The sequence below is a fragment of the Mycobacterium sp. pR1184 genome (assembly GCF_041287235.1).
Taxonomy (GTDB): Bacteria; Actinomycetota; Actinomycetes; order Mycobacteriales; family Mycobacteriaceae; genus Mycobacterium.
In genome coordinates this window covers 172,219-225,623 of sequence record NZ_JBGGKR010000010.1, presented here as the reverse complement: position 1 = coordinate 225,623, position 53,405 = coordinate 172,219, and the positions used below count along the sequence as shown (strand labels likewise).

Annotated in this window: 61 protein-coding genes and 4 tRNA genes (2 of these 65 only partly in view); 29 read left to right on the top strand and 36 right to left on the bottom strand. The window is 65.6% G+C overall.

Translation table 11 applies throughout. The annotated features are described in order from the left end of the window. The 3 genes in view from ACAG21_RS19085 to ACAG21_RS19075 are tightly spaced (at most 22 nt apart) and all read right to left on the bottom strand, a layout consistent with a single transcriptional unit that may run on beyond the window. Positions 1-303 carry the 5' portion of a VOC family protein gene (locus ACAG21_RS19085; RefSeq protein WP_370497806.1) on the bottom strand. 180 nt of this gene lie to the left of the window's left edge, so the window shows 303 of its 483 coding nt (coding positions 1-303); the start codon lies at positions 301-303; the stop codon falls past the left edge of the window. Between the two features lie 22 nt (positions 304-325). Then, positions 326-1,585, bottom strand: coding sequence for an MBL fold metallo-hydrolase (locus ACAG21_RS19080; RefSeq protein ID WP_370497805.1), 1,260 nt, complete (start codon positions 1,583-1,585; stop codon positions 326-328). 9 nt (positions 1,586-1,594) lie between these two features. Next, positions 1,595-2,863, bottom strand: a complete 1,269-nt coding sequence (locus ACAG21_RS19075) for a sulfotransferase (protein ID WP_370497804.1) — start codon at positions 2,861-2,863, stop codon at positions 1,595-1,597. A gap of 47 nt (positions 2,864-2,910) precedes the next feature. On the opposite strand from ACAG21_RS19075, the gene ACAG21_RS19070 reads away from it, so the two are divergent. Then, complete coding sequence (locus ACAG21_RS19070; RefSeq protein WP_370497803.1) at positions 2,911-3,810, top strand: helix-turn-helix domain-containing protein; 900 nt, start codon at positions 2,911-2,913, stop codon at positions 3,808-3,810. On the opposite strand, the gene ACAG21_RS19065 is transcribed toward ACAG21_RS19070, so the two are convergent. After that, positions 3,800-4,186, bottom strand: coding sequence for a DUF2237 family protein (locus ACAG21_RS19065; protein WP_096290518.1), 387 nt, complete (start codon positions 4,184-4,186; stop codon positions 3,800-3,802). The two genes, ACAG21_RS19070 and ACAG21_RS19065, sit on opposite strands and share 11 nt — an antisense overlap. Before the next feature lie 80 nt (positions 4,187-4,266). Next, positions 4,267-4,599: a PE domain-containing protein gene (locus ACAG21_RS19060; protein WP_370497802.1), complete on the bottom strand. Its 333-nt coding sequence runs from the start codon at positions 4,597-4,599 to the stop codon at positions 4,267-4,269. Positions 4,600-4,763: 164 nt separating this feature from the next. On the opposite strand from ACAG21_RS19060, the gene ACAG21_RS19055 reads away from it, so the two are divergent. Further along, positions 4,764-5,288 (top strand): NINE protein, encoded by a 525-nt coding sequence (locus ACAG21_RS19055; RefSeq protein ID WP_370497801.1) that lies wholly within the window; start codon positions 4,764-4,766, stop codon positions 5,286-5,288. A 95-nt stretch (positions 5,289-5,383) separates the two neighbouring features. Continuing rightward, a complete protein-coding gene (locus tag ACAG21_RS19050; protein ID WP_370497800.1) occupies positions 5,384-6,514 on the top strand; it encodes a cellulase family glycosylhydrolase in 1,131 nt (376 codons plus the stop codon). A 10-nt stretch (positions 6,515-6,524) separates the two neighbouring features. On the opposite strand, the gene ACAG21_RS19045 is transcribed toward ACAG21_RS19050, so the two are convergent. The 8 genes from ACAG21_RS19045 to ACAG21_RS19010 form a co-directional block, all read right to left on the bottom strand. Further along, positions 6,525-7,616 (bottom strand): Rieske 2Fe-2S domain-containing protein, encoded by a 1,092-nt coding sequence (locus tag ACAG21_RS19045; RefSeq protein WP_370497839.1) that lies wholly within the window; start codon positions 7,614-7,616, stop codon positions 6,525-6,527. Between the two features lie 57 nt (positions 7,617-7,673). Further along, a complete protein-coding gene (locus tag ACAG21_RS19040) occupies positions 7,674-8,777 on the bottom strand; it encodes a nitronate monooxygenase (RefSeq protein ID WP_370497799.1) in 1,104 nt (367 codons plus the stop codon). 120 nt (positions 8,778-8,897) lie between these two features. After that, entirely contained in the window at positions 8,898-9,665 is a 768-nt protein-coding gene (locus tag ACAG21_RS19035) for an SDR family NAD(P)-dependent oxidoreductase (RefSeq protein ID WP_370497798.1), read from the bottom strand. Between the two features lie 41 nt (positions 9,666-9,706). Further along, positions 9,707-10,348 carry a TetR/AcrR family transcriptional regulator gene (locus tag ACAG21_RS19030; protein ID WP_370497797.1) on the bottom strand — a complete coding sequence of 214 codons (642 nt, stop codon included), beginning with the start codon at positions 10,346-10,348 and terminating at the stop codon, positions 9,707-9,709. A 154-nt stretch (positions 10,349-10,502) separates the two neighbouring features. After that, the gene (locus ACAG21_RS19025; protein ID WP_370497838.1) at positions 10,503-11,576 is read right to left on the bottom strand and encodes a GGDEF domain-containing protein; all 1,074 of its coding nucleotides are present in this window, start codon (positions 11,574-11,576) and stop codon (positions 10,503-10,505) included. 217 nt (positions 11,577-11,793) lie between these two features. Continuing rightward, positions 11,794-11,883 (bottom strand) — tRNA-Ser (locus ACAG21_RS19020). Between the two features lie 29 nt (positions 11,884-11,912). Beyond that, positions 11,913-12,371 (bottom strand): nucleoside deaminase, encoded by a 459-nt coding sequence (locus ACAG21_RS19015; protein ID WP_370497796.1) that lies wholly within the window; start codon positions 12,369-12,371, stop codon positions 11,913-11,915. A gap of 16 nt (positions 12,372-12,387) precedes the next feature. After that, on the bottom strand, positions 12,388-12,909 hold the full coding sequence (locus ACAG21_RS19010; RefSeq protein ID WP_370497795.1) for a tRNA adenosine deaminase-associated protein: 522 nt from the start codon (positions 12,907-12,909) through the stop codon (positions 12,388-12,390). Between the two features lie 143 nt (positions 12,910-13,052). Here ACAG21_RS19010 and ACAG21_RS19005 point away from each other — a divergent pair, with 143 nt between their 5' ends. Continuing rightward, positions 13,053-13,997 (top strand): prephenate dehydrogenase, encoded by a 945-nt coding sequence (locus ACAG21_RS19005; protein WP_370497837.1) that lies wholly within the window; start codon positions 13,053-13,055, stop codon positions 13,995-13,997. Here ACAG21_RS19005 and ACAG21_RS19000 read toward each other — a convergent pair. From ACAG21_RS19000 to ACAG21_RS18980, 5 genes are read right to left on the bottom strand one after another with little or no spacing between them, the layout of a single operon-like run. Next, entirely contained in the window at positions 13,960-14,514 is a 555-nt protein-coding gene (locus ACAG21_RS19000) for a putative glycolipid-binding domain-containing protein (RefSeq protein ID WP_370497836.1), read from the bottom strand. The genes ACAG21_RS19005 and ACAG21_RS19000 overlap by 38 nt on opposite strands. A gap of 47 nt (positions 14,515-14,561) precedes the next feature. Then, positions 14,562-15,305 carry an ABC transporter permease gene (locus ACAG21_RS18995; RefSeq protein WP_370497794.1) on the bottom strand — a complete coding sequence of 248 codons (744 nt, stop codon included), beginning with the start codon at positions 15,303-15,305 and terminating at the stop codon, positions 14,562-14,564. Continuing rightward, a complete protein-coding gene (locus ACAG21_RS18990) occupies positions 15,302-15,988 on the bottom strand; it encodes an ABC transporter permease (RefSeq protein ID WP_370497793.1) in 687 nt (228 codons plus the stop codon). Before ACAG21_RS18990 ends, ACAG21_RS18995 begins: the two co-directional genes overlap by 4 nt. A 2-nt stretch (positions 15,989-15,990) precedes the next feature. Further along, entirely contained in the window at positions 15,991-17,082 is a 1,092-nt protein-coding gene (locus ACAG21_RS18985; protein WP_370497792.1) for an ABC transporter ATP-binding protein, read from the bottom strand. A 22-nt stretch (positions 17,083-17,104) separates the two neighbouring features. After that, on the bottom strand, positions 17,105-18,052 hold the full coding sequence (locus tag ACAG21_RS18980; protein WP_370497791.1) for an ABC transporter substrate-binding protein: 948 nt from the start codon (positions 18,050-18,052) through the stop codon (positions 17,105-17,107). 103 nt (positions 18,053-18,155) lie between these two features. Between ACAG21_RS18980 and ACAG21_RS18975 the strand changes: the two genes are divergently transcribed. Then, entirely contained in the window at positions 18,156-18,563 is a 408-nt protein-coding gene (locus ACAG21_RS18975; RefSeq protein ID WP_370497790.1) for a lipopolysaccharide assembly LapA domain-containing protein, read from the top strand. Here ACAG21_RS18975 and ACAG21_RS18970 read toward each other — a convergent pair. Together ACAG21_RS18970 and ACAG21_RS18965 are read right to left on the bottom strand one after the other, a co-directional pair. Beyond that, positions 18,560-19,606, bottom strand: a complete 1,047-nt coding sequence (locus ACAG21_RS18970; protein ID WP_370497789.1) for a phosphotransferase family protein — start codon at positions 19,604-19,606, stop codon at positions 18,560-18,562. The genes ACAG21_RS18975 and ACAG21_RS18970 overlap by 4 nt on opposite strands. Positions 19,607-19,615: 9 nt before the next feature. Further along, on the bottom strand, positions 19,616-20,224 hold the full coding sequence (locus tag ACAG21_RS18965) for a histidine phosphatase family protein (RefSeq protein WP_370497788.1): 609 nt from the start codon (positions 20,222-20,224) through the stop codon (positions 19,616-19,618). Between the two features lie 110 nt (positions 20,225-20,334). On the opposite strand from ACAG21_RS18965, the gene ACAG21_RS18960 reads away from it, so the two are divergent. The 6 genes from ACAG21_RS18960 to ACAG21_RS18935 are packed head-to-tail and all read left to right on the top strand — an operon-like array spanning position 20,335 to position 25,753. Next, positions 20,335-20,994: a class I SAM-dependent methyltransferase gene (locus ACAG21_RS18960; RefSeq protein WP_370497787.1), complete on the top strand. Its 660-nt coding sequence runs from the start codon at positions 20,335-20,337 to the stop codon at positions 20,992-20,994. A 51-nt stretch (positions 20,995-21,045) separates the two neighbouring features. Next, positions 21,046-22,092: a phosphotransferase family protein gene (locus ACAG21_RS18955; protein ID WP_370497786.1), complete on the top strand. Its 1,047-nt coding sequence runs from the start codon at positions 21,046-21,048 to the stop codon at positions 22,090-22,092. Position 22,093: 1 nt separating this feature from the next. Further along, a complete protein-coding gene (locus ACAG21_RS18950) occupies positions 22,094-22,852 on the top strand; it encodes an SDR family NAD(P)-dependent oxidoreductase (protein WP_370497785.1) in 759 nt (252 codons plus the stop codon). Positions 22,853-22,869: 17 nt separating this feature from the next. Beyond that, positions 22,870-24,177 (top strand): acyl-CoA dehydrogenase family protein, encoded by a 1,308-nt coding sequence (locus tag ACAG21_RS18945; protein WP_370497784.1) that lies wholly within the window; start codon positions 22,870-22,872, stop codon positions 24,175-24,177. Next, positions 24,174-24,785, top strand: coding sequence for a TetR/AcrR family transcriptional regulator (locus ACAG21_RS18940; RefSeq protein ID WP_370497783.1), 612 nt, complete (start codon positions 24,174-24,176; stop codon positions 24,783-24,785). Before ACAG21_RS18945 ends, ACAG21_RS18940 begins: the two co-directional genes overlap by 4 nt. After that, the gene (locus ACAG21_RS18935) at positions 24,785-25,753 is read left to right on the top strand and encodes an NADPH:quinone oxidoreductase family protein (RefSeq protein WP_370497782.1); all 969 of its coding nucleotides are present in this window, start codon (positions 24,785-24,787) and stop codon (positions 25,751-25,753) included. Before ACAG21_RS18940 ends, ACAG21_RS18935 begins: the two co-directional genes overlap by 1 nt. A gap of 170 nt (positions 25,754-25,923) precedes the next feature. On the opposite strand, the gene ACAG21_RS18930 is transcribed toward ACAG21_RS18935, so the two are convergent. Beyond that, positions 25,924-27,804: an alkyl/aryl-sulfatase gene (locus ACAG21_RS18930; RefSeq protein ID WP_370497835.1), complete on the bottom strand. Its 1,881-nt coding sequence runs from the start codon at positions 27,802-27,804 to the stop codon at positions 25,924-25,926. Positions 27,805-27,974: 170 nt separating this feature from the next. Between ACAG21_RS18930 and ACAG21_RS18925 the strand changes: the two genes are divergently transcribed. Beyond that, the gene (locus ACAG21_RS18925) at positions 27,975-28,451 is read left to right on the top strand and encodes a lipoprotein LpqH (protein ID WP_096290547.1); all 477 of its coding nucleotides are present in this window, start codon (positions 27,975-27,977) and stop codon (positions 28,449-28,451) included. 27 nt (positions 28,452-28,478) lie between these two features. Here ACAG21_RS18925 and ACAG21_RS18920 read toward each other — a convergent pair whose 3' ends face one another. From ACAG21_RS18920 to ACAG21_RS18900, 5 genes are all read right to left on the bottom strand, one after another. Further along, the gene (locus ACAG21_RS18920) at positions 28,479-29,972 is read right to left on the bottom strand and encodes a sensor histidine kinase (RefSeq protein WP_370497781.1); all 1,494 of its coding nucleotides are present in this window, start codon (positions 29,970-29,972) and stop codon (positions 28,479-28,481) included. Next, a complete protein-coding gene (locus ACAG21_RS18915; protein ID WP_370497834.1) occupies positions 29,950-30,654 on the bottom strand; it encodes a response regulator transcription factor in 705 nt (234 codons plus the stop codon). The genes ACAG21_RS18920 and ACAG21_RS18915 overlap by 23 nt, the downstream gene beginning before the upstream one ends. Before the next feature lie 112 nt (positions 30,655-30,766). After that, the gene (locus ACAG21_RS18910) at positions 30,767-30,922 is read right to left on the bottom strand and encodes a hypothetical protein (protein ID WP_370497780.1); all 156 of its coding nucleotides are present in this window, start codon (positions 30,920-30,922) and stop codon (positions 30,767-30,769) included. A gap of 11 nt (positions 30,923-30,933) precedes the next feature. Further along, entirely contained in the window at positions 30,934-31,170 is a 237-nt protein-coding gene (locus tag ACAG21_RS18905) for a hypothetical protein (RefSeq protein WP_370497779.1), read from the bottom strand. A gap of 247 nt (positions 31,171-31,417) precedes the next feature. Next, positions 31,418-31,828 (bottom strand): MarR family winged helix-turn-helix transcriptional regulator, encoded by a 411-nt coding sequence (locus tag ACAG21_RS18900; RefSeq protein ID WP_370497778.1) that lies wholly within the window; start codon positions 31,826-31,828, stop codon positions 31,418-31,420. A gap of 91 nt (positions 31,829-31,919) precedes the next feature. Here ACAG21_RS18900 and ACAG21_RS18895 point away from each other — a divergent pair, with 91 nt between their 5' ends. Further along, positions 31,920-32,885 (top strand): zinc-binding dehydrogenase, encoded by a 966-nt coding sequence (locus tag ACAG21_RS18895; protein ID WP_370497777.1) that lies wholly within the window; start codon positions 31,920-31,922, stop codon positions 32,883-32,885. Here the strand turns inward: ACAG21_RS18895 and ACAG21_RS18890 are convergent. Beyond that, positions 32,860-33,801, bottom strand: coding sequence for a class I SAM-dependent methyltransferase (locus ACAG21_RS18890; RefSeq protein WP_370497776.1), 942 nt, complete (start codon positions 33,799-33,801; stop codon positions 32,860-32,862). The two genes, ACAG21_RS18895 and ACAG21_RS18890, sit on opposite strands and share 26 nt — an antisense overlap. A 185-nt stretch (positions 33,802-33,986) precedes the next feature. On the opposite strand from ACAG21_RS18890, the gene ACAG21_RS18885 reads away from it, so the two are divergent. From ACAG21_RS18885 to ACAG21_RS18870, 4 genes are all read left to right on the top strand, one after another. Continuing rightward, positions 33,987-34,982 (top strand): phosphotransferase family protein, encoded by a 996-nt coding sequence (locus ACAG21_RS18885; RefSeq protein ID WP_370497833.1) that lies wholly within the window; start codon positions 33,987-33,989, stop codon positions 34,980-34,982. An 11-nt stretch (positions 34,983-34,993) separates the two neighbouring features. After that, positions 34,994-35,509, top strand: a complete 516-nt coding sequence (locus ACAG21_RS18880; protein ID WP_370497775.1) for a hypothetical protein — start codon at positions 34,994-34,996, stop codon at positions 35,507-35,509. 21 nt (positions 35,510-35,530) lie between these two features. Continuing rightward, on the top strand, positions 35,531-35,749 hold the full coding sequence (locus ACAG21_RS18875; protein WP_370497774.1) for a hypothetical protein: 219 nt from the start codon (positions 35,531-35,533) through the stop codon (positions 35,747-35,749). Between the two features lie 141 nt (positions 35,750-35,890). Continuing rightward, positions 35,891-36,322: a hypothetical protein gene (locus ACAG21_RS18870; RefSeq protein ID WP_370497773.1), complete on the top strand. Its 432-nt coding sequence runs from the start codon at positions 35,891-35,893 to the stop codon at positions 36,320-36,322. Between the two features lie 83 nt (positions 36,323-36,405). On the opposite strand, the gene ACAG21_RS18865 is transcribed toward ACAG21_RS18870, so the two are convergent. After that, positions 36,406-36,478 (bottom strand) — tRNA-Arg (locus ACAG21_RS18865). Positions 36,479-36,512: 34 nt separating this feature from the next. Continuing rightward, positions 36,513-36,601: transfer RNA gene (locus ACAG21_RS18860), tRNA-Ser, on the bottom strand. Positions 36,602-36,690: 89 nt separating this feature from the next. Between ACAG21_RS18860 and ACAG21_RS18855 the strand changes: the two genes are divergently transcribed. After that, positions 36,691-37,764: a pyridoxal phosphate-dependent aminotransferase gene (locus tag ACAG21_RS18855; protein ID WP_370497772.1), complete on the top strand. Its 1,074-nt coding sequence runs from the start codon at positions 36,691-36,693 to the stop codon at positions 37,762-37,764. Beyond that, complete coding sequence (locus ACAG21_RS18850; RefSeq protein WP_370497771.1) at positions 37,761-38,219, top strand: DUF4334 domain-containing protein; 459 nt, start codon at positions 37,761-37,763, stop codon at positions 38,217-38,219. The genes ACAG21_RS18855 and ACAG21_RS18850 overlap by 4 nt, the downstream gene beginning before the upstream one ends. A gap of 119 nt (positions 38,220-38,338) precedes the next feature. Here the strand turns inward: ACAG21_RS18850 and ACAG21_RS18845 are convergent, their stop codons facing one another. From ACAG21_RS18845 to ACAG21_RS18830, 4 genes are all read right to left on the bottom strand, one after another. Beyond that, entirely contained in the window at positions 38,339-38,911 is a 573-nt protein-coding gene (locus tag ACAG21_RS18845) for a DUF2694 domain-containing protein (RefSeq protein WP_370497770.1), read from the bottom strand. Between the two features lie 39 nt (positions 38,912-38,950). Then, positions 38,951-39,262, bottom strand: coding sequence for a type VII secretion target (locus ACAG21_RS18840; protein ID WP_370497769.1), 312 nt, complete (start codon positions 39,260-39,262; stop codon positions 38,951-38,953). Positions 39,263-39,303: 41 nt separating this feature from the next. Beyond that, complete coding sequence (locus ACAG21_RS18835; protein ID WP_370497768.1) at positions 39,304-40,503, bottom strand: EspA/EspE family type VII secretion system effector; 1,200 nt, start codon at positions 40,501-40,503, stop codon at positions 39,304-39,306. Positions 40,504-40,682: 179 nt separating this feature from the next. Then, positions 40,683-42,149, bottom strand: coding sequence for a hypothetical protein (locus ACAG21_RS18830; protein ID WP_370497767.1), 1,467 nt, complete (start codon positions 42,147-42,149; stop codon positions 40,683-40,685). An 89-nt stretch (positions 42,150-42,238) separates the two neighbouring features. Here ACAG21_RS18830 and ACAG21_RS18825 point away from each other — a divergent pair, with 89 nt between their 5' ends. After that, positions 42,239-43,141 carry a LysR family transcriptional regulator gene (locus ACAG21_RS18825; RefSeq protein WP_370497766.1) on the top strand — a complete coding sequence of 301 codons (903 nt, stop codon included), beginning with the start codon at positions 42,239-42,241 and terminating at the stop codon, positions 43,139-43,141. Here the strand turns inward: ACAG21_RS18825 and ACAG21_RS18820 are convergent, their stop codons facing one another. Continuing rightward, positions 43,142-43,726 (bottom strand): TIGR03086 family metal-binding protein, encoded by a 585-nt coding sequence (locus tag ACAG21_RS18820; RefSeq protein WP_370497765.1) that lies wholly within the window; start codon positions 43,724-43,726, stop codon positions 43,142-43,144. Positions 43,727-43,749: 23 nt separating this feature from the next. Between ACAG21_RS18820 and ACAG21_RS18815 the strand changes: the two genes are divergently transcribed. From ACAG21_RS18815 to ACAG21_RS18800, 4 genes are all read left to right on the top strand, one after another. Next, positions 43,750-44,574, top strand: a complete 825-nt coding sequence (locus ACAG21_RS18815; protein ID WP_370497764.1) for a crotonase/enoyl-CoA hydratase family protein — start codon at positions 43,750-43,752, stop codon at positions 44,572-44,574. Between the two features lie 34 nt (positions 44,575-44,608). After that, positions 44,609-45,844: a lipase LipE gene (lipE, locus tag ACAG21_RS18810; protein WP_370497832.1), complete on the top strand. Its 1,236-nt coding sequence runs from the start codon at positions 44,609-44,611 to the stop codon at positions 45,842-45,844. Positions 45,845-45,872: 28 nt separating this feature from the next. Further along, positions 45,873-46,061: a hypothetical protein gene (locus ACAG21_RS18805; RefSeq protein ID WP_370497763.1), complete on the top strand. Its 189-nt coding sequence runs from the start codon at positions 45,873-45,875 to the stop codon at positions 46,059-46,061. 70 nt (positions 46,062-46,131) lie between these two features. Further along, entirely contained in the window at positions 46,132-47,181 is a 1,050-nt protein-coding gene (locus tag ACAG21_RS18800) for a hypothetical protein (protein WP_370497762.1), read from the top strand. A gap of 6 nt (positions 47,182-47,187) precedes the next feature. Here ACAG21_RS18800 and ACAG21_RS18795 read toward each other — a convergent pair. Then, a tRNA-Ser gene (locus ACAG21_RS18795) sits at positions 47,188-47,274 on the bottom strand. A 36-nt stretch (positions 47,275-47,310) separates the two neighbouring features. Between ACAG21_RS18795 and ACAG21_RS18790 the strand changes: the two genes are divergently transcribed. After that, a complete protein-coding gene (locus ACAG21_RS18790; protein ID WP_370497761.1) occupies positions 47,311-48,279 on the top strand; it encodes an NAD(P)H-quinone oxidoreductase in 969 nt (322 codons plus the stop codon). A gap of 113 nt (positions 48,280-48,392) precedes the next feature. Here the strand turns inward: ACAG21_RS18790 and ACAG21_RS18785 are convergent, their stop codons facing one another. Further along, positions 48,393-49,589, bottom strand: coding sequence for a cysteine desulfurase-like protein (locus ACAG21_RS18785; protein ID WP_370497760.1), 1,197 nt, complete (start codon positions 49,587-49,589; stop codon positions 48,393-48,395). A 117-nt stretch (positions 49,590-49,706) separates the two neighbouring features. Here ACAG21_RS18785 and ACAG21_RS18780 point away from each other — a divergent pair, with 117 nt between their 5' ends. The 4 genes in view from ACAG21_RS18780 to ACAG21_RS18765 are tightly spaced (at most 12 nt apart) and all read left to right on the top strand, a layout consistent with a single transcriptional unit that may run on beyond the window. Continuing rightward, a complete protein-coding gene (locus ACAG21_RS18780; protein ID WP_370497759.1) occupies positions 49,707-51,680 on the top strand; it encodes a DUF6541 family protein in 1,974 nt (657 codons plus the stop codon). 12 nt (positions 51,681-51,692) lie between these two features. After that, the gene (locus tag ACAG21_RS18775; protein WP_370497758.1) at positions 51,693-52,238 is read left to right on the top strand and encodes a bacterial proteasome activator family protein; all 546 of its coding nucleotides are present in this window, start codon (positions 51,693-51,695) and stop codon (positions 52,236-52,238) included. A 12-nt stretch (positions 52,239-52,250) separates the two neighbouring features. Beyond that, the gene (locus ACAG21_RS18770) at positions 52,251-53,099 is read left to right on the top strand and encodes an ABC transporter ATP-binding protein (protein WP_370497757.1); all 849 of its coding nucleotides are present in this window, start codon (positions 52,251-52,253) and stop codon (positions 53,097-53,099) included. Beyond that, positions 53,092-53,405: the 5' end (the start) of a glycosyltransferase gene (locus tag ACAG21_RS18765; protein ID WP_370497756.1), read on the top strand. It continues 601 nt past the right edge of the window; only the first 314 of its 915 coding nucleotides appear in the window; it begins with the start codon at positions 53,092-53,094; its stop codon lies beyond the right edge, outside the window. The genes ACAG21_RS18770 and ACAG21_RS18765 overlap by 8 nt, the downstream gene beginning before the upstream one ends.

Here is a 53,405-nt window from a genome sequence, read left to right as displayed (position 1 = left end):
GCGCGCAGTCTCGGTGAGGTTGTCGGTGAAATAGCCGATGTGGTGTACCGAGTTGCCCGCTGTGGCGGTCCACGGAGTTCCCGGAACCTCCTGGACCAGTTCGATATGCGGGCTCTGCACGGAGTAGACGATCGTCGAGGTCAGGTCGCGCACTCCGGCCGTGGTGCGAAACGGCAGCGTATAGCGCAGTGGGTTGATCCACCGGTAACCGGCCAGTGCGGTGAGGCGGGCCATGGCGGCGTCGAGGTCGGGCACCACGATGCCGGTGTGATAGAAGTCCTTGGGCTGCAGCACAAATGTCATAGTGATCTCCCTTTCCGTGCCGTCACGAGTTACTCGCTATTTGCCGCGAGAGCCAGGCCCGTTCCCAGAAGTTCGTTGTGCTGCCCAGCAGACTTTCGTGCGCATCCCGCAGCACTTCGCGCGCCCCCGCGTGGCCGGGCTCCGCGGTGGTGACGAGCTCGGCAAGGTGGATGGCGTGCAAAGGTCGGTTTTCGGCGAGGTGTGCTCGTGCTCGGCTGACAAGAGCATCGGTGCCGGCGAGTTCCACCACGTCGGTGCCGACCGCGTCGAACCCGACGGGATACAGCTCGGTGGTCGACCGGTGATGGAACCACCCGGAGTAGTTCTCCCACACCGCCCGCACATCCCAGGAGACTTTTCCATAGCCTTGACCCACTTCGCATTCCACGGGCAACGTGATCTCGCGCATCAGGGTCAGGACATCTTTTCCGGCGTTCATACCGGCCACCGTCTGGTCGTGGATGTACTCGATGGCATTGCGCAGCCGACTGAGCTCCTGGTGAATCCGGTCCGCTCCAGCGATCGGCTCGAAGTGGCCCGTCACCAGCAGCTCCGGCTGCAGGTCGCGGACCCGCTCGACCGACGCGATCGTGGTCAGGGCGTCCCGATAGCGGTCGCCGCGGATCGTGACCAGGTTGGGTATGTGGCCGAAGATGGGCCCGAAAGTGTTTCCGCACAGACATATTCGCTCGTCGGGCAGCCAGATGACCAACGAGTCGGTGGTCTCCCCGCCGGGGACGGAGATCAGCTCCAGTCGGCGTCCACCGACGTCGAGGGTGAGCGTGTCTTCGAAATCGAGGTCGACGGACGGGACGCTCTGGGCGGGTAGCCGCGTGGTACCGAGACGACGCTGGATGGCCTGAATTCCCGTCGCCAACGTGTCGGAGAAGGCGAACGCACTGCGGCTGGCACGGTACCGGATGAGCCGTTCGTTGTCGTCTCGCCATTGGGTCCAGTTCGCTTGGGCGACAACGATTGTGTCGGGATCACGGACGCTGTCCAGGCCGCCGACGTGGTCGACGTGGCCTTGGGTGAAGATGATGTAGCGCACCGGTGAGGAGTCGACGGCGTCGAAGTTGGCCCGATGCACCGGCCCCTCGAAGCCCATGCCGGTGTTGACGATCACCCGACCGTCGCCCGTGGTCAGCAGGTAGGCGTTCGACAGGCCGGGTGAGCACCACAGTCCCTCGGCGATCTGCTCGGCCTGTTCGGCGGACGCGGGCCGCAGGCCGTCCGCGCCGGGCCTGCTGCGGTAGACCGGTTCAAAGTCCTGGGCGCTCATCGATGCTCCTCATTCGGGACGGACGTCGAACCGGTCGAAGTAGAAGTCGAACCGCCCACGCAGTTCGTCGGCCGAGACGCCGAAGTGCCGTTGCAGGTCGTAGCGGATTCGCCCGTGCTTGCCGCGCGGGTTGCCGTCGAGATACTCCTGGAACCGCTTGCGCACCTTCGGTGTCAGTTCGACTCCGCCGCGGCGGTAAAGCTCGTCGAGTATCGGCAATTCGCTGCCGTTCAGCTGGTGGAAGTTGACGTCGATGCTGCGGTCGGACGGCACCAGATCACGGTCGCGGACACACGCGCTCAGCAGTCGGTGCACCCGATCCGTCCAGTACTCCAGAAGCCAGCCCGGATCGATGCTCGTTCGGCGCAGCCGATCCGAGTAAGCCATCATCGTGATCGCGGACTGCACGACCGCGACCGGATCGCGGTGTGTGAACGCAACCGTCGCATCCGGAAACGTCGCCAGCAGCGGGCCGAGCTGCTCGCAATGCTGCGGACTCTTGAGGATCCAGGTCTGCGGGCCCCGCAGAAACGTCAGCGCCTGCAGGACCTTCCTCAAATACGCGTAATGCCGTGTTTGGTCGAGCGCGAGGTAGTAGTCGCGCCAATCCGGCACGCGGGCATGCCATTCCAGGACGTAGCCCGCCAGGTCCAGATCGAGGAGCTCGACCTCCTCCTCGATCGCTTCGGGGTACCGGTCGTGCATCGCGGCCACCACGGGAGCGCTGACCATCAGGGCGTCGTGTTCGGCCTTGGCGCGCGCATAGCGCGGGTCGACACCGAAAATGTCGGGGCCCTCGCCGCGCGCGGGGATCGGCTCCTGGCTTTCCCAATACGGCAAGGCACGCCGGCGCGGATCTGCGGCAATGAGATTCACCAGATGTGTGGTGCCGGAACGCGGCATACCGACCACGATGAAGGGCTTGTCGATCGCAATGGACTCGATCTCGGGATAGCGCTTGATGAGCTCGGTGAGTGACAGGCGGTTTCGCAGCAGCCGTACCACGCGCTGTCGCAACGTCGACCGAGTGAGCTGTCGCAGGCCGTCGTCGGCTTCGATCGCCGCGACGTGAGCGGTTAGGCGGTCCCCGAAACCATCCGTGTCGTCCAGATCGTCGACGCCGGCTTGTTCGACGGCCTCCCCGAACATCCGGTCGACATCGAATTCGATCCGTTTGGCTTCGGTGAATTCCAGAATCTGCCGCTGGACATCGGTCAGCTGCGGCGAGGTCAGATCGTCGAAATCGATGTCAGCGATGTCGGGGCCCGCAGAGCCCATGCGACCGCCTCCTCGCGGTGTCGAATATTCGACGTATCATTCGAAATATGATACGGACGGTAGACGCGGGACAGACGGCTCGTCAACCCGCTTCGCCACCGACCGAGCGCGTGGTCGCGGTCATGCGGCTGCTGGGGTCCCAACCCACGCGAGCGTTCTCCCTCGCGGAGATCACCCGCGAGCTGGGCATCAGTCGCGCTACCGGGCACGCGATATTGACGACGTTGGCGGCCCATCACTGGGTGGTACGTGACATCGACACGGCCGCCTACTCCTGGGGGCCTGGCATCGCGGCGCTGGCGAAGCCGACCGGCGACCGGGTCTTTCGTGGAATCTTGCAGCAGCTCGCCGAATCGTCAGCCGCACAAGCATTTCTGGCACGCCGCGAGGGCAATGTCATCGTCGTGACCGATAGCGCCGGCGAATCCTGCTCCGGGATGCGCATCGACCGCGGACTGCGCATGCCGTTGGTAGCGCCGTTCGGCCGCGACTACATCGCCTGGAGCCCGGCTCCCGCGCAGCGCGCCTGGCTGCAGGGCATGGGCAGGCCGTCCACCGCGCTGTCCCGACGAATCACCGCGGTGCTCAGCGAGATTCGTCATCGCGGGTACACCGTCGAACGGCTCAGCCGCGAATATCTTCAGGTGTATGCGGCACTGCGGGCATTGCGCGATGACGGCGAACCCGACGCGATCACCGCACACCTGGCCCGGGCGTTCGCCGACCTCACGGTGATCGACGTGTTGGACGCCGAGTTCACCGAGGACTCGGCGCACAGTATCGCCACCATTTCCGCTCCGATCGTCGATGACGACGGGGTGGTCGCGATGTCGATCAGCGTCGCACCCTTCACCGACGTGACCGCGTCGGACGCCAGGCGGCTCAGTGAGCAGGTGTGCGCCGCGGCCCGACGGATCGAAGCGCAGATCGCAAGCCCTATAAGTTAGCCAAATCGTCGGGAACGTCGACTTGATGCTCCAGCAGCGCCTCGAGGGGCACCACCTCAAGGGTGCGTTCGTGGGTGCTGGCCAACACGACCGGCGCGGCGCAACCATCGCGGTGAGCCCGCAGCCAATTCAGGGCGGTCACACACCACCGGTCGCCGGGCAGCAGGCCGGGAAAGCGGTATTCGGGAACCGGCGTCAGCAGATCGTTGCCGATGGAACGTTGGTGCTCAAGGAAATCGGCGGTCATCACCGCGCAGATTGTGTGGCGACCGACATCCTCGGCTCCGCTCGAGCAGCAGCCGTCGCGGTAAAAGCCGGTAAGGGGTTCGGTGCCACAAGGCTGCAGCGGGCCGCCGAGCACGTTGCGATCGGACATCTGGTTAGTATCGCGCCGTCGGGGCGAAAGTTAGAAGAGACAGCACCGACTGTGCCCTGCGAATCTGCTGTCCACTGGCCCTACCCAGCCAACCGGAAGGCGACCTCGGTGCGCATCTGGCTCAGCCGGCGAGCCGCGACGGCATCGGTCTCCGCATAGATCCGGGCAATCTCGACCAAGGCGTTGCCGGTCCGCGTCAGCTCCGAGTGCGCGGCGTTGAGTAGAGCCAGCATGTGGGTGGCTTCTGCCCCGAACGCCGCGGCTGCTTGAGCCGAGACCTCTTCGGCGCCGGCGGGAGCCAGCGCGGCCACCGACGGTTCCGCCGCGGCACTGGTCGCAAGTGCTTGCGTCGCGCTGCCGACGATCTGAGTGCCAACGACGGCCACCGCAGGGTCGAAGGACATGGACCGCATCGGCGCACTCCCGGGTCAGCAAAAACAACGTTGGATGCGATAGTAGCAGTGAGCAATTATATCTGTCTACAAAAGTATTACTGTGCTAGATAGGTGGTGGCCGAGTCGTCTTGCGGTGTCCAGGACGAATGGACTCACCCGCCGCGGCAGGGTTAACTCAGGCGATGTCGACGCCCAACCCGCCCGGTTTTCCCGCCGGCCCGCCGCCCGAGGGCTGGCAGCCGCCCGGCTACGTGCCGCCCCCGGGCCCGCCGATATCACCGCAGTCGGGTTATCCCGGTTACCCACCGCAACCCGGCTATGTACCGCCGCAGCCCGGTTACCCGCCGCCACAGCCTGGCTACCCACCTCAGCAGCCATATCCGGGCTATGGCGGGTATCCAGGGGTTGATCCCCAAGCGCCGTTCGGGCGTGATCCCGCCACGGGCGTCCCGCTGTCCGACAAGTCCGGTACCACGGCAGGGTTGTTGCAGCTTTTCTTCGGGGTGTTCGGCATCGGCCGCTTCTACATCGACTCGACCCAGATCGCGGTTGCGCAGCTGATACTCGGCCTCGTCGGACTCGTCCTCAGCCTGTTCTGCTTTATCGCATTGGCGGTCCTCATCGGCAGCGTCGTGTGGGCCATCGTCGATGCGATCATGATGTTCACCGGCAGCGTGAAAGACAACTACGGTCGCAGGCTTCGCTAGTTCACAGATCACGATCAGGTCACAATTGCCATCTCAATAGATTGCAATCGGCGCGTCGAACCGCCTGTGCGACAAGGGAAATCTAGTGTCACTTCGTGAACCGCCGAACGGCCCTGAAGTTGCCCCTGATGCTGGCAGCGGGTGCGGCGCTGACCCAAGCGCCGCGCGCTTTTGCGGAGGCAACACGGTGGTCGCCGGACCGTGCCAACGCGTGGTATCGCGCACAAGGTTGGCTTGTCGGCGCGAACTACATCCCGTCAACCGCGATCAATCAGCTAGAGATGTTTCAGCCGGGAACGTTTGACCCACAACGCATTGACGGTGAGCTGGGCGTGGCCCGCACACTCGGTTTCAACACCATGCGGGTCTTCCTTCACGATCAGTTGTGGGCGACAGACCGCCAGGGCTTCCAAAGCCGTCTGGGCCAGTTTGTCGGAATCGCGTCGCGCCATGGCATCAAGCCGCTCTTCGTCTTGTTCGACTCCTGTTGGGACCCGCTGCCCAAGGCCGGCCCGCAACACGCACCGGTACCGGGAGTGCACAACTCCGGCTGGGTGCAGAGCCCGGGCGCCGAGCGCCTCGGCGATCCCCGCTACGTCCCGGTCATGCAGGACTACGTCACAGGAGTGTTGAGCCAGTTCCGTAATGACGACCGGGTTTTGGGGTGGGACCTGTGGAACGAACCCGACAATCCCGCCAAGGAGTACCGCAAGGTCGAGCGCGCAGACAAGTTGCAGCGGGTGGCCGACCTGCTTCCTCAGGTGTTCCGGTGGGCGCGGGCGGTTGACCCCGCCCAGCCGTTGACCAGCGGTGTGTGGCAGGGATCCTGGGGAGACCCGGGAAGCCGCAGTGCGATCAGTGCCATCCAACTCGACAACGCCGACGTGATCACCTTCCACAACTACGGCAAACCGGCCGAGTTCGAGTCAAAGATCAACGAACTGACGCCGCTGGGGCGACCGATCCTGTGCACCGAGTACATGGCTCGGTCCCAAGGCAGCACCCTGGAAACGATCCTGCCAATTGCCAAGCGACACAACGTCGGTGCATTCAACTGGGGTTTGGTGGCGGGCAAAACCCAGACCTATTTTCCGTGGGACTCGTGGAACCACCCCTACACGGCACCCCCGAAACTGTGGTTCCACGACCTGCTGTTACCCGATGGCCGCCCATACCGGCCGACCGAAATGCAGGCGGCTCGGGGGTTGACCGGCGGCCTGGGCTAGCCCGACGTCACTATTGCCGCACCGTCGCCGCGAGGTTCTCCGCAACCTCACGCTGCCAAGACTTGTTGGCGTGGTTGGTATCCACCTCGATTTCGAAGCGGTCGGTCATCTCCGCGGTGACGTCGGCGGCATCGACGTAGAACTGCTCGTACCAGCGCCGGTGCTGATACACCGCGCCATCCTCCTCGGTGAGCAACGGATTCTCGATGCGTGTCTTGTGCTTCCAGATCTCGACGTCTTCGAGGAAGCCCTCGCCGAACGATCGACTCATCGCGGCGGCGAGCTTGGCCGCCTTGTCTGCCGGCAAGCCGGGAAGTTCCTGAACGGCCACGCCCCACTGCAGCACGAATGAGTTGTGCGTGACCGGATAGTGGCAGTTGATCAGCGCGACTTCGATCGTGAAGTCCGGCGCCACGTCGTTGTGCAACCAGTTGATCATGTAGGCGGGGCCGAAATACGTTGCCTCCGAGCGAAGTTTCGTTCCCTCCCAGAGCTTCTCGTAGTTCTTGGTGGTATCGGGCCGGGCCTTGGACTCCATGATCTGGGTTGCCGTGTGGCCTTCGATGATGTTCTTGAAGAACGTCGGGTACGCGTGGTGGATGTAGAAGAAGTGGGCCATGTCGACGTTGTTGTCGACGATCTCGCGGCAGTGTGATCCCTCGATGAGGATCGAGTTCCACGACCACGGGGACCACTGCCCATCGGCGTACCCGTCGATCGTCGGCGGGAACAGCTCCGGCGCCGGCGTCGACCCCTCGGGATCGTGCCAGACGAGCAATTGGCCGTTGACCTCTCCGGTGGGCCACCGCCGCGTCCGCGCCAATCGGGGTGTGCGCTTGGCGTAGGGCACCAATGAGCAGCGCCCGGTCGAGCCCTGCCAGCGCCAGTCGTGAAACGGGCAGGCTACCGAATCGCCCTTGACGGTCCCCTGGGACAGGTCGCCGCCCATGTGGCGGCAGTACGCGTCGAGGACGTGCACATCGCCGGCCGCGTCGGCAAACACCACCAGACGCGTCCCGAATGCGTTGATCGCGTGGGGTTTTCCGTCGCGGAAGTCTTCGGCCAAGCCGATGCAGTGCCAGCCGCGGGCGAAGCGCGCCATGGGTACGCCGGTGTCGATGTCCCGGACGTCGTCGTTGCCAACCACAGCGATTCCTCCTCAGCCGTCTTCTGCCAGTCGCCGCACCGTGGCGAGGTATTCCTCGACGATGTCGAGAACCACGTCGCGGGAGCGCCGTACCTTGTTGATCGACCCCACGATCTGCCCCGCCGGCGAGCCCGACAACGCACTCGAGCGCGCCCGCATGAACCGCGCCGATGCATCCGCATATACGATGCCCTGCAACGGCATTGGCAGTGGTTCGGGATTGTCGGGGCCTTCCCATGCCTCGGTCCATTCGGTACGGATCTGACGGGCCGGCTTGCCGGTCATCGCGCGCGAACGCACCGTGTCGGAGTACCCGGCCTTCAACAGGTTCTCGACCACCCACGGCTCCGTCGACGCCTCGGCGACCGTCAGCCACAGCGATCCGGTCCAAGCCCCTTGTGCGCCAAGGGCCATCGCGGCCGCCATCTGCCGGCCGTTACCGATGCCGCCGGCGGCCAACACGGGGATGTCCGGCCCGACCTCGTCGACGACCGCGGGCACCAGCACCATCGTGGCGATCTCCCCGGTGTGTCCCCCGGCCTCGCCGCCCTGGGCGATGATCACGTCGACTCCCGCATCGACGTTACGCCGAGCGTGCCGCGGCGAACCGCTCAAAGCGCCTACCAATACCCCCTTTTCGTGGGCGGCCGTGATGGCGTAGGCCGGTGGCGGGCCAAGCGCGTTGACAATCATCGACACCGGGTGACGCAGCGCGACCTCTACCTGCCCCGGCCCCTCGGCCTCCACCCCGAGGCCGGCGGCGATCACCCGCCGCTCGGCGTCCTCCGGCAGCGCAGGCACGCCGTGGTTGGCGAGCACCTTCTCCATGTGTTCGGTGTGGCTGGCCGGAATCAGCTCACGCAACGCATCGAGGCTGAAGGGCTCGCCCTTGCCGACGAACTTTTCCGGCATCGCGAAATCCACCCCATAGGGCCGGCCGCCGACGTGCTCGTCGATCCAGGACAGCTCGACCTCGAGGCGCTCGGCGTTGTAGGCCAACGCGCCCAGCACCCCGTATCCGCCGGCCTTGCTGACCTCGGCGACCACGTCGCGGCAGTGGGAGAACGCAAATAGCGGGAACTCGATGCCGAGACGCTCACAGAGGGAATTCGCCATACTTTCAGTCGCCTTTCTGAGTCACAGCGGGTTCCAACGAGCGGTGCCGTCCATCGCCCGCCGCAGTGTCTGCCTGTTAGCTTCACGCGTCGCGCTGAGGGTGTCGGTCACGATCGGCTCCTACCTGGCCACCATGCCGCCGTCGGCGATGATGGTCTGCCCGGTGATGAAACTCCCAGCGTCGGAGAGCAATAGCAGTGCGGGAGGCACCATCTCGGAGGCGTCGGCGAGCCGCTTCAGCAACGCGGATGCCTTCATCACCTCGATGAACTCCGGCGTGTTGGCCCGCACCATATCGGTGTCGACCGATCCGGGCGCCAAGGCGTTGACCCGAATGCCCTGCGACGCGAACTCTGCGGCCATAGACCGGGTGAACGACACCATCGCGGCCTTGGCCGCCGAATACATCGACGTCGCAGGCGAATAGATGAAGGCACCGGCAGAGACGATGTTGAGGATCGACGCGTGCTCACTTTGGCGCAGGTGCGGCAGCGCCGCCTGGACCAAGAAGACCGGACCTTGCAGGTTGACCGAGAACGACTTGGACCACGCGTGCGGGGTGAACTCACCAAGTGGCAGCGACAGGGCATTGGCGGCGTTGTTGACCACCATGTCGATCCCACCGAACTCCGCGGCGGTGGCGTCGACGAGACGGCCGATGGCGTCCAGGTCGCCCACGTGTGTCGGCACGCCGACGGCCCGACCACCGCCGAGCGCCTGCAGCTTGTCGGCCGCCGCGGCACAGGCATCGGCCTTTCGGCTGGCGACAACCACATTGGCACCGCACTCGACCAATCCCTCGGCGATGGCCAGCCCGATGCCGCGGGTGCCGCCGGTGACGATGGCGGTACGACCGGTGAGGTCGAAGAGTGCGTGCAGCGATTTCATGGCGCCATTACCTTACATCGTGTAAGAAAACTAGGCGAGAGTCACTCGCGCACGCCGATCCCGTGCAGGATCAACGACTTCAGATGCGCGATCAGTTCGGCCTCGCCGAGCGCCTTGTTCACCGAGGTGTGCAGCGTGACCGCACCGCGCATGGTGTCCATCAGCGCACTCCCGTCGACGTCCGACCGCACCAGACCCTCGGCCTTTCCGCGTTCGATCAGTCGGACCCACATCGCCCGGACCGGGGCCATGTAACGCGCTTCGACCTGTTCAACCAAGTCGGGCCGGCTGTAGAGCACGGTCGCGACTCCCGGCATGCCCGCCAAATAGGCAGGATCCGACTGAACGCGGACCATGCCGCTGATCAGGCTGGTCAATGCATCGGCGAACGGGAGTTCGTCGATTGCGGGATATTCGCCGGGGACGGAAAGGATGGCGTCCTCGACCAGCGCGAACTTGCTGCCCCAGTGTTCGTAGACGAACGGTCGCGAGACCCCGGCATGACGCGCGACGCCGGCCAACGTGATTTCTTCATAGCCGTTGGCGATCAACAGTTCCCGGGTGGCCGAGATGACCGCGGCGCGACGCTGCATGTCGCGCGGGCGCCCACGCGCCGCGTCGGACTCGTCGGTTCGGATGGCCGACGTGTCCCGCCGCTCTCGTGCTGCGCCGCTCGGCGTCATCGTCGAACCATACCCACTGACCGGTTGCCGAGGGTTGGAACCGTTGTCCGACGCCAGAGCTTGATGGCCGAACAAGTCGTCGGTCTACCACCAGCACACGGTGAATTGATCAGGCGGGCAATCGAACTGGACGCCATGCGATTTCGGCGCCGACTCAGACCGCGACCTCGTGGTGACGAGTTTGATTGCCCCCGCGTCGTTTGGCTTCATACATGGCGTTGTCGGCGTGAGCGACCACTTGGCGAAACGCTTCGTCGGCATGATCGGTGAGCAGGTCGCGCAACGCCAGGGCGGCGATTCCGACGCTCGCGGTCACGGGGTCGTCGATTGCGGCCACGGCGTCACAGAGGTACAGACCCCACTCGGGTCGCTGTTCTGCCGTCACGATCTCGGCGATCAAGAATTCTTCACCACCGACGCGCCCGACGATGGCGGCGTCGCTGCAGGCTGCGTTCAATGCGCCCGCAACCGCGACGAGCGCCTCATCACCGGCGGCGTGTCCGTGAGTGTCGTTGAGGGTTTTGAACCGGTCCAGGTCGATCATCGCCACCATCAAAAACGTGTGGTTGGCGCCGCCGATCATCCGCCCCACAATCTCCCGATCGCAGGCGCGCCGATTCAGCAGGCCGGTCAACGGGTCGCGGTTGGCACGCAATAAGTCAACCGAGAGTGCGCGCACGACGATCTGGATGGCCAGGGGGACGACCGCATTGAGTTCGAGGACCAGAAAGCAGCCGGTGAACGCCAGCATCGCTTCCCCCGCGGCGGCTAAACGCACCGCTTCCACCGTCGCAATGGCACAGGCCAGGCCGAAATTCAGGGCCATGTACTTAGCGGTATGGAAGAACGCGAGGTAACCGCCGGGGACCGCCATGGCCGAGCATGCCATCAGCCCGACCAGCGGCTGGGGCTGCCAAATGCAGCCGAGGCCGATGATCACACTGCCGGTCAGAATGAACAAAAGGGATTGCCGCCGGGTGGGCCACCCGCGCAACCACATCGAGGCCATGCCCAGCCCGATCGCCGCGGCCAAGATCGAATAAGCCATCGCTACGGGCCGCAACGGCAAGGTCGGACCCAACCACACGTTGGCCGGCACGAGCACCAACGAGCCCGCGACCGCAGCCAGCAGCTTGCGTGTGTTGGAACCCAGCCCGTGCGACTGCAAATAGTCGGTCAGCCAATCGAAATGGTGGTCCTGCTCCCACCACGTCGCCAGCCGCGTCATCATCCTGCCCCTCCCGCACCTCACTAGCCCCGCGAACTACGCGGCCGGCCACCGCCGAGTGAGTTGGGTCACAGTAAATACGATTGCGGGTTACAAATGCCTCGAATCGCCGGGAAATCCGCAGTGGATAGCCGCGCTGGCAACGTGCCAACCGGGCGCGGCGGCGGGTCGAGGCTTCGTGGTGCTGGCAATCACGCGATTCTTCGCGGGAAGCTGTTGGCGGTGGCGGAGGGATTTGAACCCTCGGACGGTTTTAGCCGTCACACGCTTTCGAGGCGTGCTCCTTAGGCCGCTCGGACACGCCACCGCCGAGCAGCTTACAGAACCAGGAGCCACTCACCCCAATCGCTGGCGGGCGAAGAACTCCTCCAGCGGCGCGGCGCACTCCGCGGCGAGCACACCGCCACGCACCTCGGGGCGGTGATTGAGCCGACGGTCGCGGACCACGTCCCACAACGACCCGACCGCACCGGTCTTGGGCTCCCACGCGCCGAACACCAGCCGCGCGACACGCGCCAGCACCAGCGCTCCCGCGCACATCGTGCACGGTTCGACGGTGACCGCCAGCGTGGCTCCCTCCAGCCGCCACCCATCGCCCAGCACGGTGGCCGCTGCGCGGATCGCCAAGACTTCCGCGTGCGCCGTCGGATCACCAAGGGCCTCACGGGCATTCACCGCGCGGGCCAGTTCGGTTCCGTCGGCGCCGACAATCACCGCACCGATCGGCACATCGCGAGGGCCGGCCGTTGCGGCGGCCGCCAGCGCGGCACGGATCAGCTCTTCGTCAGTCCTCACCGAACCAGGCGGTCGATCACCGACCGAGGCGGTCGATCACCGCCGACAGCTGGTCGGCAAAGCCCATCTCGCGAGCGATGCGGCCCAACTGCTCATCGGCGTAGAGGTCGGATTCGTCGAGGATGACACCGAGAACGGCCTCGGGCAGGCCGATATCGGACAGCAGCCCGAGATCGCCTTCTTCGAACGGTTCCGAGTCCTCGAGGTCCTCGGGATCGATGTCGGCGTCCAGGCTGTCCAGAACCTCGGCGGCAATGTCGTAATCCAATGCGGCCGTGGCGTCCGACAGCAACAACCGGGTTCCCGACGGCGCCGGGCGCACGATGACGAAGAACTCGTCGTCGATGTCGAGAAGACCAAAGACCGCGCCCGCACTGCGCAGTTCACGCAGCTCTGTCTCGGCCGCAGCCAGACTCGTCAGCGAATTGGGGGCCATCACAGAACACCGCCATTGGCCCTCTTCGCGCACAACGGCCACGCCAAAGCCGTCCGGTGTATCCACGGACGGGCCTTGCGTTGCGACCCGCTCTCGTCCCATGGGCGCCTACGCTAGTCGCTGACCAGGCGGCTTGACCAGACAGCGCAGACCAGCAAGGGGACCTCCAGGCGCCGTTGTCGATCCGACTGTGCCAACCTAGGTCTGTGTCGTGGACGGCGACTGGGACCGGGAACAAGCCCCCGGTGTGTGTCCTCGGGTTGGGGCTTATCGGCGGTTCGCTCATGCGCGCGGCCGCGGCAGCCGGCCGGGACGTGTTCGGCTACAACCGTTCGGTAGAGGGCGCGCGCGGCGCACTCGCCGACGGCTTTGCCGCATCGACCGAGCTCGCCGACACGTTGACGCGCGCTGCCGATACCGGGGCCATGATCGTGCTGGCGGTCCCGATGCCCGCCCTGCCGGCGATGCTCGCCCACGTCGCCGACCTGGCCCCGAAATGCCCCCTCACGGACGTCACCAGCGTCAAAGCGGCGGTGCTCGACGAGGTGGTCGCGGCCGGTCTGCAGGACCGTTTTGTCGGCGGCCACCCGATGACGGGCACCGAGAGCTCGGGGTGGGCGGCCGGCCATGCCGGATTGTTCACCGCGGCACCGTGGGTGGTCAGCGTCGACGACCACGTGGACCCGGTCGTCTGGTGGATGGTGATGACGCTGGCGCTGGATTGCGGGGCGGTCGTGGTGCCGGCCAGATCCGACGAACACGACGCCGCGGCGGCCGCCATCTCGCATCTGCCGCACCTGCTCGCCGAGGCGCTGGCGGTGACGGCCGCGGAGGTGCCGCTGGCCTTCGCACTGGCCGCCGGGTCCTTCCGGGACGGCACCAGGGTGGCGGGCAGCGCGCCGGACCTGGTGCGCGCGATGTGCGAAGGCAACACCGCCCATCTGCTCACGGCGGTCGACCGGGTAATGGACTTGCTCAGCCGTGCCCGCGACTCGCTCGATTGGGACAACTCGGTGGCCGAACTCGTCGAGGCGGGACATGCCGCGCGAACGCGCTACGACCGCTTCCCACGCTCCGACATCTTCACCGTCACGATCGGCGCGGACGGCTGGCGCCAAGAGCTGGCCGCCGCCGGCCGGGCGGGCGGGGTGATCAGATCCGCTCTGCCAATCCGGGATAGTCCACGATGAACCCGTCGGCATCGACGCTCACCGTGGTGTCGGCGACCGGTGAATGCAGTTTGATGCCTTCACCGCCGCCGGAACTGGCGTAACTCACCGTGGCCGGGGTGACGGTCATGTCCGGCACGTTGACGTAGACCACCGGCAGCGTGATGGTTTCGGCCCGCTCGTGCAGCCCCAGCCGCCGGATGGGCAACGCGTTGAAGAACGGGCTGAATACGACGTCGACGTCGAGTGCGCCGTTGTACCCCTCACGACGCTCGCCCTGGTGGTCGGTGACCATCCACATGTTCTCTTCGTCGCGGGAGATGGCAAGCTGGCGCTCCCGCTCGGCCAGGGTGATCGTCAGCCCGAACCTCTTCGTTGCTCCGGTTTCGTCGGTCTGCACTTCGTAGAAAGCCCCGAATGCCGGGTTCGTCGCGGTAGCCGCGGCCACGATACGTCCGGCCGCTCTAATCCGCTTGCCGGACACCTGTACTCGCACCGATTCCATGCGCGAGATGTCCGGTGCGCGCCAGGTCAGCATTGCGGGCCAGACACTGCCGGCCGGGTCAGAGGGGCTGTTCACACTCCCTACCGTAAGACGTGCCCACCCGCCGCGGCAGGCTGGTCGGCAACTGGGTCCGCCGTCACATCGATTCGACGGTGAGGCCTGCGCAATCGGCCGGTGCCGGGCACCGAAACCCAGACCGCGATTGCCAGCAGGCCGTCGAGGATCAGCGCGAGCCCGGCCACCATCACCGCGCCGACCAAGGCGAGTTGAAATTCGCGTTCTTTGATGCCGTCGATCAGGTAGCGGCCAAGCCCACCGAGACTGGCATAAGCGGCCACCGTCGCGGTGGCAACGACCTGCAGGGTTGCGTTACGCAGCCCGCCGAGAATCAGCGGCATCGCGTTGGGCGTCTCGACGCGCAGCAGCACCTGGGCCTCCGTCATGCCCATCGCCCGGGCGGCGTCGACCACCACCGGGTCGACGTTGGCGATCCCCGCGTAGGTGCCGGCCAGCAGCGACGGCACACCGAGCAGCATCAGGGCAACCAGCGGCGGCCCGAGGCCGAGGCCGAACATCAACACACCCAGCAGCAGCACGCCGAGTGTCGGCAATGAGCGCAGCCCGTTGACCGCACCCACCACCAGCAGCGTGCCGCGGCCCGTGTGCCCGATGACCATCCCGATCGGGATCGCGATCAACGCCGATGCGCCCACCGCCAGGGCGGTGTACTCCAGGTGCTCCAAGATGCGCGCCGCGAGGCCGACCGGACCGGTCCAGTTGTCGACGGTCAGCAGATAGGACACCGCTTGCTGGACGAAGTTCATCGTGCACCACCGACGACGGGAGCTACCACGGACCGCCGGCGCGTGACCGCACCCGCGTGGGACCAGGGGGTGGCGAGCCGGCCGGCCAGCACGATCGACATGTCGATCACGACGGCCAGTACGAACAGCGCGATGATGCCGGCCAGGATCTGATCGCTCTTGTCGGTCTGATACCCCTCGGTGAACCAGGTGCCCAGGCCGCCGATGCCGATCACCGAACCGACCGACACCATCGCGATATTGGTCACCACGACCACCCGCAACCCCGCGATCATGACCGGGATCGACAGCGGCAGCTCAACTTTCAGGATCCGTTTGACGGAGGAGTAGCCGACAGCGGTGGCGGCGTCGCGGACCTGAGCCGGCACCGCGTCCAAGGCCTCGAGCACCGCGCGCACCATCAGCGCGGCGGTGTACGCGGTGAGCGCGACGAGGACGTTGGCCTCGTCCAGGATTCGGGTTCCGATAAGCACCGGCAGGGCCACGAACAACGCCAGCGACGGCACGGTGAACACCACACTGGCGGTCGCCGTCGTCAGCCGCCGCGCAATCGGTGCACGCTGGACCAGCACCCCCAGCGGGACCGCGATCAACAGCCCAATCAGCACCGGTACCAACGACAACCGCAGATGGATCACCGTCAGCGTCCAGGCGTCGCCGAGATGGGTGAGCAGATAATGCATGGTCAGATCCGCCGCTGCGATTCGACCGCGGCCAGTACGTCGGCAGCCAACACACCGCCGATGACCTTGCCTTGCCCGTCGACGGCGATCCCCACCGTCGACGGCGACGACAATGCCGCGTCCAGTGCGTGGCTGAGATTGCCGCCGGGCCGGAACAAGGCACTGATACCGCTCATGCTGTCGGTCAACGACGCGCCTGAGCCGTGGCGTCGCAGGCCCTCGCCGTCGATCCAGCCCAGCGGACGGCCGTCGTCGTCGACCACCACCGCCCACCCGGTCAGCCGACGATCGGTGAGACCACTGACCGGGAGCGTGTCGACGGCGTGCAGCGGCAGGCCATTCGCCTCGATCAGCTGCAGCCACCGGTAGCCGCGGCCCAGGCCGATGAATTTCGACACGAAATCGTTGGCCGGCCGTGAAAGTAGTTGGGTGGGTTCGTCGTACTGCTGCAGTGCGCCGCCGCGGCCAAAGATCGCGACCCGGTCGGCGAGTTTGAGCGCCTCGTCGATGTCGTGCGTGACAAACACGATCGTCTTGTGCAGTTCGCTTTGCAGACGCAGTATTTCGTTCTGCAGTTCGAGACGAACCACGGGGTCGACGGCCGAGAATGGCTCGTCCATCAACAGGATTGGCGGATCGGCGGCCAATGCGCGTGCCACGCCGACGCGTTGTTGTTCGCCGCCGGAGAGTTGCGCGGGATAACGGTTGGCAAGTTTGGCGTCCAGCCCGACGCGTTCTAACACCTCGTAGGCCGCCTTGCGGGCATCCCGGCGCGATTGCCCCCGCAGCACGGGCACGGTCGCGACGTTGTCGATCACCCGCTGATGCGGCATCAGCCCGGCGTGCTGGATCACGTAACCGATTCCGAGCCGCAGCTGCACCGGGTTGACGCCCCGGACGTCCTGGCCGTCGACGGTAATGGTGCCCGACGTCGGCTCGACCATTCGGTTGATCATGCGCAGCGCGGTGGTCTTGCCGCTCCCGGAGGAACCGACGAACACCGTCAGCTCGCCGTTGGGAACCACCAAACTCAGCCGATGGACGGCGGTGGTGCCGTCGGCGAATGTCTTGCAGACATCGTCGAAGACGATCACCGTCCTACCCCCTCGTCGGTCGTCATTGCGTAATCGGATGGTTGAAGCCGTTGTCCCGCACCCAATTTCGTGCAGCTTGGTCAGGATCTATGCCGGAGTTGCCCGCCACGGCCGCGTTGAGACCGGCGAGACCCTCGGTGGTCAGCTTGGCCGAGACCGCATCCAGGACGTTCTTGAGCCGATCGGACTTCTTCTGCGAATTCACCAGCGGCACAATGTTGCCGGCCACGAAGTTGTGCTCGGGGTCGGCCAGCACTGCCAGATGGTTCTGCGCAATTGCCGGCGAGGTGGTGAAGATGTTGGCCGCGTTCACCTTTCCCTCCACCAGCGCGCGTACTGTCACCGCGCCGCCACCGTCGTTGATCGCGATGAAGTTGCCGGGACTGATGTTGAGCGAGTATTTCTGCCGTAGCCCGGGCAGGCCGGACGACCGGTTCTCGAAGGCCGAGGGCGCACCGAATTTCACCTCCGGCGAGTGCGCGGCCAGGTCGCCGATGGTTTTGAGGTTCCACGCGGCGGCCGTTGCGCCCGTGACGGTCACTGTGTCGGTATCCGACGCCGGCGACGGGGTCAGAACCGACAGGTCACCCGGCAATTTCTGATAAAGCTCCAATTCCACGGCGTCGAGCATGGTCGCGGTCGAGTCGGGCGCGAAGTAGCGCAGCAGATTGCCGACGTATTCGGGTACCAAGTCGATGGAATGGTCTTTGAGTGCGGGGATATACGTCTCGCGGCTGCCGATTCCCATCCGCCGTCCCACGTCGAAACCGTTGGCCTGCAACGTTTGTGCATAAATCTCGGCAATGATCTGAGATTCCGGGAAGTCGGCGGACCCGATCACGATGGATTTTATGCTGCGCGCCTCCGGCGCCAGCGGATCGGAATTGCTGCACGACGCGACGAGGCAGCCGACCACGAGGCACGCTGCCGCGGGGATGAACAAGCGGTGCAGGCGCCGCAGCATCCTCATACCGCTGACAGTAACGGCATAACAAGCCTGCCGCTGTGGCCATGCAGCAGGCGGTTTGCGCGGTTTGGTTTCATTCTCGCCGGGATGGGACAAAGATGAATCTATGAGCAGCACCGACCCTGGCTTGCCGGGTAACCCGCCGCCTAAGCCCACTGCGGCGCATCCCGCCGAGCCCGCCCCTGTGCCTCCCCCAGCGCCTCCCGGCGCGAAACCGCCCCATGCGGTCACGCACCCCAAAGAACCGGCCATCGGGTTCACCCGCGCCGGCGCGCTGTGGTCCGCACTGATCGCGGGCTTCCTGATCCTGATCCTGTTGCTGATCTTCATCACGCAGAACACGACATCGACGCCGTTTCAGTTCTTGGTCTGGCATTGGAGCCTGCCGCTAGGCGTGGCCATCCTGCTGGCGGCGGTGGTTGGCGGCCTGCTCACGGTTGCCGTCGGCACCGCACGGATTCTGCAGCTGCGTCGCGCGGCCAAGAAGCATCACGCGGCGGCTGTGCGCGACTAACCCGGCAGCTTGTCCAGTTCCGCGAGTCCACGAGAGATCAACGGCGCAACCACTTCGGGCATGTGCTCGGAGTCTTTGCCGCTGGCCTGATCCGCCATGCGCCGGCGGAAGTCGATGCCGGCGGCGATGATGGCGAGCTTGAAGTACGCCAGCGCCATGTAGAACTCCCAATGCGCCAACGGCAATCCGGAGACAAGCGAGTACCGGTCGGCCAGCTCGTCGGCCGTCGGCAGCAGCGGCGACGTCCAGGCGGCTTGCGCGTTGACGATCAGATCCAGAGCCGGATCCCGGTACACACACATCAGGGCCGCGTCGGACAGCGGATCCCCCAACGTCGAAAGCTCCCAGTCCACCACGGCACGCACCCGCGTCGGGTCGTCGGCGTCCAGGATGGTGTTGTCGATCCGGTAGTCACCGTGCACGATCGAAGTACGGGTCTGCGGCGGAATCGCTTGCTGCAGACCGGAATGCAATTTTTCGACGTCGGAGTCGCGGTGGTCGTCGGGCAGCCGCACCAGTTCCCATTGCGAGCCCCAACGACGCACTTGGCGCTCCAGATAACCGCTGGGCTTGCCGAAATCGGCCAGTCCCACCGCATTCGGATCGACATTGTGCAAGTCGACAAGTACCCGGACCAACGAGTCGACGCATTTGTCGATCACGGTGTGGTTGAAGGCTTCGAGTTGAGCGCGGCGGCGGACAACCTGCCCGGCGACAAACTCGACGATCTGGAACGGCGCGCCCAGCACGGAGTCGTCCTCGCACAGCGCGATCGCGCGTGCCACCGGGACGGGCGTGTCCTGCAGTGCCGCCACCACTTTGTACTCGCGCGCCATGTCGTGCGCCGACGGGGTCAGCCCGTGTAGCGGTGGGCGCCGCACCAGCCAGTTCGTTTTGTCGTCGTAGACCCGGAACGTGAGATTGGAGCGGCCGCCGGAGATGAAATCTCCGCGCAGCTCGCCGTCGCGCTCGATACCGAGCGAACGCAGATACCGGTCCAGCGCGGGCAGGTCCAACCCGTCGAGTCGATCAGCCGAAGTCACCGAACTTGTTTACCATCGCTGATTGCGCGGCAACAGGTCCCACACGTGTTCGACGCCGTTGACCCCCGCCACGGTCGCCTGACCGGTCCGCGAATACAGCAATCGGGTCACCGATGCGTAGTCGACCGGAAACGACAACAGCCGCTTCGTGCCTAGGATTTCGTGCAGCAAGAGGTTGATCACCCCGCCGTGGCTGAACACGGCGACGGTGTCCTCGGGCTCGGCGGACGCGACGAGGTCGTCGATCGCCGCCCGGATCCGCGCACGGAACGCGTCTTCGTCGACCGCACTGGGTAAGTGGCCCTGCGCCAGCCGCTCCCACTCCTTCGGGTTTTCCGCACGGATCTGCTCGACCGGGATGTACAGCGGAAGGTCGCGATCGTATTCGGCGAAGCGATCGTCGATCTCGACCGACAGCTGCCGGGCCGCCGCGACCGGTTCGGCGGTCTGGATGGCACGCCGCTGCGGGCTGCTGATCACCCGGGAGATCGGAAACCTGGCGAGCGCCTCGGGCAGGCGCGCGATCTGTGCCACCCCTTCTTCCGAAAGGTCCGGGTCCGAACCCTGGCCGTGTTCGCTGCGCAGCGGCAACGCATGCCGGACCAGAAGCACTTGCATGTTTCTCCCTGTCGTCTTGGTGGCTTGTTCGCAGTTTCTCATCGCCTGCCACCCCGGAGCGCGGCCGCCGCCTAATCTGCAAGGGAGGCACCATCTCGCGAGGAGGACAGATGACCCAGCCGCGCATCGATTGGGACGCCGCCTACCGGCAAGAATCACCACCGCCGTGGAGCATCGGCCGGCCGCAGCCCGAGTTGGCGGCGCTCATCGATCAGGGCAAGATCCGCAGCGACGTGCTGGACTCCGGCTGCGGCCACGCCGCCCTAGCGCTGGCCCTGGCCAAGCGCGGCTACACCGTCGTCGGGCTGGATGCCAGCGCGACCGCGATCGGCGCGGCCACCGCGGCCGCCGCCGAACAAGGTTTGACAACAGTGACTTTCGCGCAGGCCGACGTCACCAATTTCGGCGGCTATGACGGCCGCTTCTCCACCATCCTCGACAGCGGCCTGTTCCACGCCCTGCTGCCCGAGGGACGGCCCGGCTATCTGCAGTCGATCTCGCGGGCCGCCGCACCCGGCGCGGCGCTCTACATCCTGGCCTTCGCCGCTGGCGCGCTCGGCGCATCCGACGACCGGCCAGGTCCGCGTGGGTTCACCGAGGGCGAACTGCGTGACGTCGTCTCGACGGTATGGGAGGTCGATGGGGTCCGTCCCGCGAAGCTCTACGGCAATGAGGCCGCGCTCGACGCCGACCTGCCGAACATCGAACACGACGAGGACGGGCACTTCATCGCGAGCGGCTTCTTGCTCAGCGCGTACAAGCGGGACTAACGGCTGCGTGGAGAATGCTATTCTCCACGCAGAGAGTGAGGTGTGCGGACAATGACGACTGCCGGTGAAACCCCACTGGACCCGGGTGTGCTGGGACGATGGCTCGACGCCAATGACGCTCCCGGAAGCGGTGAAGAACCGCTTCTGGAGCAGCTCAAAGGCGGTTCGCAGAACACGCTGTATCTGATTCGGCGGGGCGGCGAGCGCATGGTGCTGCGCATGCCCGGGGCCCGCGCGGACGCCGCACGCATCGACGGCCTGCTGCGCGAGATCAGGCTGGTGCGGGCGCTGTCCGGCACCGACGTGCCGCACGCGGAGCTGATCGCCGCCGACGACAGCGGCACCGTGCTGGGCATGCCGTTCTACGTGATGCAGGCAATCGACGGATGGAGCCCGATGGACGGCGGCTGGCAGCCACCGTTCGACACCGACCTCGACGCGCGCCGCGGCCTGGCATTCGAACTCGTCGAAGGCGCCGCCAAGCTGGGCCGGGTCGACTGGCGCGGCCAAGGACTCGAGGGCTTCGGGCGCCCGGACGGTTTCCACGATCGGCAGGTCGATCGATGGCTGGCATTCCTCGACGCTTACCAAGTGCGCGAGCTGCCCGGCCTGAACGAGGCCGCCGATTGGTTGCGCCGCAACCGGCCCGCGGAGTACCAGCCGGGCATCATGCACGGCGACTACCAGTTCGCCAACGTGATGTTCGCGCACGGCAGTCAGCCTCAGCTCGCTGCGATCGTGGACTGGGAGATGACCACGGTCGGCGATCCGCTGCTCGATCTGGCCTGGTGCCTGCTGGGTTACGACGGCGAAAACCCCAAGGGCGACGGGTTTTACCTGGACATGAGCGGGATGCCGAAGCGCGGCGAGTTGCTGAGCCACTACGAAAAGGTCAGCGGGCTTTCCACCGAGAACATCGACTACTACCTGGTGCTGGCCAACTGGAAGCTGGGCATCGTGCTGGAAAAGACGTACGCCGCCGGCGTGCGGACCGGAAAGGTCGACCCCAAGATCACCAACGCGTTCGGTCCGATGATCCTCACGCTCATCGCGACGGCGGCCGAGATGGCGCGCAGCCTGCCGACCAGGTGCCGCTGAAATGGGTTACGCCGACCAGCTTTTCGACCTCACCGATCGCGTAGTGCTGATCACCGGCGGTAGCCGTGGACTCGGGCGGGAGATGGCGTTCGCCGTCGCACACTGTGGCGCGGACGTGGTGATCGCCAGCCGGAACTTCGCGAACTGCGAAGCGGTGGCCGCAGAGGTCGCGGCCGAGACCGGACGGTCCGCGATGCCCTACGGCGTGCACGTCGGACGTTGGGACCAGCTCGACGGCCTGGTCGACGCCGCCTACGAGCAGTTCGGCAAGGTCGACACCCTGATCAACAACGCGGGCATGTCGCCGCTGTACGACAAGCTGAGCGACGTCACCGAGAAGCTGTTCGACGCGGTGGTGAACCTGAATCTCAAAGGGCCGTTCCGGTTGTCGGCGTTGGTGGGTGAACGAATGATGGCCGCCGGCGGCGGGTCGATCATCAACGTCAGCTCCACCGGCTCGCTGCGGCCCAACGGCGGCATCATCCCGTACGCGGCCGCCAAGGCGGGGCTCAACGCGATGACCGAAGGACTGGCACAGGCGTTCGGTCCGACCGTACGGGTCAACACGCTGATGGCCGGGCCGTACCTGACCGACGTCAGCAAGGCGTGGGATCTGTCCGGGAACGACAATTTCGGCCACCTGCACCTGAAGCGCGCCGGCGACCCGCGTGAGGTAGTCGGTGCGGCATTGTTCTTGGCGTCCGACGCGTCCAGTTTCACCACCGGTTCGATTCTGCGGACCGACGGCGGAATCCCTTAAAAGGCGGGAGTATTCACATGTCATGGGACTTCTCTACCGAGCCAGAGTTCGAGAAGAAGCTGGCGTGGGTTCGCGAGTTCGTCCGCGAAGAGGTGGAACCGCTCGAGGTGCTGTTTCCGGGCTGCGAGTTCCTGCCGCTCAACGACGAGCGCCGGCGCATCGTCGATCCACTCAAGCAGCAGGTCCGCGACAATGGCCTGTGGGCACCACATTTGGGACCGGAACTGGGTGGGCAGGGCTTCGGCGCGGTCAAGCTGACGTTGATCAATGAGATCCTCGGGCGCAGCCCGTGGGCGCCGATCGTCTTCGGAACCCAAGCACCCGATACCGGCAACGCGGAGATCATCGCGCGCTTCGGAACACAGGAGCAAAAGGATCGCTATCTGTCCGGGTTGTTGTCCGGGGAGATCTTCTCCTGCTTCTCGATGACCGAGCCGCAAGGCGGTGCGGACCCGCGCGTGTTCACCACCCGCGCCGTGCGCGACGGCGACGACTGGGTGATCACCGGGCGAAAGTACTTCTCCTCCAACGCTGCTGTCGCGTCGTTCTTCATCGTCGTCGCGATCACCGATCCCGACGTGCCGGTCCACCGCGGCGCCTCGACATTCTTGATCCCCGCCGGGACCGAGGGGCTGAAACTGGAAGCCAACCATCATCTGGTGGGCGCGGACCCGCACGAACCAGGGCATTCGCTGGTGCACTATGACGGGGTGCGGGTGGGGGCGGATGCGTTGCTCGGTGAAGCCGGTCAGGGCTTCCTGATTCTGCAGACCCGGCTGGCCGGCGGCCGACTGCATCACGCGATGCGATCGATCGGGATGGCGCAGCGCGCCGTCGACATGATGGCACGGCGCGCGAAAAGCCGCTTCACCCAAGGCAGCCCGCTGGCTGACAAGCAACTCGTGCAGGAGTTCGTCGCGGATTCCTACACCGAGCTGATCCCGTTTCGGCTGACGGTGCTGCACGCCGCCTGGCTGATCGACAATGGCGACGAGCAGGGCGCACGCGCCGAGATCGGCGCCTGTAAGATCCTGGCCTCTCAGGTGCTGAAATCAATTGCGCTGCGGGCGATTCAGGTGCACGGTGCGCTCGGGCTCACCGACCAGCTGCCGCTGGTGAACGTGCTGCTGGGCGGCATCGCGCTCGGGCTTGCCGACGGACCCACCGAGGCGCACAAGGTCAACCTGGCTCGCATGCTCCTCAAACAGTACGAGGCCGAGGAGGGCGAATGGCCGAGCGAAATGCTGGATGTGCGCCGCGACGCTGCCCGGCAGAAGTACGGCGCCCTGGTCGGTAGCGTTCCGGCACAACCACATTCGCCATGACCGACAGGGTCGCCGCGGCCGTCGAACGTGCCCTCGACGAGCGCCAGCGGGGAGCCACTGCGGAGGTCGAGCGAATCCTGGCCGCCGCGGTGCGGGTAATGGAGCGCGTCGCACCCGATGAGCCGCGTGTCAGCGACATCGTCGCCGAGGCCGGGTCGTCGAACAAGGCTTTCTACCGGTACTTTGCCGGCAAAGACGATCTCATCCTCGCGGTGATGGAGCGTGGCGTCGGAATCGTCGTGTCCTACCTTCAGCACCAGATGGCCAAGGAACGGCAACCGCGGGACAAGATCGCCCGCTGGATCGAGGGTACGCTGGCACAGGTCGCCGAGCCCGACCTGATCAGGAAAAGCCGCGCCGCGGCCGGTCAGATGGCTGCCGCGACGAACTGGCGCACGGTCGATCACGCAATGATGTACCCCTTGCGCGAGCTGTTGATCGAACCGGTGGCGGCACTGGGAAGTACCGACGTCGAGCGCGACGTCGAAGCGGTGTTCTGCTGCACCGCGGCGACGATGCGCCGATACATGGACTCGGCCGTTCGGCCCGAGCCCGACGACATCGCACACGTGGTGCGGTTCTGTCTCAACGGGTTAGGAGCCAATTGATGCGTGCTGTCGTCTGTCGCAGCTACGGGCCGCCGGAGAGCCTGGTGCTCGACGATGTTCCGGAGCCCGTCCCGGCGCCCGGCCAGGTGCTGGTGCGGGTGCACGCCGCGGCGGTCAATTTCCCCGATGTGCTATTCATCGCCGGCAAGTATCAGGTCAAGATCCCACCGCCGTTCATCCCGGGCAATGAGATTGCCGGGGAGGTGCTCTCCGTCGGAGAGGGCGCTCCTTTCAGCCCCGGTCAGCGGGTGGCCGGCACCACATTCGGAGCATTCGCCGAGCAGGCACTGCTCGACTCGACGCAGGCATCGCTGGTGCCCGACGACGCCGACTTCGCGTCGGCCGCGGCCTTCGGCGTGACCTACCGCACCGCTTATCATGCGCTGCGCACGACCGCCGCTGTGCAGCAAGGTGATTGGGTCGTCGTGCTGGGTGCCGCGGGTGGAGTGGGTCTGGCCGCCGTTGATCTGGCGGTGGCGATGGGGGCGCGGGTACTCGCCGCGGCGTCGAGCCCGGAGAAGCTGGAACTGTGCCGGCAGCGCGGCGCCGAGGCCGTCGTGGACTACGACCGCGAGGACCTCAAATTGCGGATCCGTGAACTCACCGCAGATGCGGCGCGGGTGGTCCTGGACCCCGTCGGGGGATCGTATTCGGAGCCGGCGCTGCGCGCCCTGGCCCGCGGCGGCACCTTTGTCACCCTCGGTTATGCGGCGGGCAGCATCCCGGCGATCCCGCTCAATCTCGTTATGCTCAAGGACATCTGCGTGCGCGGCATGGAGATCCGTACGTTCATGGCCGACTACCCGAGGGAATTCGTCCGCGACATCGAAGAGCTGACACAGATGTTCGCCGACGGCACGGTGCGCCCCTACATCGGCGCGCGATTCCCGCTGTCCGAGGCGCCGGCGGCATTGCGATACGTCGCCGACCGCAAGGTGCTGGGCAAGGTGGTCATCGACGTCGCGTGACGCGATCACTCCCTCCTGCCACAGTGGTCGCTGCACAGGACAATCGCCCTTTTGCCCACCTCTGAGCGACAACACGTCCGGCAGCTTCGGTCGGGCACACGATTGTCGCTCAGAGGTGGGCAAATAACGTGGTCCACCTCCCGGTGGGGCGCAGGAGGCGGATGTGACGGTTACGGCGTGACGATGTTGAACTTCGGGTTCGGCTCGTCGAGAACATCGAGAAACGCCTGCAGTGCGTTCTGGTCGCCGGAGACTTCCAGACCCGGTGAGGTGAAGTCGCCCATGGCCGTCTTCAGCAACCGAAACTTGGTGTCCAGCTTGACCGTAACCGTCGCGGTCGCGGGGTCGGCCGCGACGTTGCGATAGACGAGCACGCCGTTGTGCAGGGCGAGCCGATAATTCGTGGCCAGGTCGGCGAAAGAGATGTCGATGGCGATATCGAGATCCCAGCTGCGGGGGCCGTTGACGCGAATCGAGAGGCCGTCGAAGATCTGCTCGGGCGTCAGTTGGGAAAGCATCGTCGACGACGTGACCTGACCCGCGGTCCCGAAGTTGCCCTCACGCAATTCGGTGGCCCCGCTCATGAAGAAGTTGCGCCACGTCGCGTTCTCGGCGCCGTAGCCCAGTTGCTCGAGGGTGTCGGCGTAGAGCGCTCGAGCCGCGGTGTGCTCACTGTCGGTGAAGACCGCATGGTCAAGCAACGTTGCGGCCCAACGGAAATCACCGGCGTCGAACGCCGTTTGGGCCAACTCGACGACACGATCGATCCCACCCATCGCGTCGACGTAGCGGGGGGCGAGGGCCTCGGGAGGATGCGGCCAGAGCCGTCCCGGGTTGCCGTCGAACCAACCCATGTACCGCTGGTAGACCGCCTTGACATTGTGGCTTACCGATCCGTAGTAGCCGCGGGTATGCCACACCTGATCTAAAGCCGGTGGCATCTGGAACATTTCGGCGATCTCGACTCCGGTGTAGCCCTGGTTGAGCAGGCGCAACGTCTGGTCGTGCAGGTAGGCGTAGAGGTCGCGCTGCAGCGACAAGAACTTGACGATGTTTTCCTGTCCCCAGGTCGGCCAGTGGTGCGAGGCGAACACCACATCGGCGCGACCGCCGAAGGCATCGATGGCCTCGGTCAGATATCCCGCCCAGGCGTGCGGGTCGCGGACCAGTGCTCCGCGCAAGGTCAGCAGATTATGCAGGTTGTGGGTGGCGTTCTCGGCCATGCACAACGCACGGAAACGCGGGAAATAGAAATGCATCTCGGCGGGAGCCTCGGTGCCCGGCGCCATTTGGAACTCGATCTGCACGCCGTCGATGGTGTGCGTTTCACCGGTTTCCCGAATGTCGATGGTGGGCACGATGATCGCGACCTCACCCGCCGACGGAATCTGACCGAGCCCACAACCCACCTGCTCCTGCGGTCCGCGCTGCAGCAGGCTTCCGTACATATAGGTTGCGCGTCGCAGCATGGCCGGACCCGCGTAGACGTTCTCCTGCACCGCATGCGCGGTGAACCCTTCGGGTGCCAGCACGGCCACCGTCCCGGCATCCACATCCGCCTGCGAGGTCACCCCCAGCACACCGCCGAAATGGTCGACGTGACTGTGGGTGTAGATCACCGCGACGACTGGGCGCTCGGCGCCGCGGTGGGTGCGGTAGAGGTCCAGCGCGGCGGCGGCAACCTCGGTGGAGACCAACGGATCGATGACGATAATCCCGGTGTCGCCCTCGATGAAAGTGATGTTGGAGATATCGAAACCGCGGACCTGATAGATGCCCGGCACCACCTCGTACAGACCCTGTTTCGCGTTCAACCCCGATTGGCGCCACAGGCTGGGGTGCACCGAAGTTGGCGCGGGACCTTCGAGGAAGGCGTACACATCGTTGTCCCACACCACCCGTCCGTCGGCTGCCTTGATGACGCAGGGAGACAGGGAGGCGATAAATCCACGATCGGCGTTGTCGAAATCGGTTGTGTCATCCCAGGGCAGAACATGTTCACCATGCGCCGACTCGATGACCGCAGTGGGGGGTTTGTGGTCCACGGCAATACCTTGCCATTGCGCCGCCCTCAGCCGCAGCGCTAATGCGCGTCTTGTCAAGTGACTTTAGGAAACAGAATCACTTTCCGGAGCCTCTGGACCTTCGATCCAGTTAACCCGCATACTGCCTTGACGGCCCTCAATGTCGAGGACCGCAACGATCGGGCAAAGGAGAACAGGTGAAGCGTGAACTGACGGTCGCGGTAGCCGGAGCAGCGATTCTGGTCGCCGGCATTTCCGGCTGTTCGAGCGACAAGAAGAGTTCGAGTGGTTCCTCGTCGAGTGCCAGTACTTCCGCCAGTTCCGGTGGCGGTGGTGGCACCAAAGTGATCATCGATGGCAAGGACCAAAACGTCAGCGGCTCGGTCGTGTGCTCGAAAGTTGGCGGCAACGTCAACATCGCCATCGGCGGCGCCGCGACCGGCATCGCCGCGGTGCTGACCGACGCCGACCCGCCCCAGGTGACGTCCGTTGGGCTGGGCAATGTCAACGGCGTGACGCTCGCGTACGCCGCGGCCGGCGGCGGGGGCAATGCCTCGGCCACCAAGAGCGGCAACAGTTACAAGATCACCGGGACAGCCACTGGCGTCGACATGGCAAACCCGACGCAGCCGGTGAACAAGCCCTTCGAGATCGACGTAACCTGCACTAGCTAAGTGAGGCCGCGGGCGGTTGCCACCCTTCTAAATGGCGTTGAGTGGCAACCGCACCGTGAACTCGGTACGACCCGGTTCGCTGTTGACGGTGATCGTCCCGTTATGCGCCTTGACGACGGCGGAGACGATCGCCAGCCCCAGCCCGGTGCTGCCGCCCTTGCGGGAACGCGAGGTATCGCCGCGGGCAAACCGCTCGAACACCTCTGACTGCAATGCCGCGGGAATGCCGGGCCCGTCGTCGATCACCTGCAGCACGCTGTGCGTCGGCTCGGTGCTCAATCGCGTCGTGACGACAGTCCCGGCACCGGTGTGAATGCGTGCGTTTGCAAGCAGATTCGTCAGCACCTGGTGCAGCCGCGCCGCATCGCCGACGACGACCACCGGCTCCTCGGGCAGGTCGAGTTCCCACTGGTGATCCGGTCCCGCAACATGCGCATCACTGACCGCGTCGACCGCCACCCGCGACAAGTCAACCGGCTCGCGTTCCAGCGGCCGGCCCGAGTCCAGCCGGGCCAATAGCAGTAAGTCCTCGACGAGGCGCGTGATCCGCTCGGTCTCCGACGCGACGCGGCTCATCGCGTGGGCCACCGCCTCGCGATCGTCGCCCATCCGTTGGGTGAGTTCGGTGTAGCCGCGGATCGCGGCCAGCGGGGTGCGTAGTTCGTGACTGGCATCGGCGACGAACTGCCGCACCCTCGTCTCGCTGGCCTGCCGGGCCGACAGCGCGGACGCGATGTGGTCCAGCATTCGGTTCAGCGCCGACCCCAATTGGCCCACCTCGGTGGAGGGGTTGGCGTCGGATTCGGGAACGCGAACCGGCAGTTCGACCTCACCCCGGTCCAGCGGCAGATTTGAAACCCGGCGCGCGGTCTGCGCGACGCGCCGCAGCGGAGCCAGGGCTCGCCTGATGATCACCATCCCGGCGATCGTCGCTGCGGCCAATGCGATAACGGTGACGATCCCGAAGATGGCCAGCATCTGGATCAGCGTCGCGTCGACGTCTTCCATGGACAGGCCGGTGACGATCAAGTCGCCACCGCGCCGGCTCGGGGCGGCCACGACGCGGTACCGCCCGAGGCCGTCGAGATCCAGCGTCACCGGCTTGCGGCTGCCGGCGATCGCCGCCAGTTGCTGCTGGGCCTTATCGGTCAGCGCGGCCCGCGAACCAATGCTGGTCAGGTAGCCGGCGTCGACCGTCTTGCCGTCACTGACCACCGCGGCGACCATGCCCGCCGGCTGGCCGGGAGCGTCGAGGAACCGCGGACCGGGACCGGGCCGCGGGTTGAAGCCGTGGTCGTGACGCCAGCCCGGACGATTCGGCTCTGGGTACATCAGCGCCGAGCGATGCGAGGTTCCGCCCAACTGGCCGTCGAGCTGTCGCATCAAGTGATGGTTCAGCGACAGTTCGGTCGCCGCGGTGATCCCGACACAGACCAGGGCGAGCACGATGACTTGGCCAACCAGCAGCCGTAGCCGAAGCGACCAGACTCGCCGCGCCCTAGACGGCGGGCTTGAGGACATAACCCGCGCCGCGCAGCGTGTGGATCATCGGCTCGCGACCGTTGTCGATCTTCTTGCGTAAGTAAGAGATATAGAGCTCGACGATGTTGGAACGACCGCCGAAGTCGTAACTCCACACCCGATCGAGGATCTGCGCCTTGCTCAGCACCCGCTTGGAATTGCGCATCATGAACCGCAGCAGCTCAAACTCGGTGGAGGTCAACGAAACCGGCTCGCCGGCACGAGTCACCTCGTGGCTGTCCTCGTCCAACACCAGGTCGCCGACCACCAGCTGCGCACCGCTGTCGATCGTGGTAACGCCGGTGCGCCGCAACAACGCTCGCAACCGCAGCACCACCTCTTCGATGCTGAACGGCTTGGTGACGTAGTCGTCGCCGCCCGCGGTCAGCCCCGCGATGCGATCTTCCACCGCGTCCTTTGCCGTCAGCAACAGCACCGGCAGCTGTGGATTGTCTTCGCGCAGTTTGTGCAACACGTCGAGCCCGCTCATGTCGGGCAACATCACGTCGAGTACCACGACATCCGGACGCTGGGCGCGAGCCGAGGCGATCGCCGACGATCCGTCGCCGGCGGTCGCGATATTCCAGCCCTCATACCGCAGCGCCATCGACACCATTTCGGCCAGCACGGATTCGTCGTCCACGACCAGCACGTTGATCGGATTTCCGTCGGCGCGGCACATGACAACGCGCTCCACGGAGGTTCGAGGCTGCGTCACAGATTCCAGTATCCGCGTCGGACTGGGCCGACGCTATGACGTTCCTTTGCGTGTCCTGTGAAACAGCAGGCGGGACCTAGTACCAATACCGCCTGCCGGCCACGGGGCGGCCGACCGATCCGAGGATCCACATGACGGCGCCGATGACGATCAGGACAATGCCGATCGTCCACAGCAAAGGAATAGCGAACACATATCCGAGAATGAGCAGGACGACACCTAAGACGATCATGACGACTTCCTTTACGTGAGCGACACTAGACTGCTGGGCATTGAACTGGGTTGCGGCACATGGCAATCGCTGACTTTGGGGTTCACACCCCCATAGTTCAACGGCCCTGCGACCACTGTCAGCGCGATGTTTCCCGCGGTGACACAATTCGTTTGGCTTGTTTCGAAGTACCCGCGTTGCCATGCTGCGAATACCCCTATGATCAGCCACACCAGGACGATCGCGCCGATTATTCCGCGACCACGCATCGTGACCTCCGTTGTGTTCGAGAAAGAATTTCCCGTCGCCTAGCGATACCCATTGGACTCATGTCTAAACCTCGCCGTGGCTAACTTCTTGGCCGTGTCGGACCCGCACTATCGACCGGCCGCCAGCCAGTCCGCGGCGCGTTTCTCGGAAGCCCTGGACAGCCCCTCCAGCCGTTTCACGTGTGCATCGACGCGGCGATCCGATACACATCGCTTACTGGAGCGGTCCGACGGGCATAGCGCGACCCTAACGCTCAAGCATCTTCGCCAATAGCGCGGTGAGCCGCTTGCGGTCGGCGACGTTGAGCCCGTCGGTCATGGGCGCCAACAGGTCACCGATCTGCGCGATGATGCGCACCTCGAGCCGCCGCGCCTCCGCGGTGAGGCTGACCCGTACCGAACGACCATCGACGGCATCGGTGGTCTTGCGCACCAGTCCGCGCTGGACCGCGCGGTCGATGAGCCCGCTGACGGTCGATCGCTCCAGGCCGAGATACGACGCAAGGTCTGCCATTACCGGTTCGCGATCACGCAGAATCCCCAGGACCCGCAGTTGGGTTAAGGACAGATCATGCTCGGCGGCAACACGATTCAGCACCGCGATCACTCCGAATGACACCTGCACGAGGGTGTCCCTGAGATCGTCATCGGTCTCCACAGCGTCGAGCATACCTTGAAATAGTTCGTAAAGCCATCTACTCTAGTTCGCGTTACGAACTAAATCTGGAAGCACAAGGAAGAGGATTGCCATGCGCGCAGCCGTCGTCACCAGCTTCGACAGGCCTCCCGTCTGTCGTGAATTCCCCAGTCCTACAACACAAAACCCCAGCGAAATGGTCGTCGACGTGATCGCCGCCGGCCTACATCCGCGGGTGCGGTCTCAGGCCAACGGCTCGCACTACACCAGCACTGGGGAATTGCCCCTGGTCCCTGGCGTCGACGGAGTCGGACGCGCGCCCGACGGCACGCTGCGCTACTTCGTGCTGCCCGACACCACGATGGGCGCGATGGCCGAGCAGACGGTCATCGACCAGCGCCGCAGCATCGTTCTTCCGGACGACACCGACCCCATCTTGGTGGCCGCAGCGATGAACCCCGTCATGTCGTCGTGGTTGGGCCTGCGCCGGCGCATCGTCTTCGAGCCCGGTCAGTCCGTGCTGATTCTCGGCGCCACGGGAAGCTCGGGCCGGATGGCCGTGCAGGTCGCCAAACAGCTCGGCGCCGGGCACGTGATCGGGGCCGGTCGCGACGCGCGGCGGCTGGCGACACTGGCAAAGTTGGGCGCCGATGCCGTCGTGCGGATCGACAATGCCTCGGGGACAGACGATCTCGCGCACGCCGCACGTGACGTCGACGTCGTGATCGACTACCTGTGGGGCCCGATCACGGCCCAGCTGATGGCCGGTATCGCGACGCGCCGATCCGATCACGGCAAGCCGCTTACCTGGATCGAGATCGGCTCGGTGGCGGGACCGTCGGCCGAAATCTTCTCTGCGGCACTGCGTGCCGTGCGTCTGCAGATCGTCGGCAGTGGACAGGGCTCGGTACCGACCCGCGACATCCTGGCCGAACTGCCGGCGATTGCCGCCGAAATCGGCCGGGGTGCTTTCGAACTCGACACTCGTGCGGTGCCGCTTGCCGATGTCGAAGCCGCATGGAACGACACCGACGCCGATCAGCGGATCGTGATCACGCCTGGAGTCGTGCGGAGATGAACTGGGTGGGCGGCATCGAGTCCTCGGAGCCCGGCGGGATGCTGCGGTGGTAGCGAGCCATCAGCTCCGGGAAGTTCAACGACAGTACGTCCCAGCCGCGATCGCGCAGCCAGCTGTCGACGGCCGTGCGCTTCTCCGGGTACCACAGTTCGTCGAAATCCGTTATCTCCGCGTCGATCAGCTTGGCGGCCGTGACGCGGATGCGGTGCATGTCCTCCCGCTGCCGCCGCACCTTCTCGGGATCGGAGAAGCCCTCTCCCGGAACGTTGGAGGCCAGCCAGCTGCCGGGCGCGCTCAGCGAGACTATGCGCTCAAACAACAGGTCCTGGGCCTGCGCGGGTAGGTACCGCACCAATCCCTCGGCAGACCAGGCGCTCGGCTTGGATGCGTCAAAACCCGCATCCTGCAGGGCCTTTGGCCAATCCTGGCGCAGGTCGATGGCGATGTTGACCAGCTGAGCGGTCGGATGCGCACCGTGCTCACGCAGCGTCGCGCCCTTGAACTCCAGCACCTTGGGCTGGTCCAACTCGTAGACCACGGTGCCCTCCGGCCAAGGCAGCCGCCAGCTGCGGGCATCCAGCCCAGAGGCCAGGATCACCACCTGCCGGACACCGGAGTCGGCGGCACCCAGGAAGAACTCGTCGAAAAACGCGGTCCGGGTTGCCATGAAGTCGACCATCAGCTTCAGCCGGTTCTGCGCGTCCGGTTCGATCTCGACCAGCTTGGCCCGCACGTCCGAATTTGCGTAGACACTCCACATCCCCTCCCCCGCGGCGTCCACGAAGACGCGGGCGAACGGGTCGTTGATCAGCGGGTTTTCGCTCTCGGTCTCGGCGGCGCGGGCGGCCGCCACGCCGAGTGCGGTGGCACCCACACTCTGAGTGATGTCCCAAGAATCGTCGTCGGTACGCGGCATCGCCAGTCCTCTTTCACCCTGATAGTCGATTGCGTTCACTATTCTTCCAGTCGCCGACGCGGCTTGGCACTCGCATTCGGTGACATGCGCTGTCTTCACAGAGGGTCCACAGGTGAGGGGGGCCGCGGCCGCGGAGTAGGTTCTGCGGCGTGGAGCAGGTGGACTTGAACGCGGTCGCGGAATGGATGTCCGAGCAGGGGCTGGGCGACGGACCGTTGCAGGAGGTTTCGGCAGTCACGGGCGGAACACAGAATGTGATGCTGCGGTTCACCAGGTCAGGGCGGCCCTATGTATTGCGGCGTGGGCCACGACACCTGCGTCCGCGCAGCAACAGCGTGATCCTGCGGGAAACCAAAGTCCTTGCAGCACTTGCCGGTTCCGACGTGCCACACCCGCACCTGATCGCGGCGTGCGAGGACACCGGCGTGCTGGGCGATGCCGTTTTCTATTTGATGGACCCGGTCGACGGGTTCAACGCCGGCGAGGGACTGCCGGCGCTGCATGCCGGCGATGCCAGCGTGCGGCATGGCATGGGGCTGTCGATGGCCGACTCGCTGGCGAAGCTGGGCGCCATCGACCACGTCGCGGTGGGCCTGGCCGATTTCGGTAAGCCGGAGGGTTTCCTGGAACGTCAGGTGCCGCGGTGGCTTTCGGAGCTGGACTCCTACCGCGAGTACGACGGCTACCCCGGTCCGGATATCCCGGGGATCGAGGAAGTGTCGGCGTGGCTGGAACGCCACCGACCTGCGACCTGGAAGCCCGGCATCATGCACGGTGATTATCACGCGGCCAACGTGATGTTCTCCCCTACCGGGCCGGACGTGGTGGCGATCGTCGACTGGGAGATGTGCACGATCGGTGACCCGCTGCTGGATCTGGGTTGGCTGCTGGCTACTTGGCGGCAAGACGACGGAACCAGCGTGTTCAGCCACGCGCTGGGCGGTCAGGACGGGTTGGCCAGCACCGACGAGCTGTTCTGGCGTTACGCCGCCAACACCACCCGCGATCTGTCGCACATCACCTGGTACACCGTGCTGGCCTGTTTCAAGCTGGGCATCGTCATCGAGGGCACGCTGGCCCGGGCATGTGCCGGGAAGGCCGAGAAGGAAGTCGGCGATCAACTGCATGCGGCCACGGTGCATCTGTTCGAGCGCGCGCTAGCCCAGATCGGCAGCGGCTAGCATCTTTGGACGTGCCTCCCTATCCCGAGGAACCCGACAACTACTCCGAGTACGAGCCGACGCAGGCCGCGCCGTACGGCGGCGGTTATGACCAGGGGGGTTATGACCCCGAGCCGCAGCCCCCGACACCCTGGTACCGGCGCCCGGCGGCGTTGGTCGCTGCGGGCGCCCTGGGCGTCATCGTGCTGGGCCTGGTGGCCTACGCGATCGTGACGCTGGTGAGCGGTTCGCCCGCGCCGAGTCCGACCACCACGACGACGCCCACGCCGTCGCCCACGACGACGGTGACAACCACCGCGGCGGAGCCCACGCGGCACCACCCACCCGCAGGCGGCGGCGCGCCCCCGCCGACCCAGACCGTGACCGAGACGGCGCCACCGTCGAGCACGGACACCCCGACGACGACCGTCCCGACGACGACCGTCCCGCCGACGAGCACAGTCACGCTGTCACCGAGCACGGAGACCAGCACGGTCACCCAGACCGTCACCGTGCCGACGCGTCGTCCGTTCGATCCACGTCCGTAGCGGGCCGGTAGGGTCGAGGCCATGAGTCGGCTTGAACGCGGCCTGGCGCGGCTGCGGGACATGCGCTTTGACCTCTACGCCCAGCCCATGCGGCAGGTCAGCGTGGAGCTGAAGATCGTGTTCTTCGCGGTGCACCTGCCGATCGCCGGCGGTAAGACGCTGAAAATCCCGATGATCGCGACGGTCGGGCCGATGCCCGAACAGTCTGGGTCGAGCGCGTCCGACGACGGCGACGCGTAGGGGCACCGGGTTTCCCGGGGGCTTTCTAGCCACGCGTTGACGTCTTGCCGAACAACGGCTTACCGCATTAGCCGGCGGCCTCAGCCGTGCGCGACAAGGGTTATCGTCAAAATCCCGAAGCCACGGCTCGAGGAGCGGCTGATGAGCACGGAAGACGACCATGGATTCCCGGCGGACGCCCTGGCGTTCAGACCGATCGCGGCGGAAGACCAGCCTGACCACGTGATGAGAACCTGCCAGGTCTGTAGCGCGTACTTCCCCACCCAACCGGGCAGTGTCCATGACCGGTCCGCGAGGTGCCGTACGCACCTGCTGGTAACGCATGCGCTGATGCGCCGGGAGGCCGGAAGCTGGGCGGAGTACGACCACGACCCGTACACCCACCGCGAACTGGACAGCCCGGCGGAGTTGACGCAGGCGTGCCGGGGGTGGCTGGACGGCAATGGCATCGCCGCCGGCGAGTGGAAGCTGGAAGCGCGCGACGCCGGCACCGGCGACCGGCTGGCCGAGTCCGAAGTAGTGAACCTCACCGAGAAATCGGCGGAGAAACTTTCGGACGCGCCACGGCAGTAGCGCGGCTTACGCGTCCGCGAGCCGGTAAATCTGCAGGGAAAGTACGAGTAAAGGCCTGCGAAACTACAGGCTCGAACAATGAGCGCGCCCGAAGGGATTCGAACCCCTAACCTTCTGATCCGTAGTCAGATGCTCTATCCGTTGAGCTACGGGCGCCGGTACTTCAGTTGTGTCCCCGAAAGGACTTCAGCGGAGGCGAGAGGATTTGAACCTCCGGTCCCCTTTGAGGGGGACAACTCATTAGCAGTGAGCCCCATTCGGCCGCTCTGGCACGCCTCCCTTGGACTTCATGAGGGTACCCGACTCGACGCGGGCGTCCCTGAACCGCCGGAGGCATAGCGTACACAGCGGGGACATATGCTGTCGAAGTGACTGCCCGCCTACGGCCTGAGCTGGCCGGGCTGCCAGTTTACGTTCCTGGTAAGACCGTGCCGGGTTCGATGAAACTGGCCAGCAACGAGACGGTGTTCGGCCCGCTGCCCAGTGTCCGCGCCGCCATCGAGCAAGCGACCGACATCGTCAACCGCTATCCGGACAACGGCTGCGTCCAACTCAAGGCGGCGCTGGCCAAGCATGTCGGTTCGGGTTTCGACCCCGAGCACATCGCCGTCGGCGCCGGCTCGGTGAGCCTGTGCCAGCAGCTGGTGCAGATCACCGCCTCGGCGGGCGACGAGGTGATCTTCGGCTGGCGCAGCTTCGAGCTTTACCCGCCGCTGGTTCAGGTCGCCGGCGCGACCGCCGTCAAGGTGGCGCTGACCGACCACACCTTCGACCTCGACGCGATGCTGGCCGCGATCACCGAGCGCACCCGGCTGATCTTCGTCTGCAATCCCAACAACCCGACCTCGACCGTCGTCGATCCCGACGCGCTGATCCGCTTCGTCGAGGCGGTTCCGTCGCACATCGTCATCGCGATCGACGAGGCCTACGTCGAATACATCCGCGACGGCATGCTGCCCGACAGCCTGGGCCTGGTCCGCGCCCGCCGTAATGTCGTTGTGCTGCGTACCTTTTCGAAGGCCTACGGGCTGGCCGGCCTGCGCGTCGGCTACGCGGTCGGCCACCCCGACGTGATCACGGCCTTGGACCAGGTGTTCGTGCCGTTCTCGGTGACGAACGTCTCGCAGGCGGCCGCGATCGCGTCGCTGGATGCCGCAGACGAATTGTTGGCCCGCACAGACGCTTTGGTTGCCGACCGGGTTCGGGTGAGCGCCGGGCTGCGGGACGCCGGATTCACCTTGCCGCCGTCGCAGGCGAACTTCGTCTGGTTGCCACTCGGCCCGCGCACCCGGGACTTCGTCACACGCGCAGCCGACGCAGGCATCGTGGTTCGCCAGTACGGCGACGACGGGGTCCGCGTCTCGATCGGTGCGCCCGAAGAAAACGATGCGCTGCTGGCGTTTGCCCGCGATTGGATGAGACACCCGGAGGTTGACGAATGAGCTTGGCCCGCAAGAACTTCAACGAGTTGAAAGCCCGGACCGACATTACCGACGCCGAGCTCGACGATTTCTGGGCGACGCTGGAGCCCGCGACCATTGACGAGATGATCGGCGAATGGAAGGGCGGGGACTTTCCGACCGGACACCGCGCGAACGGCATGCTCGAAAAACTCCGCTGGTTCGGCAAGAACTTCAAGTCGGTCTCGGACTGCCAGCCGCTGGTGTGTCTCGACGGCGACGGCAACAAGTACTCCAACGTGGAGCGGATGAACGGCGAGGCCAGCCTGTGGCTGGAAGACTTCCGCGGCGAGGTCACCGCCACGATGGTCTACGACGGGGCTCCGGTGCACGACCACTTCAAGAAGATCGACGACCAGGCCGTGATGGGCATCATGAACGGCAAGGGCGTGCTGGACAACGGCCGCCACTATTACTTCTACCTCGAACGCGTATAGCCCCCTTTGCTTTTGAGCGTGCGCTCAGGGTTTTGACTGTGCGCCCTGGGTGGGATTTCGGCGGGTTTTCCGGCCTGAGCGCACACTCGAGGTCGTAGACGCACGCTCGACGGGCAGGGTCAGCCGTCAGCGTGCGGGTACCGAGCGGCGAACACCTCTGCCTGTGTCGCGGCGGCGCTGTCCGGCGTCGGCAAGGGCAAGAAATCCGTCACGAAATCGCGCAGCGCCTCGCCATCGGCGATCCCGATCTCATGCATGGCCTCCGGCAGCGCGGCGTTTCCGAGCAGATTCCATTGGCCGGCCAACCCCTTTTGGCGAGCCAAGCCCGCAAGAACGACGATCTCGGCCGCCAGCTCGGATTCGGTCATGTTCGTCACCTTCGACGACAGACGGACCCGTTGGGTTCTTCCGTCCATCAGCGCCGCCACCGACACCGTCTTCGGTGGGTTGGTCACCGCGAAGAGCGGGCTTCCGTCCACCTCGTTGTCATTTTCTTCCGGCTCGTCTTTGGCGGTCTGCGAACGGACGGCATCCAGTCCGGATCCGGTCTCGCTGGGCTGGGCCGGTGGGTAGCCCGGTAACGCGCCGGCGACACCACCGCCATCGTCGGCGGCGGCTTTGCCTGAGCCCGAGAAGTTCAGCGCCGCGGCAAGACCGCCCTGCTCGTCATCATTTCCAAAGTACTGAGGCATTTCTTCTTCTCCTATGTCTGAATTGCTAACGGGCAATCACTATTTCGGCTGCGCCTGGCCGTCGAGGTTTTCGCGCAGCTCCCCGTCGACACCCTGATACGTTTCCTCGGCCGCGCGTAGTTTTGCGGACAGATCAGCGGCCGCCTTCGCCAGCGCGACGCCCGCCGCGCGACGCTGGTTCACCAGACCGCTTCCCGCAATGTTCGATCCCCAGCTGATGACGCCGTGGGTTACCCAAAGCCACTGTGGAACGGTGTCGGTCGTCTTGGCCGCGTTGAGCGCGGTGGCGGCCGCTGCATCCTGACGCTTTGCCAGATTAGCCAGATGTGTTGGGTCGACGTTCAGGTTCATCATGATTGTCTCCTAATCTTCGAGTTGCTACACCCGCTGCTTCAGCGAATGCGATTGACTTGCTTGACTTCTGGGTTTTTCACTGCATCGACAGGTGCACGCTCCGCTCCCTCGGAGCCCGCTTCGGCGACGCCGGCATCCCGCGCGCCGGCGGGTTTTGCGGGTTGTCTCACCGAGGCGAGCGGCTGTGCGGACCCCATGGTCTGGTTAACCGAGTTCAATTGCTGGGGGACCTGCCTGGAACTGTCCGCGAACTGCCCGGTCATCGCGGGCCGATCAACGGCGGTCGGCGTCGCCTTGGACGCACGCTGACCTAGGGCTTCAGTGTCACTGAAGCGGGCGCCGCGCCGGTTTTGCTCGTCGGGCGTGACTACCTGGCCGGATATTTGGGCCAGCCGCGCAATGCTGGGCGGCGCGGAGAAGTCCGACAGCGCGTCTGAGATGGCCGGTAGGTCGGGAGTGTAGGTCTTATCCGCACCCAGCACCTCAATCGTCGCGAAAGTCCCTGTGGGCGCTGCCCGGTCAGCGATGCTTTTGTACTCGTGCGCGAGCGCGTCGAACTTACGTGCTGTCTCTCCCGAAGAGTTCATCACTCGGAACTCGTAGCTGGTGATGGTCAGCGATATCGCAGAAACCGTGACGGATTGGAACGCAACTGACCAAGCCGGGCCGATCACTGGCCACGACCACATAAGTAAAGCCGCGGCCTGAGCAACTTGGAGCGCCAACAGCGACAATGCAATGACCCGGTGCGCCTGTTGAATCGTTGCGGCGTGGTCTGCGACGCATTGTTGCGTCTGCTTGTCCAGTTCTTGCAAGATATCCGCGAGATTCTTCAGGTGATCATTCACGGCCGCATACGATTTCGCCGCATCACCATCCCACTTCGCGGGGTCCGGGTTGGCCAGCTCCTGCGTGAGACGCAGGTTCTCGAACCTGTCTTTCCCCGTGCTGAATGCGCCGCCCTGGTCGGCTGCCAGAAAACCATTCACCATGTCTAAGGCGGCGACGGCGACCATCGCTAAGTCGATGATGGCTGTCGGGGTCGGGGTAGGCCCCGGTTTAGCCAATCCGGTCTTGAGTATCTCGAACTTGTCCCGCAGGTACCAAGTAAATTTCCCGGCCGCCGCGCCCATATTTGCCCCGGTCGTCACCCAGTCCTGCTGGAGCCCGGCGCCAAGCGCGGGCGAACCCCGTCCGACCACATATGCAAGGTCGTGGGCGCCCCTTAACCAACTCATGTCCTTATTCCTTACGCTCGCGATTGAAGTGAGATGATGCTGCGCACGGCGGCTTGAGCCCAACGCCCGCAGGTCGAATGATTGAGTGAATTTTATTGTGTAGCAGTGGTTTTCATTCCTGGCCGCCAGCCGAAGGGCTGGGCGTTACAGCCTGGCGCGTTTAACGGAATCGGTGCGTCTCAGTTTTGGAGTAGACCAATCACAGCCTCCGTCCACGCCCGCATCTCGGTGTAAATCGCCGACTCACCCGCGGTGCGCTTCCCCTGGCCGCTACCTTCGGCCGGCTTGCTCGACTGGCCCAGTGGCGCCATGCCCATGCCGCTGCCGCCCATCGCACCGGCCGCACCCGGAGTCCACCGGCTGCGGTCGGGACGAGGCGGGGCCGGAACGCCTCCTCCGGCACCGGCTCCCACCGCGGGCTGCAATGGTGCCGGCGGAACGGAAAACTCTATTCCCGCCCCTGGCTTTGCGCCGCCCAAGGACGACGGTTTGACGGCCGCAGGTCTGTATTTCGGTGGAAGCGGCTTCGCCGCGCCGGATTTGGGTCCGTTCGGTGTGCCCGGGATCGGTGAGGCGCCGACGGGGGGCAGAAGTGGCATGTTGGTACCGGAAAGGTTGTCCGCGATGGGCAGGTCCTGCGGACCCGACGGCAAGTCACCGATTCCGATGCCGTCGCCGATACCGCCACCGTCGCCATCGTCCTCGCCGTTGCCGTCGCCGTTGCCATTGCCGGTCTCGGGCGGGGCCTCGATGTAGTAGGCCTGCGGAGGCCTCGACGCGTCGACCGGCGTCAGCGGCAGCTCCGCCTTCGTCTTGTATTGGGCCAGCACTTGCTCCGAAACCTGCTGTGCCAGCTTGTAATAGTCGGTGACTTTCTGCTGCAACTCGGTGTATTGCTTTCTGGCCTTCTTGTCCGTCGCTGTGGCCAGGCCATTCATGGCCTCGAGCCAGGCCCGGTCGTACTCTTCGACCTCCGCCAGCGGCGGGTGGTTCCCCCAGGCCCACCGCTGGGCCGCGGCGACCTTGCGGGCTTGCGTGGCCATGGTGGTGCACGCCTCGGCCATTTGGACCGACCACTGCTTTTGCTGGTCGAAGCTGGACTCGACGGCGTACAGGGCGTCGCCGCTCCACGATCGAAAGGGCCGGAACGCATACGAGGCGTCCAGCAGGTTTTGCGCGTATGCGCTCCACGCATCGGCGAAGCTGTCGAACGCCACGCCTTGATCGGGCTCGGCGATTTCCTTGGCCGCCTGCTTCAACTCGCGATACGGAGCGTCCTCGGTCGGATCTAGGACGAGTTCCGGAATGGGGAGCGCGTCCTGAGTCTCGAGCCCACGTCCGGACACCGCCGGCGCCGACACCGATACGCCGTAGTTGATGGCGCGCTCGGCCGACTCGTCGGTCTCCTCATAAGCTTTGACCGCATTGCGCAACGCCTCTGCCAAACGCAGCCGCTCACGATCGCCCACGGCAAGGTAGATCCGCATGTTGTCGGCGGATGCCGCCAATTGCTTGGCCGCCGTGATGACCATCGGCAACGCGCACGGCGCCTGGGGGTTTACGGTCGGTAGTCCCGGGATGGCGACCGCCAGCTCGTGGGCGCGAGCCCGCAGCTCGTCCAGTTCCACGTTCAGCGTCTGTGCCATTGAGTTGCTCCTCGGTGGTGCTTCGGGGTGTTGCTAAAAGCCTCTGGCAACTGCTGCTATTTGTGAAATGAATCGTTAACATGACCATCATGCGCACTACGCATATCGATCAGGTGGATCTGAATCTGCTGCCGCCATTGGTGGCCCTGCTGGAGGAGCAACACGTCTCGCGTGCGGCCGACCGGGTCCGGTTAAGCCAGCCGGCGATGAGCCGCGCCCTGCAGCGGCTGCGCCGCCACTTCGGCGACGAGCTGCTGGTGCGGGGGCCGGATGGCTACTCGCTGACCCCACGCGCCGAGCGTCTCCGCGACCAACTCACCACGGCCGTAACACATTTGGAGCAGCTTTTTGCGACGGAGGCGTTCGACCCGGCCACGGCTGCCCAATCGTTTCGCCTCGCCGTCAGCGACTACACCGTCGCCACGTTCGGACCCGAGCTGGTGCGAACGGTGCTGGCCGAATCACCCAATTCGACGGTGAGTTGCGAAGTTCTGGACGAGCACGCGTTCGACAAGCTGGACGCGGGGACGATAGATCTGGCGATCTATGGCCGGGCGGCACCCGAAAGGTATTGCAGTCAAAAACTTTTCAGTGATCGCTTCGTCTGCGTCGTCGCTGCCGAGCATCCGCTGGCCGACCAGGCAACGGTTTCGCTGTCAACATATCTACGGTGGCCGCACTTGACCATCGACATCGGCCAGCCCTGGATCGACCGGGCGCTCGAGCCGCTCGGGGTCACCCGTCGCGTGGCCGTCAGCGTGCCCTACTTCGCGCTGGCGCCAAGCATCTTGCCGGGCACTGACCTGGTGTTGACCCTTCCGGAGCGGGTCGCTCGCAAGAACGCCGACCCCGCGCACACCCGAATCCTCGCGGCGCCTCGCGAGTTGATCGAGCTCGAGTTCTACGCGGTATGGCACCCGCGCTTCGATCAGGACCCGTCGCACAGCTGGCTGCGAGACAGGGTCCGCTCCGCGTCCGAATCGACCGCGTGACTATCTGGCCGGGTCGCGCCCGGTGAACGCGACAAGCTTCTCCAAAGCCCCGGCATCGGCGGGCACGTCGACCGGGTCGTCGAACCCGGCCGTACCACGGAATTCCGGCCTGATCGTCTGGTGCGCCAGGTCCAGCACGTACTCGGTCAATGGCTGAGGGGCCTCGAGTTCGTGGCCCACTGCGGTGGCGTAATCCCAAGCGTGGACTAGGAATTCGATCGAGAAGATGCCACACGCGGACTTGGCCGGCATCTCGCTCTTACCGAACGGCACCGTGCCGTCCAGGCCGTGTCGGTGCCACGCGTCCAACGCCGGGCGAGCGGCAAGGATGATCTGTCGTTCCACCGAGTCGCTAGGTTGGCGCTCCGGAATTTCCGCGCCGACCATCCCGCCGATGCCGGCGATCGATTTCAGCAGATGTTCGGTCAGCTGGTTCACGTCGAACTCCGTGCACGGCGTCTGCTTGGACAGGTCGTCGGTGGCGATGGGATGCAGCACGCGCTGCAAGATCCCTAACGTGTCCTCGGCGCTGTGCAACTCGTCCGTGGGCCGGGAATGGGGACCAGGTCGCAAATCACGAGACATAATTCCCACGCTACGGTCTCGATATGGGCGATACATACGAATCCGTCACCGTCGAGATCAAGGATCACGTCGCGCAGGTGACGCTGATCGGCCCCGGTAAGGGCAACGCGATGGGCCCCGCCTTCTGGGCGGAGATGCCGGACGTGTTCGGGACGCTGGACGCCGACCGAGACGTGCGCGCCATCGTCATCACCGGATCGGGCAAGAACTTCAGCTACGGCCTGGACCTGCCCGCGATGGGCGGAACGTTCGCGCCGTTGCTGGCCGAAGGGGCGCTGGCCCGCCCCCGCACGGATTTTCACACCGAGCTGCGCCGCATGCAGGGTGCGATCACCGCGATCGCCGACTGCCGCACCCCGACCATCGCCTCGATGCACGGCTGGTGCATCGGCGGTGGCGTCGACCTGATCTCGGCGGTGGACATCCGTTACGCCAGCGCCGACGCCAAGTTCTCGGTGCGCGAAGTCAAACTCGCGATCGTCGCCGACGTCGGCAGCCTGGCCCGGCTGCCGCTGATCCTCAACGACGGCCATCTGCGCGAGCTGGCGCTCACGGGCAAGGACATCGACGCCGCCCGGGCCGAAAAGATCGGCCTGGTCAACGACGTCTACGCCGACGCTGAGGCCGCGCTGGCCGCCGCCCACGCCACTGCCGCCGAGATCGCCGCCAACCCGCCGCTGGCCGTCTACGGTGTCAAGGACGTGCTCGACCAGCAACGCACCGCGGCGGTCTCGGAAAGCCTGCGCTATGTCGCCGCCTGGAATTCGGCCTTCCTGCCGTCCAAAGACCTCACCGAGGGCATCCAGGCGACGTTCGCCAAGCGTCCGCCGCAGTTCACCGGGGAGTAGTCGGGCGCCACGTACCCTCGCGGGAGTGGCAACGATGACTGCAGACGGCAAGATCCGTGTCCCGGCCGACCTGGACTTGGTCACCGCACTCGGTGACGAGGACCACTCGGAGATCGACAGCGCCGCCGTCGAACGAATCTGGCAGGCCGCCCGCCACTGGTATCAGGCGGGCATGCACCCGGCGATCCAGTTGTGCATCCGCCACCGTGGTCGCGTGGTGCTCAACCGCGCCATCGGGCACGGCTGGGGCAACGCGCCGACCGACTCCCCCGACGCCGAGAAGGTCCCTGTCACGACGGACACCCCGTTCTGCGTGTACTCGGCGGCCAAGGCCATCGCCGCGACCGTGGTGCATCAGCTGGTCGAGCGAGGCGTCTTTTCCCTTGACGACCGGGTGTGCGAGTACATGCCCACTTTCACCAGCCACGGCAAGGACCGCATCACGATCCGGCACGTGCTGACCCACAGCGCCGGTCTGCCGTTTCCGACCGGGCCGCTGCCGGACCTTCGACGGACCGACGATCACGAGTACGTGCAGGAAATGCTGAGCAATCTGCGACCGCTGTATCGGCCGGGGTTGATCCATATGTATCACGCGCTGACCTGGGGTCCATTGATCCGCGAGATCGTCTACACGGCCGCCGGCAAGGACATCCGCGAAATCCTGGCCGCCGAAATCCTTGACCCGCTTGGGTTTCGGTGGACCAACTTCGGTGTCGCCAAGCAAGACCTCGATCTGGTCGCCCCAAGCCATGCCACCGGTCGGCCCTTACCTCCGGTGATCGCGCAGATATTCCGCAAGGCTATCGGCGGCACGGTGCACGAGATGATTCCGGTGACGAACCAGCCCTTCTTCTTGACCACCGTGATCCCGTCGTCCAATACCGTCTCGACCGCCAACGAGATGTCGCGGTTCGCCGAAATCTGGCGCCGCTATGGAGAACTCGATGGTGTGCGGGTACTGCAGGCCGAGACATTGCGGGGCGCGGTCACCGAATCACGGCGGCTACGGCCGGATTTCGCGGTGGGCCTGATGCCGGCCCGCTGGGGTACCGGTTTCATTCTCGGCACCAACCGATGGGGTCCGTTCGGGCGCAATGCGCCCGAAGCGTTCGGCAGCCTGGGCTTGAGCAACATCGCGATTTGGGCCGACCCTCAGCGCAGCCTGGCAGCCGGTCTGATCAGCAGCGGCAAACCCGGGCGCGATCCGGAACTGCGCCGCTACACGACGCTGATGAACACCGTCGCCGCTGAGATTCCGGCCGATTGAGCATGCCGGCAGTGGGAACACTGCGTTAATGGCCAACTATCGAGTGCTGAACCCGCAGGGAGAGGTCGTCGCGACCAAGGACATCGCCAGCGCCGAGGACGCGCACGCCTGGTTCGTCGACAACAAGGCCGACAACACCGAACTGGGCTGGCGCATGGAAGTCGAGCACGACGGCGAGTGGTCGTTCTTCGACGACACCGAGGGTGGCGGCAGCTAGACCGTGTCTTGCGGGTCCGCCTGCCGGGAAAATGGTCTTTACGTGCAAGCCTTTCGAGCGACAATGATGCATGGATTCGGACCGGTTCCGCGAGCTGCTCGGCGCGCCCGGGCCATTCGCGTCGGTCTACTTCGAGGATTCGGATGACGACGACGACCCCTGCCCGCGGCTCGAGCTGACGTGGCTCGCGCTGCGCAAAGAGCTTGAGCGGCAAGGTGCGGACGAATCGATCACCGCCGCAATCGAACACGCCGTGAGAAGACTGCGCCTGCCGATCGGCCGCGGTGGGCGCGCGGTGGTGGCCACCGCCCGCGGGGTCGTCCTCAATGAACACCTACTGCGGCCAACTTCTGGGCCGATCGTCCGAGTTTCCGAATTGCCGTATATCGTCCCCATTCTCGAGTTCGGCGTCGCGCATTCGGATTACCTACTGGTGGTGGCCGACCGAACCGGCGCGTTCATCACCAGCCACGTCGATGCCACGCGGATCTCCGAAGCCGTCGACGCCGACGCGCTGCCGGGTCAGCGACTGCACACCGTCGCGAACCGAATCGGAGAACTCGTACACGACACGTCGTTCGGCGAGTTGTTCCTGGTTGGCGATCAGGAATCGCGGTCGAATCTGCTGGCGGCGCTGCCGGAACCGATCCGCAAACAGATGACGACACTGCCGATCGCGGACCGGCGCGGTGGCTTTGACTTCGAGGAGATTCAACGCGCCATCGACACCACACTGCTGGGACAACGGCAGGGCACCATGGACACCGTCGCAGCGCGCTTCACCGACGAAATGGGCCGGCAATCCGGCCTGGCCACCGACGGGCTCGGTGCGGTCTGCACTGCCCTGAGCCAGGGCTTGGTCGACACCCTGATCATCGCCAACGTCGACGACGCCACCGTGGTCGCCGACGAAAGCACGACAACGGTCGCTGCCACCGCCGCCGGCCTGCCCCCGCATAGCGCCTCGACCGCCAAGACGGTGCGGGCCGACGAGGCACTGCCGCTGTTGGCGATTTCGGCGGGCGCGTCGGTGGTGAGCACCGACGAACGAATCTCCCCGGCCGACGGCATCGGCGCGATTCTTCGCTGCGCGCCCACGCCCGAGCGGCCGCGCCGCTGAACACTGCGGTGGCGGAGGGATTTGAACCCCCGGACGGTTTTAGCCGTCTCTCGCTTTCAAGGCGAGTGCATTAGGCCGCTCTGCCACGCCACCGCTGACAAGGGTAACGGGGCTAGTACCGTGGCCCGCATGCGCGCCATCGTCGCCGAATCTTCCGACCGACTCGTCTGGCAAGAGGTCCCCGATGCCTCCGCCGGGCCTGGTGAGGTGCTGATCAAGGTCACCGCGGCCGGAGTCAACCGCGCCGACGTGCTGCAGGCCGCCGGCAAGTATCCGCCGCCGCCTGGAGCCAGCGAGATCATCGGCATGGAGGTATCCGGCGTCATTGCAGAACTGGGTTCCGGTGTGACGGAATGGTCTGTCGGACAAGAGGTTTGCGCGTTGCTGGCGGGCGGTGGTTACGCCGAGTACGTCGCGGTTCCCGCGCCGCAGGTGCTGCCGATTCCGGACGGCGTCACGCGCGACGATGCCGCGGGGTTGCCCGAGGTGGCCTGCACGGTGTGGTCGAACCTGGTGCTCACCGCGCATCTGCACGAGGGCCAGTTGCTGCTGATGCATGGCGGGGCCAGCGGGATCGGCACGCACGCGATTCAGGTCGCGCGGGCGTTGGGCGCCCGGGTGGCGGTCACCGCCGGTTCGGCGGCCAAGCTGGATACCTGCCGCGAGCTGGGCGCCGAGATCACCATCAACTACCGCGACGAGGACTTCGTCGCACGGCTGCAAGAATGCGGCGGCGCCGATGTGATCTTCGACATCATGGGTGCCTCCTACCTGGACCGCAATCTCGACGCGCTGGCCACCGACGGGCAGCTCGTCATCATCGGCATGCAGGGCGGCATCAAGGGTGAACTCAACATCGGCAAGCTGCTGCCCAAGCGGGCCAGCGTCATCGGCACCACGCTGCGCGGCCGGCCGGTGAGTGGCCCGCACAGCAAGGGCGAGATCGTCGCAGCCGTGACCGAGTCGGTGTGGCCGATGATCGCCGACGGCCGGGTGCGCCCGATCATCGGCGCTCGCATGCCGATTCAGCAAGCCGGCGATGCCCATCAGAAGCTGGTCTCGAGCGAGGTGCACGGGAAGATCGTGCTGACGGTCTAGCTGTCGAGTGTGCGCTGAGGGTTTTCAGTGTGCGGCCAGGGCCGGAATTCGCGGCGTGTTGCCGCCGTGACCGCACACTCGACGCAAAAGCCGACGGCGGGCGGGCCGCCGGGCTAACCCAGCGATGCGAGCGCGCGGACCAGCTGATCGACCTCGGCCATCGTCGAGTAGTGTGCCAGCCCGACCGTCACAGCGCCGCCAACCTCGTTGGCGCCCAACGCATCCAGCACGCGTGAGCTCTCGTTGGAGACGGCCAGAATTCCGTTGTCCGCCAAGCGCTGCACGACCCGTTCGGCGGGCACGCCCTGCAAGGCGAAGCTGACGAGCGGGATCCGCACCTCCGGGCGACCGATCAGCATCATCAACGGCAACGACCGCAACGAGACCATCAGGTAGTCGAAGATCCGGTTGAGATACGCGGTGGCGGATTGCATCGACACCGACAGCCGCTCGCGCCGGCTACCGCGAGCCGATTCATCCAGTGCCGCAAGGTATTCGATGCTGGCGACCACGCCGGCCAACAGTCCGAACTGATGCGCGCCCACCTCGAGTCGCGCCGGGCCGGTGGCGTTGGGATCGGTGGAGACCGAGCTGAACGAGTTGATCAGCGCCGGATCCCGGAACACGATCGCGCCGATCGGCGGCCCGCCCCAGGCCGTCGCGTTGACCGCCACCACGTCGACTTCGGTCTCTTTGACGTCGAGCAGTCGGTAGGGCGCGGCCGCGGAGTGGTCGACGATCACCAGCCCGCCGACGTCGTGCACCAGCTTGGTCATCGCCCGAAGATCGGTGACCGTGCCCAGCGTTCCCGATGCCGAGGTGACCGCGACCAGTCGCGTGGACTTCCCGATCAGCCCCTCCCACTGCCACGTCGGTAGCTCGCCCGTCTCGATGTCGACCTCGGCCCACTTCACCTTGGCGCCATAGCGGTGCGCCGCCCGCAACCACGGGGCGATGTTCGCCTCGTCGTCCAGGCGGCTGACGACCACCTCGTAGCCCAGGCCCGCCCGCGAGGAGGACGCCTCGGCCAGCGACGACAGCAGGATCGCGCGATCGGCGCCCAGCACGATGCCCGCCGGGTCGGCGTTGAACAGATCCGCCACCGCCGCGCGCGCCGCCTCCAGCACGGCGCCGCTGCGCTGCGCCGACGGGTGCGCCCCCACGCTGGTGGCACTGGAGCGGCGGAAGGCGGTTGAGACAGTGGTCGCAACGGAATCGGGTATCAGCATCCCGGTCGGCGCGTCGAAGTGCACCCATCCGTCACCCAGTGACGGATGCAGTCCGCGCACCCGGGCGACGTCGTAAGCCATGCAGCCACCTTAGAGCTTCCGCGCTAGAGCGAAATTGTGACGATAGCGGGTGCCACAGACCTCAGAGCCAGCCGGTGGCTGCCCGAGCCAGGTCACCCGGCCAGCCATACTAGTCCAGTGGGGCTCTGGATCGGAACGCTGATCGCACTGTTTCTGCTGATCGCCCCGGGGACAATCGTTGCGCGTATCGCCCAGCTAACGTGGCCAATCGCGGTCGCAGTTGGCCCGGCGCTGACCTACGGTGTCGTCGCGCTGGCGATCATCCCTTACGGGGCGCTCGGAATCCCTTGGAACGGTTGGACCGCGCTCGCGGCGCTGGCTGTCGTGTGTGTGGCGGCGACGGGTTTGCAGTTGCTGCTGGCCCGCTACCGCGACACCGCCGCCGAGGCGCGGGGGATCGCCGGGTGGCCGGCGATGGTGGTCGGCACCGGGGTGGCGCTGGGCACGCTGCTGATCATGTGGGCGGCCTACCGCGGGCTGGCCGCCCACTGGCAGACCGTCCCGAGTACCTGGGACGCGGTGTGGCATGCCAACGAAGTGCGCTTCATCCTCGACACCGGCCAGGCGTCGTCCACCCATATGGGCGAACTGCGCAACGTCGAGACCCATCAGGCGCTGTACTACCCATCGGTGTTCCACGCTCTGACCGCGGTGTTCTGCCAGCTCACCGGTGCGGCCCCGACGACCGGCTACACCCTGAACTCGGTCGCGGCCTCGATCTGGCTGTTTCCGAGCAGCGCGGCGATGCTGACCTGGCATCTGCTGCGCCCGACGATGACGCCGGGCCGCACGGCCACGATCGCGGCCACCGCGGCCGCGCTGTCGGCGTCGTTCACCTCGGTGCCCTACGTCGAGTTCGGCGTGGCCGCGATGCCCAACTTGGCGGCTTACGGCGTCGCGATCCCGACCTTCCTGCTGATCACCTCGACGCTGCGGCATCGCGATCGCATCCCAATGGCGGTGCTGGCGCTGGTCGGCGTGCTGTCGGTACACCTGACCGGCGGATTCATCGTCATCCTGTTCCTGCTGGGCTGGTGGCTGCTGGACGTGCTGTGGCATCCGGTGCGGGGGCGGCTCCCCGATGCCGCGATCCTGGCCGCGGTGGCGGTGCCGACCGGGGTCATTCTGGCCCCGCAGTTCATCGGGGTGCTCAAACAGGCCGACATCATCGCCGGGCACGCCTTCCCCAGCTTCAAGAGCGCCAAGCAGGGAGTCATCGACGCGCTACTGCTGCACACCCGCCACCTCAACGACTTTCCGATCCAGTACGGCCTGGTCGTGCTGATGTATCTCGGCATGGCGTATCTGCTGTACAAGCGGATCTGGTGGCCGGTGGCGGTCTGGGTGGTGCTGACGGTGGCGACCGTCTATTCGGGGGCCCCGTTTCACAACGCGGCCGGCGCCGCGATCGAGGAGTTCAGCCAGTTCTTCTACAACGACCCGCGCCGCCTCACCTCGGTGGTGACGATGCTGGTGACGCCGATGGCAGCCATCGCGTTGTTCGGCGCGGTTGCGCTCACGGTCGCGATCGCCAAACGAATCACCGACCGGTTCAAGGTGTTGCCCGCACCGTTGTGGGTGTCGACCGCCGCGGTCCTGCTGGTGCTGACGACCGTGTTCAGCGCGCGGCACTACTTCTATCGACACCTGGTGCTGTTCGGCGACAAATACGACTCGGTGATGATCGACCAGCGCGACCTGATGGCGATGGCGTATTTGTCCCGGCTGCCCGGCGCGCACGACACCCTGATCGCCAATGCGAACACCGACGGCACCGCGTGGATGTACGCGGTGGCCGATTTACATCCGCTATGGACCCATTACGACTTCCCGCAGCAGACCGGGCCGGGACCGCAGCGCTACGTCATCTGGGCTTACGCCAACCGCGGCGATTCCGATCCGAAGGTCGTCGAGGCGGTCAAGGCGCTGAATATCCGCTACATCTACACCAGTCAACCGACGGTTCGCGGGTTCGCCGTCCCCGACGGACTAGTGTCGCTGGAAAAATCGAAGTCGTGGGCGCTGATCTACGACAACGGTGGGGCCAGAATTTACGAATGGCGCGGAAATGCCACACCGCCCCGCCCATAGACATACAAGAGGATGGTGACCGGATTGACGAACGGCAACGACGGCCCAGACGCCGACGGCGTCGAGATCATCGGCGGTGTTGATCCGCGAATCATGGCGCTTCGCGATGCCGGCGGCGACGACGACGATTCCGACGAGCGTTCCCTGACCGATCTTGTCGAGCAGCCCGCCAAGGTGATGCGCATCGGCACGATGATCAAGCAACTGCTCGAAGAGGTGCGGGCGGCTCCGCTCGACGAGGCCAGCCGCAAGCGGCTGCGCGACATCCATGCCACCAGCATCCGGGAGCTGGAAGACGGTCTCGCGCCCGAACTCCGCGAGGAACTCGATCGCCTCACCCTGCCGTTCGCTGAGGATTCCGAGCCGTCGGACGCCGAGCTGCGCATCGCGCAGGCCCAGCTGGTCGGTTGGCTCGAGGGGCTGTTCCACGGGATCCAGACCGCACTGTTCGCCCAGCAGATGGCCGCCCGCGCGCAGCTCGAGCAGATGCGGCAGGGGGCGCTGCCCCCGGGAATCGGGCGCCACGGTCCGGGCTCGGGCACCGGGCAGTACCTATAAGAGCAGGCGTCAGTGTCAGGTCCTCGCGGTCCGCATATCGAGACCAGTAACGCGTGGGTGGAGTTCCCCATCTTCGACGCGAAGTCGCGATCGCTGAAGAAGGCCTTCCTCGGCAAGGCCGGCGGCGCGATCGGTCGCAACACCTCCAACGTCGTCGTCGTCGAAGCGTTGCGCGACATCACCATGTCACTGGAGCTGGGCGACCGCGTCGGCCTGGTCGGTCACAACGGAGCCGGCAAATCGACTCTGCTGCGCCTACTTTCGGGCATCTATGAACCCACTCGGGGCTGGGCGCGGGTCACCGGTCGGGTCGCGCCGGTGTTCGACCTCGGCGTCGGGATGGACCCGGAGATCTCCGGCTACGAGAACATCATCATCCGCGGACTGTTTCTGGGGCAAACCCGAAAGCAGATGCTGGCCAAGGTCGACGAGATCGCCGAGTTCACCGAGCTCGGGGATTACCTGTCGATGCCGCTGCGCACGTATTCCACCGGGATGCGGGTCCGGCTGGCGATGGGCGTGGTCACCAGTATCGACCCCGAGATCCTGCTGCTCGACGAGGGCATCGGCGCCGTCGACGCCGACTTCCTGAAGAAAGCGCAGTCGCGATTGCAGGGCCTGGTGGAACGATCCGGAATCCTGGTTTTCGCAAGCCATTCCAACGAATTCTTGGCCAGGCTGTGCAAGACCGCGATGTGGATCGACCACGGCGTCATCCGCCAAACCGGCGGCATCGAAGACGTGGTGCGCGCCTACGAGGGTGAGGACGCCGCACGCCACGTCCGCGAGGTGCTGGAAGAGACCCGGCTGCAGATCCACACCGAAAAGCCGTTGGCGCAAAGCGCTTCCGGAGATGAGTGAATCCATCGTCGCCGTCGTGGTCACCCACCGGCGCGCGCAGGAACTCGCCAGGTCGCTGGAGATGCTCAGCTCGCAGTCCCGGTTGCCCGACCACCTGATCGTCGTCGACAACGACGGTGGTGCGGATAGCCGGATCCGCGATCTTGTGTCCGCCCAACCGATCCCGACGACTTACCTCGCCTCACGCCGAAACCTGGGCGGCGCAGGCGGTTTCGCGCTGGGCATGCTGCATGCGTTGGCACAAGGCGCCGACTGGGTGTGGCTGGCCGACGACGACGGGCGCCCCCAGGACTCGCAGGTGCTGGC

What these genes read in the sequence shown, in the direction of transcription:
- ACAG21_RS19080 (WP_370497805.1), bottom strand. Translation starts at nt 1,585, where the DNA reads ATGAGCGCCCAGGACTTTGAACCGGTCTACCGCAGCAGGCCCGGCGCG.
- ACAG21_RS19075 (WP_370497804.1), bottom strand. Translation starts at nt 2,863, where the DNA reads ATGGGCTCTGCGGGCCCCGACATCGCTGACATCGATTTCGACGATCTG.
- ACAG21_RS19070 (WP_370497803.1), top strand. Translation starts at nt 2,911, where the DNA reads ATGATACGGACGGTAGACGCGGGACAGACGGCTCGTCAACCCGCTTCG.
- ACAG21_RS19065 (WP_096290518.1), bottom strand. Translation starts at nt 4,186, where the DNA reads ATGTCCGATCGCAACGTGCTCGGCGGCCCGCTGCAGCCTTGTGGCACC.
- ACAG21_RS19060 (WP_370497802.1), bottom strand. Translation starts at nt 4,599, where the DNA reads ATGCGGTCCATGTCCTTCGACCCTGCGGTGGCCGTCGTTGGCACTCAG.
- ACAG21_RS19055 (WP_370497801.1), top strand. Translation starts at nt 4,764, where the DNA reads ATGTCGACGCCCAACCCGCCCGGTTTTCCCGCCGGCCCGCCGCCCGAG.
- ACAG21_RS19045 (WP_370497839.1), bottom strand. Translation starts at nt 7,616, where the DNA reads ATGGCGCGCTTCGCCCGCGGCTGGCACTGCATCGGCTTGGCCGAAGAC.
- ACAG21_RS19040 (WP_370497799.1), bottom strand. Translation starts at nt 8,777, where the DNA reads ATGGCGAATTCCCTCTGTGAGCGTCTCGGCATCGAGTTCCCGCTATTT.
- ACAG21_RS19035 (WP_370497798.1), bottom strand. Translation starts at nt 9,665, where the DNA reads ATGAAATCGCTGCACGCACTCTTCGACCTCACCGGTCGTACCGCCATC.
- ACAG21_RS19030 (WP_370497797.1), bottom strand. Translation starts at nt 10,348, where the DNA reads ATGACGCCGAGCGGCGCAGCACGAGAGCGGCGGGACACGTCGGCCATC.
- ACAG21_RS19025 (WP_370497838.1), bottom strand. Translation starts at nt 11,576, where the DNA reads ATGACGCGGCTGGCGACGTGGTGGGAGCAGGACCACCATTTCGATTGG.
- ACAG21_RS19010 (WP_370497795.1), bottom strand. Translation starts at nt 12,909, where the DNA reads ATGGGACGAGAGCGGGTCGCAACGCAAGGCCCGTCCGTGGATACACCG.
- ACAG21_RS19000 (WP_370497836.1), bottom strand. Translation starts at nt 14,514, where the DNA reads ATGCTGACCTGGCGCGCACCGGACATCTCGCGCATGGAATCGGTGCGA.
- ACAG21_RS18995 (WP_370497794.1), bottom strand. Translation starts at nt 15,305, where the DNA reads ATGAACTTCGTCCAGCAAGCGGTGTCCTATCTGCTGACCGTCGACAAC.
- ACAG21_RS18990 (WP_370497793.1), bottom strand. Translation starts at nt 15,988, where the DNA reads ATGCATTATCTGCTCACCCATCTCGGCGACGCCTGGACGCTGACGGTG.
- ACAG21_RS18980 (WP_370497791.1), bottom strand. Translation starts at nt 18,052, where the DNA reads ATGAGGATGCTGCGGCGCCTGCACCGCTTGTTCATCCCCGCGGCAGCG.
- ACAG21_RS18975 (WP_370497790.1), top strand. Translation starts at nt 18,156, where the DNA reads ATGAGCAGCACCGACCCTGGCTTGCCGGGTAACCCGCCGCCTAAGCCC.
- ACAG21_RS18965 (WP_370497788.1), bottom strand. Translation starts at nt 20,224, where the DNA reads ATGCAAGTGCTTCTGGTCCGGCATGCGTTGCCGCTGCGCAGCGAACAC.
- ACAG21_RS18960 (WP_370497787.1), top strand. Translation starts at nt 20,335, where the DNA reads ATGACCCAGCCGCGCATCGATTGGGACGCCGCCTACCGGCAAGAATCA.
- ACAG21_RS18955 (WP_370497786.1), top strand. Translation starts at nt 21,046, where the DNA reads ATGACGACTGCCGGTGAAACCCCACTGGACCCGGGTGTGCTGGGACGA.
- ACAG21_RS18950 (WP_370497785.1), top strand. Translation starts at nt 22,094, where the DNA reads ATGGGTTACGCCGACCAGCTTTTCGACCTCACCGATCGCGTAGTGCTG.
- ACAG21_RS18945 (WP_370497784.1), top strand. Translation starts at nt 22,870, where the DNA reads ATGTCATGGGACTTCTCTACCGAGCCAGAGTTCGAGAAGAAGCTGGCG.
- ACAG21_RS18940 (WP_370497783.1), top strand. Translation starts at nt 24,174, where the DNA reads ATGACCGACAGGGTCGCCGCGGCCGTCGAACGTGCCCTCGACGAGCGC.
- ACAG21_RS18935 (WP_370497782.1), top strand. Translation starts at nt 24,785, where the DNA reads ATGCGTGCTGTCGTCTGTCGCAGCTACGGGCCGCCGGAGAGCCTGGTG.
- ACAG21_RS18920 (WP_370497781.1), bottom strand. Translation starts at nt 29,972, where the DNA reads ATGTCCTCAAGCCCGCCGTCTAGGGCGCGGCGAGTCTGGTCGCTTCGG.
- ACAG21_RS18915 (WP_370497834.1), bottom strand. Translation starts at nt 30,654, where the DNA reads ATGTGCCGCGCCGACGGAAATCCGATCAACGTGCTGGTCGTGGACGAC.
- ACAG21_RS18910 (WP_370497780.1), bottom strand. Translation starts at nt 30,922, where the DNA reads ATGATCGTCTTAGGTGTCGTCCTGCTCATTCTCGGATATGTGTTCGCT.
- ACAG21_RS18905 (WP_370497779.1), bottom strand. Translation starts at nt 31,170, where the DNA reads ATGCGTGGTCGCGGAATAATCGGCGCGATCGTCCTGGTGTGGCTGATC.
- ACAG21_RS18895 (WP_370497777.1), top strand. Translation starts at nt 31,920, where the DNA reads ATGCGCGCAGCCGTCGTCACCAGCTTCGACAGGCCTCCCGTCTGTCGT.
- ACAG21_RS18890 (WP_370497776.1), bottom strand. Translation starts at nt 33,801, where the DNA reads ATGCCGCGTACCGACGACGATTCTTGGGACATCACTCAGAGTGTGGGT.
- ACAG21_RS18885 (WP_370497833.1), top strand. Translation starts at nt 33,987, where the DNA reads ATGTCCGAGCAGGGGCTGGGCGACGGACCGTTGCAGGAGGTTTCGGCA.
- ACAG21_RS18875 (WP_370497774.1), top strand. Translation starts at nt 35,531, where the DNA reads ATGAGTCGGCTTGAACGCGGCCTGGCGCGGCTGCGGGACATGCGCTTT.
- ACAG21_RS18870 (WP_370497773.1), top strand. Translation starts at nt 35,891, where the DNA reads ATGAGCACGGAAGACGACCATGGATTCCCGGCGGACGCCCTGGCGTTC.
- ACAG21_RS18850 (WP_370497771.1), top strand. Translation starts at nt 37,761, where the DNA reads ATGAGCTTGGCCCGCAAGAACTTCAACGAGTTGAAAGCCCGGACCGAC.
- ACAG21_RS18845 (WP_370497770.1), bottom strand. Translation starts at nt 38,911, where the DNA reads ATGCCTCAGTACTTTGGAAATGATGACGAGCAGGGCGGTCTTGCCGCG.
- ACAG21_RS18840 (WP_370497769.1), bottom strand. Translation starts at nt 39,262, where the DNA reads ATGAACCTGAACGTCGACCCAACACATCTGGCTAATCTGGCAAAGCGT.
- ACAG21_RS18835 (WP_370497768.1), bottom strand. Translation starts at nt 40,503, where the DNA reads ATGAGTTGGTTAAGGGGCGCCCACGACCTTGCATATGTGGTCGGACGG.
- ACAG21_RS18830 (WP_370497767.1), bottom strand. Translation starts at nt 42,149, where the DNA reads ATGGCACAGACGCTGAACGTGGAACTGGACGAGCTGCGGGCTCGCGCC.
- ACAG21_RS18825 (WP_370497766.1), top strand. Translation starts at nt 42,239, where the DNA reads ATGCGCACTACGCATATCGATCAGGTGGATCTGAATCTGCTGCCGCCA.
- ACAG21_RS18820 (WP_370497765.1), bottom strand. Translation starts at nt 43,726, where the DNA reads ATGTCTCGTGATTTGCGACCTGGTCCCCATTCCCGGCCCACGGACGAG.
- ACAG21_RS18815 (WP_370497764.1), top strand. Translation starts at nt 43,750, where the DNA reads ATGGGCGATACATACGAATCCGTCACCGTCGAGATCAAGGATCACGTC.
- lipE (WP_370497832.1), top strand. Translation starts at nt 44,609, where the DNA reads ATGACTGCAGACGGCAAGATCCGTGTCCCGGCCGACCTGGACTTGGTC.
- ACAG21_RS18805 (WP_370497763.1), top strand. Translation starts at nt 45,873, where the DNA reads ATGGCCAACTATCGAGTGCTGAACCCGCAGGGAGAGGTCGTCGCGACC.
- ACAG21_RS18800 (WP_370497762.1), top strand. Translation starts at nt 46,132, where the DNA reads ATGGATTCGGACCGGTTCCGCGAGCTGCTCGGCGCGCCCGGGCCATTC.
- ACAG21_RS18790 (WP_370497761.1), top strand. Translation starts at nt 47,311, where the DNA reads ATGCGCGCCATCGTCGCCGAATCTTCCGACCGACTCGTCTGGCAAGAG.
- ACAG21_RS18785 (WP_370497760.1), bottom strand. Translation starts at nt 49,589, where the DNA reads ATGGCTTACGACGTCGCCCGGGTGCGCGGACTGCATCCGTCACTGGGT.
- ACAG21_RS18775 (WP_370497758.1), top strand. Translation starts at nt 51,693, where the DNA reads ATGGTGACCGGATTGACGAACGGCAACGACGGCCCAGACGCCGACGGC.